We start from the raw sequence: 54,607 nt of genomic DNA, 5'->3' as shown, positions 1-54,607 counted from the left end.
GCGCACGGCACGGGCGAAAGGGCTGCGGGAAAGATCCGTGGTGTATGTGCATGCCCTGAAGAATGCGCTGGTCCCCGTGCTGACCATATTGGGGCTGCAGCTGGGGCAGCTTTTGGCCGGGGCCATCATCATCGAGAACGTTTACTACCTGCCCGGCCTGGGCCGGCTGGTGTTTCAGGCCATCGGGCAGCGGGACTTGCCCGTGGTGCGGGAGATCGTCCTGTTCATGGCGGCGGCGGTGATTATCGTCAACTTTCTGGTGGACATGACCTATGCGTCCATCGATCCGCGCATCCGGCTGGAGTAAAATCGGCGGCGAAGGAAAATGCGGCCGCCTAGTTCCTTACGAGTTCAAATGACAGCAAAACGCGTATATTTTTTCAGGAAGCCGTCGTCAACCCCCCGCGCAACAAGGGGGTAACGGCCGTTTCGCGAAGTTTCAACCCGGTTTTCCGTTACCCAGCGCCCAAAAGCTACCAAGTGATACGCAATGCCCCCGTTCTGCCGGGGGTCGATGAGTGTTAGGCTGATTTGATGAAACGCTATTTTTCCAATCTGAATTTTTCGCTGGGGTTCGTCCTTTCCTTCGTGGTGATCGCCATGGCCGTGATCAGCTTCGTCTGGACGCCCTACAAACCCAATGCCATGAACGCCCGCCACCGCTTGGAGGCCCCCAGCATATCGCATCCTCTGGGGACCGATCAGTACGGCCGGGACATTCTGTCGCGGGTGATGGTGGGGGCGGTCAATTCGATTATCGTGGGGCTGGTCACCGTGACCATCGGCCTCAGCCTGGGGATTATGCTGGGGCTCGTGTCGGCCTACTACGGGCGGTGGGCGGATGAGTCCATCATGCGCTTTTCCGACCTTCTCTTCGGGTTCCCGGCGGTGCTGACGGCGATTCTGATCACGTCGATCCTGGGGCCGTCGGTGATCAACGCCATGCTGGCCATCGGCATCTTTTACATCCCGGTCTTTGCCCGCCTCACCCGGGCGGTCTCCATGACCCTCTGGGAGAGGGAGTTCGTCGCGGCGGCCCGGGCCAGCGGCGTGAGCGAGGGGGGCATCATCCTGCGGCACATCATGCCCAACATTCTCTCCCCGCTCATCATCCAGGGGACGATCCAGTTCGCCGTGGCCATCCTCGCCGAGGCGGGGCTGAGCTATCTCGGCCTGGGCACCCAGCCGCCGGACGCTTCGTGGGGGCGGATGCTGTACGAGGCGCAGACGTTCATGGACCTCTCTCCCTGGATGGCCATTTTTCCCGGCGTGGCCATTGCCTGGGCCGTGCTGGGTTTCAACCTCCTGGGAGACGGGCTGCGGGACACGCTGGATCCGAAGATGGTTCGGGTGAGATAGAAAATATCGAATGACAAAGGTGTGACATGATTCCCAATGACGTTGTAAAAAAGGTACTCGAGAGTGTCGATCACGAGGAACTGCTCAATCTGACGGCGGAAATGGTCAAGATCAACTCGGTCTGGGACCCCATTGCCGGGACCGGCGAGCAGGAGGCGGCCGAACATGTGGCCCGCTGGGCGAAGCAGAAGGGCTTTCAGGTGCAGGTGGACCAGGTGGCGCCCGGAAGGCCCAACGTCATCGTCTCCTGGGACGCGGGTCCGGGGGAGCGGAAGCTGATGTTCGAGGGCCACACCGACGTCGTGACGCCCGGTGACGTGGAAACGTGGCATTACGACCCCTTCGGCGCCCAGATCGAGGGCGGCCGCATGTACGGGCGGGGAACCAACGACACCAAGGGGAACCTCTGCGCCATGCTGATCGCCATGGATGCCTTGAAACGGGCGGGCGTTCCCCTCTCCGGCGGCATCGTGGGCGGCGTGCTCTGTGATGAAGAGGACCTGATGCTGGGGGTGCTCGATTTCATCGAAAAAGGCCATGCGGACGACGTGACGGGGGCCATCATCTGCGAGCCCCAGGACGGCCTCGTCTGTACGTCACAGAAGGGGGCGATCCGGGCCAGCTACACGATCGGCGGGCGGATGAGCCACGGGGCCATGCCCCTGTCGGGCCTCAACACGGCCCCGGCCCTGGCCGAACTGATAAACGGCCTGCACCGGCTCGAGCGGGCCGCAGTCGAAAAGCTTGGGAGGGACCGGCACCTGGGGTGGGCCAGCTTTACCCCCACCGTCATTCAGGCGCCTTCCGGGGGGGCGGCCCAGTTGAACGTCATGCCGGGTGAAGCGCGACTCCTGGTCGACGTGCGCACCATCCCGGGCCAGGATCACGCGAGCATCCGCAACGACCTGACCGCCCTGGCAGAGGCGACGGCAAAGAAAGTGGCCGACGACTACGCGGCCTATGACCGGCAGCTGCGGCTCGAACGCGACCACCGCATGGACGTGCAAGTGGAATTTCTCACCGACCGTCCCTGCACCAAAACCGACGCGAACGATCCGGTGGTCGCGGCGGCGGCGTGGGCCACACGCCGGGTGCTGAACGCGGAACCGGAATACGCGGGCGTCCCCGGCGCCACCGACGGCACCTTTCTGTGGGCCATGAAAGGCATCCCCATCGTCACCATGGGCGCCGGCGACCGCCAGGTGCCGCACCAGAAAGACGAGTGGGTGGATATCAACCAGCTGAAGGAGACGGCGGACACCTATGCGCTGGCGGCGCTGCACTATCTAACGCCGTCCAACGATTAACGGTGTTGGAGAGGTTCAGCGTCGGTTACAGCGGTTGTCATATATGTGTTCCGATACAACCTAGGTCCAACATGAGAAACATTTTTTTCGAAGCCCTCAGGATGCCGAATAACACGACAAACGCTATCTATGCACACGATCGGCAAAATTTGTTGATATGGCTCAGAGGTATGGAGGAACCGTAAACCAGTGAAAGGCGTTAGTCTTGGGCAAAAATCTGCTTGAAATAGAGGACCTGGCGGTCGACTTTCACACCCCCGAGGGTGTCGGCAGGGCCGTGGACCATGTCAGCCTGTCCGTTGCCGAGGGGGAAACGGTCGGGCTGGTGGGTGAATCCGGGTGCGGCAAGAGCGTCACTTCGCTCAGTATCCTCGGGCTGGTGGCGTCCCCGCCGGGCCGGATTCACTCGGGCCGCATCCTTTTCGACGGAAAGGACCTTTTGGCCATGGCCCCGGACAAGCTCCGCAGCATTCGCGGGCGCGACATCTCCATGATTTTTCAGGAGCCCATGACCTCTTTGAACCCCGTGCTCACCATCGGCCGCCAGGTGGCCGAGCCTTTGATGGTTCACCGCAACATGGACCGGCAGGAAGCGCTCGAGCAGGCCGTGCACTGGCTCGGGCAGGTGAAAATTCCCGCGCCGGAAAAGCGGATTGACGAATATCCGCATCAGTTGTCGGGCGGCATGCGGCAGCGCGTGATGATCGCCATGGCCATGGTGTGCCGGCCGAGGCTGCTGATCGCCGACGAGCCGACAACCGCCCTGGATGTTTCCATCCAGTCGCAGATTCTTTCCCTGATGGAGGGCCTCAAAAAGGAAACGGGCACGTCCATGCTGCTGATCACCCACGATCTGGGCGTGGTGGCTCAAATGGCCCGTCGCGTGGTGGTGATGTATGCCGGGCAGGTGGTGGAGACGGCCGGTGTGGATGATATTTTCGGGAGCCCGCTGCACCCATACACCCGGGGGCTGCTCAAATCGATTCCGCGGCTGGGCAGCCGGGCCGCCGGCCGCAAGCAGCGCCTGAACGAGATCAAGGGAACGGTGCCTTCGCTGATGGAGCCCGTTTCGGGCTGCAAGTTCGCCGACCGGTGCCCCGAGGTGTTCGACAGGTGCCGGGAACAGCAGCCCGCGCTGCAGGCTTTAGGCGGGGGACGGTCGGCCCGCTGCTGGCTGGTGCAGCCGTCCGGAGGAGGGACCGGGCATGCCTGACACGGACCTTCTGAAAATCGAGAACCTCGTCAAACACTTTCCGCTGGGGGGCGGTTTGATGTCGAAGCCGCACGCCTGGGTCAAGGCGGTGGACGGCGTGTCCTTCCGGGTGGCCGGGGGGGAGAGTTTCGGCCTGGTGGGCGAATCGGGCTGCGGGAAGACCACGCTGGGCCGGTTGATTCTGAGGCTGCTGGATCCCACGGCGGGAACCATTTTTCTCGAGGGCGAGGACATTACGTGCCTTTCCCGGACGGATCTGCGCCCCTTGAGGCGGAAAATGCAGATCATTTTCCAGGACCCCTTTTCGAGCCTGGACCCGCGGATGAAGGTCGAAGCCATCGTCACCGAGCCCATGCGGGCCCACGACCATCTGACCCGCCGGCAAAGAAAGGAGCAGGCCGTGGACCTGCTGGAAAAGGTGGGGTTGCGCGCCGGCGACCTGGACAAGTATCCCCATGAGTTTTCAGGCGGCCAGCGTCAGCGCATCGGCATTGCCAGGTCACTGTGCGTCAGACCCAAATTGATCGTCGCCGACGAACCGGTCAGCGCCTTGGACGTTTCCATTCAGGCCCAGGTGATCAACCTTCTCGAAGACCTGAGGGAGGAATTCGGCCTTTCCTACGTGTTCATCTCCCACGATCTCAGCGTGGTGGAACACATCTGCGACCGCATTGCGGTGATGTACCTGGGCGGCATCGTCGAAACGGCGCCGGCGGAGGTTTTCAGCGTGACGCCCCGGCACCCCTACACGCGGGCACTGCTGGAGGCGGTTCCCCTGCCGAACCCCCAGGGGCAGGTGCCGCCCGCCCCGCTGGAGGGAGACGTGCCCAGTCCCATCGATCCGCCGCCCGGGTGCAGGTTTCACACCCGCTGTCCGCACGTGCACGACCGCTGCAGGATGGAGCGGCCGGTCCTGATCGAGGCCGCTGACCGCCACCGGGTGGCCTGCTGGCTGAACGATGGAACCGGGGTTGGCGACTAATTGAACCCGATGGCACCGCTACAGGCGTCATGGACTGCGTGGAATAAAATCCGAAATCCCAATCCGGATAAACCGGAAAAGATAAAGATCATTTAGTACGAAAACACGAACGTCCAAAAACACGAAAAAGACCATGAACATTTTCGTGCTTTTCCGTTACGGTATACGGTTTAAAGAACCAGGGGCAGGATCCGGGGGTTCAAGCCAAAAACAAAGGAGGAAAGATGAAAATAGCCGTCGTCGGTGCAGGCGCCATGGGAAGCCTTTTCGGAGGACTGTTGGCGGAGGCAGGGGCCGAGGTGTGGCTGGTCGATATCTGGAGCGAACACGTGGATGCCGTCAATGACCGGGGGCTTACCATCGAAAGGGACGGGCGGGTGCGGACCGTTCGACTGCAGGCGACCATGGATCCCGAAACCGTCGGGGAGAGCGATCTTACGATCGTGTTCGTCAAGTCGACTCAGACGGAGGCCGCGGCCAGGACCGCCAAAGCGCTTGCCGGACGCGACGGTCTCGTTCTGACGCTGCAGAACGGCATGGGCAACGCCGACCGGATCGCCCGGGAGGTCGAGCCCGGCCATGTCATCGCCGGCACCACCTCCCATGGCGCCACCATGCTGGGGCCCGGAAGCATCCGCCATGCCGGCAGCGGTTTGACCACCATCGGCATGTGGCATCGGCAAAACACCCACAAGGCCGAGCAGGTGGCGGCTTTTTTTTCCGGGGCCGGTATCGAAACGGACGTGTCCGCAGATGTGCGCAGCATCGTGTGGGGGAAACTCCTGATCAACGTGGGGATCAACGCCATTACCGCCCTGACCGGCATCAAGAACGGCCAGTTGCTGGACTTGCCGGCCACCGTGGCGCTGTCGAGGGCCGCCGTGGAGGAGGCCATTGCCGTGGCGGAGGCGCAACAGATAGCCGTCCGCCCGGACGCGGTGGAACATGTCCTGGAGGTGGCGCGGGCGACCGGCGCCAACCGTTCCTCCATGGGACAGGATGTGGACAACCGGCGCATGACGGAAATCGGGGCCATCAACGGCGTGGTGGTGGAGGAAGCGGAAAGGCTGGGGCTGCCGGCACCGGTGAACCGGACGTTGACCGCCCTGGTGGAAACGCTGCAGGCAAACTACCTATAGGACCTATAAGACTTATAAAGACTGAAAAAAGGAGAGCAACCAATGGCAAGCAACAAAGTGACGGTAATGGATGTAAAAAAGGCCAAGGCGGACAAACGCAAACTGGTCATGGTGACCGCCTACGACTATCCGTTCGGGCTGTTGGCCGACGAGGCCGGCGTCGACATCGTTCTGGTGGGCGACTCTTTGGGCATGGTGGTGATGGGCCTTGACGGCACCGTAGAAGTCACCATGGCGCACATGATTCACCACATCAAGGCGGTCGTGCGCGGCTGCAAGGGGCCGCTCATTGTGGGCGACATGCCTTTCATGAGCTACAACGTTTCGATCGAGGAGGCCGTGCGCAATGCCGGGCGGCTGATGAAAGAGGGCGGCTGCGATGTGGTCAAGCTGGAAGGCGGCGTCGATTTCGCGCCGACAGTCGAGGCCATCGTCAAGGCCGGCATCCCGGTGCAGGGACACATCGGATTGACGCCCCAGACGGCGAGCGCCCTGGGCGGCTTCAAGATGCAGGGCAAAGATGCCGAGGCCGCCAGGCGCATCATCGAAGATGCCAGGGCCCTGGAGGCGGCAGGTGTGTTTTCCATCATCCTGGAGGCGGTTCCGGCCCCCCTGGGAAAACTCGTGGCCGAGTCGGTCACGGTGCCGGTCATCGGCATCGGAGCGGGGGTGGACGTGGATGGCCAGGTCCTGGTAACCCACGACATGATCGGTCTTTTCGACAAGTTCATACCCAAATTCGTCAAGCAGTACACCAAGATACGGCCGATCATCCTGGAGGCGTTGAACGCGTACAAGAAGGACGTCCAGGAGGCGGCCTTTCCGGCGGCCGAACACTCCTTCAAGATGCCGGATGAAACGCTGGCCCAGCTAACCAAATAAATTTTCGTTCTGCAGAAATCCTGCAGAAGGAAAATGTGTTTGTGTACGCGGCTTCGCCGCTAGTTAATATCCCACAAGGGGAAAAGGGTTCCAGGGTTCAAGGGTCCAAGTGAAACAGAGATGGGCTCATAATTGATAGAATTCCTTACGGTGAAGATTCCCCTTAAGCTTGCTGCGGGGAGTGTTCAATCCTTTAAACGGGGGACCTGCTGCTCAACTGCATCCTTTATGCGGGCGCCACCCTGATCTGGGGATCGACCTGGTTGGGCATCAAGCTGCAGCTGACGCAGGTGCCGCCGGTTCTTTCGGTGAGCTACCGGTTTTGCCTGGCATCCCTTTTTCTTTCCACGCTTTTCGAGTCCTATCACTGGAGGCTGACCGCCGCATTGGGGGTTGTCGTCGTTCTGGCCGGCAACCTGGTCACCCTGACGCCGGCGGCGCGCTGGAAACGGATTTTCGGATATTTTACTTGTGCCGCTTTGCAGGAAAGCGACGTCAGCCGCGTTTCATAAAATCGTGGTACCCGATTTTATTTGAATATGATCACTGTCGTTGACAAGCTGTCGAAGGAGGAGGTGGAAACCTACCAACTGGTTCTGCTTTCCGCCGGGATCGCTTCCCGGGCGGTGCGGCAGGCGGACGGGTGGGAACTGGAGGTCGCGCCGGACCGGTCGGCGGAGGCTGCCGGCCTGATCGACGCCTATAGGATTGAAAACCGCCCGGACCCAATCGTTTCCGAAGACATTTTCCGCGATTTCAAAAAAAGCCTGGCCGGAATCTGGGGGGCGCTGCTGCTGGCCGCGGTGCATGTTTTTGTGACCATGCAGCCGGACAGCCGTTTCCTGATGGACAGCTACGCGGCCACGGCCGGGCGAATGCTCGACGGCGAGTGGTATCGGGCGGCAACGGCGCTGCTGTTGCACAGCGGTGCGGTCCACCTGGCAGGGAACATGGTGGGCATCGCGGTTCTGGGGTCGGCCGTCTGCTCCATCATGGGGTGGGGCGTCGGCTGGCTGATGATCCTGTCGGCCGGGATTGGCGGCAATGTGATGAATGCGGTGGTTTACAAGACGGGCCACAGCTCCATCGGGGCGTCCACGGCGGTTTTCGGGGCCCTGGGCCTTCTTACTGCCTGGCAGTTTTTGCGCCGCCTGGAGCACCCCGGCCGCCGCATCAAGGCCCTTTTGCCGCTGGGCGCCGGCCTGGCCCTGCTGGGCTTTTTGGGATCGTCCGCGCACGCGGACATTCTAGCGCACCTGTTTGGCTTTCTGTCGGGGCTGGTTATCGGTTTCCTCTACGGCAAGACGGCTGCAAAGCGCTTCGGCACCCCTGTCCAGGCCGCGGCTCTGATCACGGCAATCGTCATTTTGGTGAGAGCGTGGCTCGGGGGCATTTGAGGATTGCATGGCTTGGGCCATATTGTCCAGCAGAAGTTCCATGAGCCAGACAGGCTCCTCGATGGCCGCCGTCTCCTGAAGCAGTGTTTCCCGGGGGGTGACAAAGGGACCTTCGGGCCACTTTTCCGTTTCGCTCCGCACCATGTCTTCAATCAGCCCGCAATCGAAATCCGGATGGAACTGGATGCCGAGCAGGCGGCCGTCGGCGTCGGCAAAGGCCTGGTTTGGAGCGGCCGGGCTGGTTGCCAGCCGGGTGACCCCCTCCGGCAGTGAAAAATGGTCGCTGTGCCATTGAAACATGGTGAAGCGCTCGGGAACCCCGCGGAACAAGGGAGATGTCAGACCCGCGGATGTCAGCTGGACGGCGCACCAGCCCAGTTCCGTGAGCGGGTTGGCGAACACCCTGCCGCCGAGGACTTCGGCCAGCAACTGGGCGCCGAGGCAGATGCCCAGCACATGTTTTCCCGCCGCCGCCGCGGCGGCGAGCAGTTTCTTTTCATTTCCCAGCCAGGGGTTTTTGTCTTTTTCCCAAATGTGCTGCGGCCCGCCGGCAACGACCAGGAGATCGAAATCGCCGGCATCCGGCAGGACGTCGGCCTCCAGAACATCGGTTCGGGTGACGGCGTGACCGTTTTGCGCCGCCCAGGCGAGAACGTTGGTGGAGACGGCTTGGGCTTCGTGCTGCAGCAGGTGGATACGCATTTTAGTCTTCCTTGTAATAGAGGGGACGTTCATAAATATATAAATAACTATTTTTTTGGTACAAGTTATTTATATATTTATGAACGTCCCCTAAAGTTCCCCTCAAAATGTCAAAAACGGTAGACGCATCATCAACGGGATTACAGTGGGTAGGGCGTCAGGCTCTCACAACCGTTGTCGGTTACCAGGAGGGTCTGTTCGAATTGGGCCGAAAGGGATCCGTCCCGGGTGACGGCGGTCCAGTTATCCTCCAGAATGCGCAGCGCTTTATCTCCCAGGTTGATCATGGGTTCGATGGTAAAAACCATGCCGGGAATGAGGGCAAGGCCCTGGCCACGACGGCCGAAGTGGGGAACCTGGGGCGCTTCGTGAAAATCGAATCCCACGCCGTGACCCACGAATTCCCTGACCACCGAGCATTCCTGGCTCTCGGCCCAGGATTGTATGGCCCAGCCGATATCGCCCAGGGTGTTGCCCGGTTTGACCATGGCAATACCCCTTTTGAGGCTTTCGCGGGCGACGTCGACAATCTTGCGGGCATCGGGCGACGGCTTTCCCACAAAAAAGGATTTGTTGGCATCCGCGTAGTATCCGTTGAGGATGGTGGTGACGTCGATGTTGACGATATCACCCTCTTGCAGGGCGTGGGGCCCCGGAATGCCGTGGCAGATCACGTCGTTGATGGATACGCAGACGCTTTTGGGAAAGCCCCGGTAGTTCAGCGGTGCGGGGACGGCACCGTTCTTCACGGTAAATTCGTGGACCCGGGTGTTGATCTCTTCGGTGACCAGGCCGGGCGCGATCATTGCTTCGACCATGTCCAGCGTTTCCATCACCAGCCGGCCGGCTCGGCGAATAGCCTCGACATCTTTGCCCTGTTTGACCCGGACATTATGCTTCCGGGCATACATGGCTGCGACGTCCGCGGACGAGGAGGCCTGCGTGTCGCCGCAACAGCGCTTGTACTTCAAACCGCTGCCGCAGGGGCAGGGGTCGTTCCGGCCTATTTTAGGAGCTTTGTTTTTCATCATAATCAGCCGTTGTGTGAACGGGAGGTGAAAGGGACGGGGAACGGATCGTCACCGGTTCATGACACCCGCCACCTACCGCCTTACACCCTAACCCTCATGCCGTACACCGTATACCATATACCGTATACCGTAAACCTTGTTCTTGACTATTTTCCGGATTCCTCGTCCCGCAGCACGCGGCGCAGGACCTTGCCCACGTTGGAAACCGGGACTTCTTCGCGGAACTCGATTTGCTTGGGCCGCTTATACCCTGCCATGTTTTCCTTGCAGAAGGCCATGATTTCCTCTTCCGTGGCGGTTTCCCCGGGCTTGAGCTGGATGAAGGCCTTGACGATTTCGCCGCTTCTGGCATCCGGCACGCCCACCACTGCCGCGAGGGCGACCTTGGGGTGGGTAAAGAGGATGTCCTCCACATCGCGCGGATACACATTGAAGCCGCCCACGATGATCATGTCCTTCTTGCGGTCGGTGATGAGGATGAACCCCTCCTCGTCGATGTGGCCGATGTCCCCGGTCAGGAAATAGCGGCTGCCGTCGATTTCCCGGAAAACCGCCTCGTTTTCCTCGGGTTTGTTCCAGTATCCCTGCATGACCTGGGGGCCGGAGATGGCGATTTCGCCGTCCTCTCCCTGGGGGAGCTCCTCCAAGCCGGTTTCGAGGTCCACGATCTTGATATCCGTGCAGGGAATGGGGAACCCGATGGAGCCGATTTTACGGTTTTCCCGGTTGGTGGGGTTGGCGGTGGCCACGGGGGCGGTTTCGCTGAGGCCGTAGCCTTCGAAAATAATGGCCCCGGTTTTTTCTTCGAACTGCTTGCAGACCTCCGGCGGGAGCGGGGCACCGCCTGAAAAGCACCCGACGAGGGAGGTCAGGTCGAACTGGCCCAGAAGGGGATGGTTGGTGAAGGCCACGAAGATGGTGGGCACGGCCGGCATCAACGTGGGCCGGTGCTTCTGGACAAGTTTCAGCACCTCGGTGAAAGGCGGGTCCCCGGCGCGCGGATCGGGGACGCAGATAAGCTTGCTCCCCGTGGCGCAGGCCGACAGCATGGCGCAGGTCAGGCCGAAGCTGTGGTACCAGGGCAGTACGCCCAGGTAGGTGTTGAAACCGCCGCCCCTGATCCTTTCCGGCCGTCCGCCGGGTTCCTGGACCAGCCGGCCGTATTCGTTCAGCCCCATGACGTTATAGAAAAAGTTGGCATGGGTCAGGGCGGCCCCCTTGGGCCGGCCGGTGGTTCCGCCGGTGTAGATGATCAGGGCCAGGTCATCGACAGGATCGATCTCCACGGCGGGCGCCCCGGATCCGGATGCGGCGGCGACAACGTCGTCGAACAACAGGTGCCCGGGTTGGTGGCTCTCCGCCTTGGGGATCTTGCCCAGCAGACCGCCCAGAAAACCTTTCAGCCGGGGCAGGTAGGATTTTACGCTGCAGATGACGACCGTTTCCACGTCGGTTCCCCTGATGGCTTCCACCGTTGTGCGATAAAATTCGGGGTGATCCATGCAGAAAACGGCCTTGGCGCCGGCATCCCCCAACTGGTAGTTCAATTCGTTGGCCGTGTAGATGGGATTGCAGGTGACACAAACGGCACCGGCTTTCAGGATCCCGAAAAAGATAGCCGGATAGTGGGGCAGGTTTGGCAGAAAAATGGCTACCCGATCGCCCTTTTTGACGCCTTTGGATACCAGGAAGTTGGCGATGCGATCCGCCGTGTCTTTCACCTGGGAATAGGTGCGCCCGGCATCGTTGAAAATCGTGTAAACGAGATCCGGGTATCGTGCGGCGGTTTCGTCAAGGAGTGTAGGTAAGGGTTTGTCCCACCCGGTGATTTCGTGAGGGACGCCTTCAGGCCACTTGGGGCCATGCCAGGGTTTTGCGGTCATTCCAACCTCCTTTTTATGGCGGTGATGTTTTCCTCAATTTAGGTTTCCCTAAAATGATGGCAGAGTATAATCAAAGGTTTAACCGAAGTCAAACGGGAATATGGCGCACCGGAAACATTTGACGACGTGGTTTTATGTGAACCGAGATAGCGAGCGAATCATAATGGATAGAACCCCTTACGGTGACGCTTCCCCGCAGCGTGCGGCGGGGAAGCGTCAATATCAATCTCTTTCAGGGGGTAATTTCCCTATATCGGGATGGGGGCGATCACCTGGGAGGACGTGAACATCCAGGTTACCAGGGCGGCGTTTAAAACGGCCCCGGTATAGATGGTACCGGTCACTTGAAAAAGCCACGTGGAAATCGGGATTACCAGGCAGAGGACGACGATGAGGTGAAACAGGTTGAGCACGAACGACACGAACATGCCGCCCGGCCCCACCAGTGGTATGAAGCCGGTCGTCAGCAGCGGGATGTATTGGATGCAGAGAAACAGGAGCAGGGGAACGATCATGGCCGCCAGGTTGGCGCCGGACCACGCCAGGAACGTCCCTGTTTGCGACCGTTTCGGCGCTTTTCGGATCTGTCCGTGCAGAAAAACGCCGGTCTGAAGAAACCCGATGAGCAGAAACGGGAAGTAGACCAGCCACATTTTGAGGCGGTAGGGGGTGAGGTCGCTGGCAAAAGGGAATATGAAACGGTAGTCGACGATGAAGATGCTTTCGAGCAGGTGTTCGGCGGCGTAGGCAAATATGAAAAGGGTCATGGCCAGGGCCACCCCTTTGCCGAGGCGGACGCCGTCCAGGTAAAAAAGATCCTTTTTGAAGGATATGCCCATGTCGGCCAGCGTGGTCCCGTACAGGCGATTCTGTTTTTTAAACCATCGGCGGAAAATAAAAAATCCGATGATATTGATGCAAAGGAACCACCAGACAATGGCATTTACCATCATCATGGGGAAGACCCTGTCGATGGGTACCAGGTAGATGTGGATGCCGAACAGGATGAAGATGAGCGGCAGGTAAAGCCACATGACCAGACCGTTGATGGTGACGTGCTTGAGAAAGGCTTTGCCCCCGCACGCATATGTCGCCGTGGGGGCGCCGGCCAGGGGGCGAAACCAAGCGAGCCGGAGCAGAAGGGTGCTCAAGGGCAGCAGAGAAAAAAAGCCGGCAACCATGGCCACCAGGGTCGCCCACTCCTTGACCGGCCAGATCTGCCTGTGCGGGTCGGACCAGTATGCAGCGGGTGGGTTCAGCGCCTGCCGCATCCAGAGCAGGGCTTCGGCGATGGCATCCCGGTTGTGCGATTCCTGAATGTGCGTTACATGGGGAACGAAGACGCGCCGGGCGGTACCGGCGGAGAAGTCACCGTAGGTCACGCCGATTTCAGGATTCGGGGCGTCAATCACCTTGCGGGTCTGTTCGGACTTCATCCAGTCGGTGAGGATGTTGCGTGTGCCGGTCATCCTTTTTCTGTATTCGTCGTATTTTCCGATGATCATGAGCATGTTGGCGGGGTGCTGGTAGTCGGCGGCGGTGGTGTAGGCGAAGCCGGTGATGACCAGCCCCCGGACGCCCGGGTCTCGAAGGGCAACTTTATAGGCCATTTCGGCGCCGAGGCTGTGGCCCATCATGCCGACAGCCCCGGGATCGACGAGGGGCAGCGACCGCAGATAGTCGAGCGAGGATTGCCCGCCGTACGTGTCGTCGAAGCCGGGATCCGCCGGATTGCCGGGTATGCCGGAATTGCCCCGGCCGATGGCGTCGATGTTCAGGACAACAAACCCCCTTCTGGCCAGTTCGATGCAGTACGCGTCTCCTGTTTCCCGGTTGTTCTGGTATCCATGGATATAGACGATCCCTGGAAACCGGGTGCCGCCCCCCGTTTTCGGGTGCATGAGCTTGGCGCGTATGGGGATGCCGTTGCCGTTCAGGTAGCGGACGTTGGAAACGGCCACACGGCCGAAGTCCCTCTGCACGGCCGATGCCAGTGCCATGGCGGCGATCAGCACCGCCACGAGCAGCACGAACAGCAGGGCCGCTACGGTGGTTCGATTTTTCGCTGTTTCTTTCAAGACGTTCCTTCAGTGCGCCGGGTTTTACCTAACGCTGGTTGCTCTGCTTTTACAGACAGGACTTGAACTCTTCTAAAATCGCCTTGTAGAGTTTTTCCCCGATGGCGATACCCAGGTCGATGAACTGCGGACCGTACATTTTTCCCGTAGCCGTTCTAAAGGTTTCTTTTATACGCGCTATGCCCCGCATGCCTTCAGGATAGCGTTTGATGAATTCGGAGAGAGGGGGGTTGTAAATGGCAATCATGTTCCAGACCGTATCGGTGAAGTTGTCCGGCCCCCACCGAAATTTGTCGGCATCATAAAGACAGCCGGCGACAAGGGCGCCGTGCAGGCTGTCGATGGGGATGAGTGGCTTGAAGGCTTCATGGTTGCGGATGGCGTTGGCGACGTCCTCCACCTCCTGGGGCGACAGCGAGAATGCCGGCAATATCTTCCGCGAAAAGAGAGCACCCTCGACGGCATGGTTTTTCTTTTTGCGCTTTACGTCGTGCAGCAACCCCGCCATATGGGATAGATAGGTCAACCGTTGGATTTCGTTTTCCGCAAGGTTCGCCCGGCGGCCCTCGATGATCGTCAATGTCCCCGCATCCAGGGCGACTTTGCGGGAGTGCTTGAGGCCATGCCCGGCATTGTGCTGCAGATACTCGGCGACAATTTCGTTCAATGCCGCCATGTCGGGGTTTGAATCCAACAGGTTGCCGGAGAGGTTGTTGGCGCCGGCGTGGTCACGATAAAAGTCGGGCGCCGGCATACCCTCGGCAATTTGGCGGGCCCGTTGCTGAATGCGTTTGTAAATAGGTTGCATGGACAAGGTGTGCCTCAGGTGACGATACCATCCGTCCAGATATCTCTGACCTGACCCGCAGGACCAGAATTTGAACACTTCCCGCAGCAAGCTTAAGGGGAATCTTCACCGTAAGGAATTCTATCAATTATGATTCGCTCGCTTACCCTGCAGCAAGCTGCAGGGAATGCGCTCGCTATCTCGGTTCAATACCAGATAACAACTTGCCGTTATTTCAAACGGAGGAAAATGACTCGGCGCACACTTTCCAGCGGCCGTTTTCTTTCACGACGTCGATGGTGCCTTCAACGGGATAGGTTCCGCCGATGCGAAACAGTTTGGCAACCCAGGCGAAGACCGGGTTGATGGCTGTTCTCCGGACGGCTGAAATGGTCACCGTCGCTTCGGTGTCACTGGTAAAGGCGGTGTGGGTTTCAATATGGTACAGCTGGCTTTTGAGAAAGCTTTTGTCGAATCCCAGGGATTTTGCATAGCTCGATTTTTCATAGAGGTATTGTGCGGTGACATTCACGCCGTCATCGAGGCGGCTGTCTTGGCACAGGTAGTCTTCCATGGAGGGGTCTAGTTTATAGTAGGCTTTGGTAAAGGCGACCGCGGTTTTGTAGGGTGCCGGAACGGCATAGAGTCCGATCAGCATCGCCTGGAGAATGATGCCGAGAACAATCACACCGGCCATCGCTATGTATCGACTGTATTCAGACATGTATTTTCCTCCTTGAAGTGCGAAAACAGAAAATGCCGGTCCTTTGCAGACCCGAACTAAGGAAGTCTTGATAGCATGTAATCCTTTAATAGACAAGGATTTTGCCCAAGTTGAGGGTTTCAAATTTCAAGAATGATCAAAATAAACATATTTTCAATGGATTCTATCCATTTGCATTCCGTGACAACATTAGGTATGTATCCACAATAATGTCACGGGCCACATGTTCGGAAAATGCGGTTTAAGCCGCTCCCTCGCGAAAGGCTGAGCCCCCCGGCATCCCAGCCTGCCGGATCGCAGCGGAGATCCATGCTCGCGGGGCTGCAGGGTTGACGGGCGAATCAAAACAGACAAATTCCTCACGGGGAAGGCTTCCCGCCGCTTGTTGCGGGAATGGCCGGTCACCCGGGTAGCACGAGGAGGCCTCATGGTCGACGGTCAAGAGTGGGATTGGGAGATATCTGAAAAAAAGGTCGCCTTTAGTGCGTGGAACGATGAATTCAGGTGGGTGGAAGAGCCTTACGCCAGTCCGGACGGAGAGGCGGTCGCCGCCGTCGTCAACGTTTCTGAAATGGAATTCAGCGTCTGTGTCAACGGCACGGCCTGGGATGCGGTCTATGACAAGGCCTGGCACCTGAGGTACCTTCCCGACGGACGCCTGGCGGCGCTGGTTTCGGAGGTGGGTGAATGGACGGTGGCTGTTGACGGCACCCCCTGGGAAAACAGGTTCGGCTACGTGTGGAATCCCCTCTTCAGTGAAAACGGCGGCGCCCTTGCGGTCGCGGCGCAGCAGGACATGCGGTACTGCATGGTGCTGAACGGGGTTCCCTGGGACAGATCCTACGCCAACATGACCTATTTCGCTCTGAGCCCCTGTGGGACGCGCACGGCCGCCGCGGTGCAGGTCAAAGATGCCGATTCGGGGGAGATTCATAAATTCAAGAAGGGGACCTTCACGGCGGCCCTGGACGGCAAGGCGTGGGACGAGGTTTTTCTGAATGTCTGGGGCCTGGCCATCAGCGAAGACGGGCAGCATCTGGCCGCCGAGGTGAGGCGGAACCTTTACGAATACACGGTTGCCGTGGACGGCATCGCCTGGGAACAACGTTTCGGCTGTGTCTGGGAGCCCATATTCCGGCCGGGAACGGTCGATGTCGTGGCGCCGGTGCGCCACCAAGGCATGTGGACGCTGGCCGAAAACGGGGACTTTTTATGGGACCGCCGCTTTGTACAACTGTGGCAGCCTGCCTTCGGCCCGGACGGTAAAAAACTGGCCGCCATCGTGGCACCGACATTCGGGCGTTGGACCGTGGCCGTCGACGGCACGCCCTGGGCTGCCACCTTCGGGGACATGGTGACCGACATTACCTTCAGCCCCGACGGCCGGCGGCTGGCGGCGCTTGCCAAGGAGGGCCCGGTATGGAAGATCGTCGTCGACGGCCGGGCCTGGTCAAACGGATTCGATATGGCCTGGCCACCCGTATTCAGCCCCGATGGCGAAACCGTGGCGGCCAGGGTGCAGAAGGATGGCCGGTTCCTGTTTGCCGTCAACGACCACGTGGATCAAAGGGCCATGGAGGCGGCCTGGGATCCGGTGTTCAGCCCGGATGGAAGCCGCCTGCTGCTGAGGAGTGTAGAAGCGGGCATCTACTACCGGCGGGTGGTAGCGGTCAGGGACTTCGGCCTCTGAGGCGCCGAAGCAAGCAAATTCACCCTCAGGCGCCTTGACTCTGGAGCCCTCGGGCTTTTGCAGCGCCGGGGGTAAGGTGGCAGGTGATGCCGGCTTTTCAGAAGGGAAAAGGGGGAAACCATGCACGATGTATACGGTTTTGTCACCGGACCCCTGGCCTGGCTGTCATTCCTGGTGTTCATTGGGGGATGCCTGTTCAGGCTGGGGAGGATGTTTCAGCTGATCGGCGGAAAAGAGCGGTTCATCTTTACCTATATGAGCTGGAAGTACAGTTTTCGATCCATTCTGCATTGGATGACGCCCTTTGCCACCACCAACTGGAGACGGCACCCGGTGCTGACGATCGTGATATTTGTCTTTCATATCTGCCTGCTGGCGGTGCCGCTGTTTTTAATGGCCCACATTATCCTGTGGGATGAAGCCTGGGGCGTGAGCTGGTGGGCTTTTCCCGACGCGCTGGCGGATGCCATGACGCTGGTGGTGCTTTTATCCTGCCTGTTTTTTCTGGTCCGGCGCATACGCCAACCGGAAGTCAGGTTCGTTACATCGGCTTCAGACTATATTATCCTGGCCATCGTGGCCATGCCCTTTCTGACCGGCTTTTTCGCCTACCATCAGTGGATTGACTACAGGGTTTTGCTCATCATTCACATCCTGTCAGGCGAAGTCATGCTGGCGGCCATCCCCTTGACCCGCTTGAGCCACATGATTTTTTCGCTGTTTACGAGAGCCTACATGGGCAGCGAGTTCGGCGGTATCAGGGGGGCAAAGGACTGGTGACCGGGTCTTTTTATGTGTTAAGAAAAGGTCGGGATAAGCTGATCTTAGCGTAAAACGTAACGCGTAAAACATAAAACGGCTTCTGCGAGATGAGGCCCTTCTGATAAAAGGTCTAAAAATAGCTCGAGCAGTGCGAAACATATGGGGGGAAGAAAAAGCATGTCCGCACCCGTGAAAAAGGAACGCGCCCCGACGATTGATGAAGGCATCGAGGCTGGCATTTCGAACCTGAGCGCCCAGAAAATCGAATCCGTTATCAACGAGGTGATCAAGGGGGAGACCGGCGCCCGCCTGAAAGCGTATGTCGACACGTGCATTCACTGCGGTTTGTGCTCCGATGCCTGCCATTACTACCTTTCCCATGATAAAGACCCTCACTTCAGCCCGGTGGGCAAGGTCAAGCAGACCCTGTGGGAGATGCTCAAACAAAAGGGCAGGGTCGGACCCGATGTGATTAGAAGGGCCGCACTGATCGCCCATGCCCAGTGCAACCTCTGCAAACGCTGTGCCCAATTTTGTCCCTTCGGCATCGATATCGCCTATCTCATGCTGGTGGTGAGACGGATCATTCACAAACTCGGTGTGACACCGCTCTACATCCAGGACACGGCCCACAGCCATTCCGTGACCATGAACCAGATGTGGGTCAAGGGCGACGAGTGGCCGGACACGCTGCAGTGGCAGGAGGAGGAGGCCCAGGCGGAGATTCCCACCCTGCGCATTCCCCTGGAAAAAGAGGGGGCGGACATCATGTATTCCGTCATCGCCCCGGAACCTAAATTTCAGGCCCAGCTGATTTACCAGATGGCCGTGATCATGGATGTCGCCGGGGTGAACTGGACCATGCCGGCGACCGTTGGCTGGGACAACAGCGACATGGCCATGTTCACCGGCGACAACGAAATCATGGGCCGGCTGAAGCGAACCCATTTCGAGACGGCCCAGAGGCTGCGGGTCAAAAGGATCGTCATGGGCGAGTGCGGGCATGCTTTTCGCTCCGTTTACGACATGGGCAACCGCTGGCTGGGCTGGAAGATGCCGCCGATTCCCATCGTGCACGCCATCGAATTCTATCACGAGCTGTTGACCCAGGGCAAGCTCACCATCGCCAAGAAGTATGCAGACCCGGTCACGCTGCACGATCCCTGCAATGTCGTCCGGGGAGGCGGATTGGGGGAGAAATCCCGTGAAGTGGTGCGCGCCATGTGTGAAACGCTGATAGAGATGCACCCCAACCGGGAGCATAACTACTGCTGCTCCGCCGGGGGAGGCGTCATCAACTGCGGCCCCCCTTTCAAAATGACGCGCATCGAGGGAAACCGCGTCAAGGCGGAACAGCTGTTCGCGGCCAAGGCCAGGGGCGCAAAAACCCTGCTGACGCCTTGCCACAACTGCCACAGCGGCCTGCACGACCTGGTGGAGTTTCATAACATCGGCCTGGAAGTAAAATTTTTCAGTGACATCCTATATGAAGCCATCGAGAAGCCCGGGGCCGAATGAGCATCGGCCGCCGGTTAAGCGCTGCCTCGTATCGATCGAAACGGGCCATGGGAGGATCGGATGAATAAGCGTGTCGTTTACATGTTCGGCGCTTTCGTGATTACCATACTGGTTTTCGTTACCGCCTACTCGCAGGAAGAGATGGTGGTAGTGGACAACCGTGTCTTTCCGAAGCCGGAAAGGCCGCCGGCGGTTTTCGTCCATGAGGCGCATAATGAAACCGCCGAAATCGATGCGTGCAACACGTGTCACCATGTCTACGAGGATGGCGTAAAGCTTGAAGATGAATCTTCGGAAGGCGAGCTGTGTTCCGACTGCCATGGCTTGGAAGCAAGCGACGGCATGCCGGGGCTGATGAAGGCGTTTCACCTTAACTGCAAGGGGTGCCACATGGAATTGAAAAAGGGGCCGATCACATGTGGAGAGTGCCACCGGAAATAGCGAGTGTCGAAGCGCGGCAAGGGGGGGAGCGGCATGGTAAAAAAAATAATGATCATCGATGACGACCCGGCCATAGTGAAATACCTGAAGGCCGTTTTCAGCGACAACGGCTATGCCACCTGTTCTGCTTCCGACACCAGGGAGGGATTGGAGAAGGTGCGCAGCGAGATGCCAGACCTCATAACCCTCGACTTGCAAATGCCGGGCGAATGGGGACCGAGATTCTACCGCAGGCTGAGGCAGGACAAGACCCTGCGGGATATTCCGGTAATCGTCATCAGCGGCATCGACGGGGACCACGCCGTCAAGGGAGCCGTGGCCTTTGTGAGCAAACCCTTCGACCCGGAAAAGATCATCGGCATCGTCAAGAATACCATCGGCTAAAAACAAATTGCCCCCGCTCCCCAAAGAGCGGGGGCAATTTGTTTTTTTTATTTGCGGGCCTTGCCGTAGCCGATGCCCGTGAGGGCGTCTGCCATTTCCCCGAGAATGGTCGGGTCGTCGATGGTGGCCGGGACCTTGTATTCCTTGTTGTCGGCGATCTTCTGAATCGTCCCGCGCAATATTTTGCCGGACCTTGTTTTGGGGAGCCTTTTTACCACGGTGGCTGTTTTAAAGGACGCCACCGGCCCGATCCTTTCGCGCACCGACTGAATCACTTCCTTGACGATGTCCGCTTCATCACGATCGACACCTGCATTCAGGACCAGAAAGCCGACCGGCACCTGCCCTTTGAGTTGGTCTTCGACACCGAGAACCGCGCACTCGGCCACGTCCGGGTGGTCCGCCAGGACCTCTTCCATGGCGCCGGTCGACAGACGGTGGCCGGCGACGTTGATGATGTCATCCGTTCTGGACATGACGAAGACATAGCCGTTATCATCGATAAACCCGGCGTCGGCGGTTTTATAGTACCCGGGAAATTCCTCGAGGTAGGATTCGATGTAGCGTTCATCGTTGTTCCAAAGGGTGGGCAGACTTCCCGGAGGCAGCGGGAGCTTGACGACCAAAGCGCCGATTTCGCCCGCTTTTACCGGTTTATTGTCCGGGTCGACCACCGTGACGTTCCAGCCTGGCGCCGGTTTGGTGGGGGATCCCTCCTTGACCGGAAACTGATGGATGCCGATGGCATTGGCACAGATGGCCCAACCCGTTTCCGTCTGCCACCAGTGGTCGATCACCGGTATGCCCAGACTCTTCTCGGCCCAGTGTAGGGTGTCGGGATCCAGGCGTTCACCGGCCAGGAAAAGGGCTTCGAAGTTGGAGAGGTCGTACTTTTTCATCAGTTCGGCTTTGGGGTCTTCCCTTTTTATGGCCCGGAAGGCTGTCGGGGCGGTAAACATGGTTTTGACATTGTGCTCGGAGATGACGCGCCAGAAAACGCCCGCATCGGGCGTGCCGACGGGTTTACCTTCGAAAAGAATCGTGGTGCAACCCTTGAACAGCGGCCCGTATACGATATAGGAGTGACCGACGACCCAGCCCACATCGGATGCCGCCCAGTACACATCCCCGGCATCCACGTTGTAGATGTTTTTCATGGTCCATTTCAGCGCCACGACGTGGCCGCCGTTATCCCTGACGACGCCCTTGGGCTGGCCTGTCGTGCCGGAGGTGTAGAGGATGTACAGGGGATCGGTCGCCGCCAGGGGGACGCAGTCATGGGGGCTGGCTGCGGCCATCGCGTCGTCCCAGTCGACATCCCTGCCGTCGATCAAAGGGGCTTTTTGCATGGGGCGCTGAAAGATGATGCATTTATCGGGCCGATTTGCGGGCGCCGACAGCTCTATCGCTTCGTCCAGCAGGGGTTTGTAGGGAATCACCCTGGCAACCTCTATGCCGCAGGACGCCGAGACAATGGCCTTGGGTTTGGCGTCGTTGATGCGCGTCGCCAACTCATTGGCGGCGAATCCGCCGAAAACCACGCTGTGCACCGCTCCGATGCGCGCCGCCGCGAGCATGGCGATGGCCGCCTCGGGAACCATGGGCATGTATATCAGGACGCGGTCGCCTTTGCCGACGCCCTGGGCGGCAAGTACGCCGGCAAAGGTGGCGACTTCATCTCTCAGTTGCGAATAGGTGTACTTTTTGATCGTGTCGGTTACCGGACTGTCGTAAATAAGTGCATACTGATCCCCACGGCCCTCTTCGACGTGAAGATCCAGCGCGTTGTAGCAGGTGTTGATTTCCCCGCCGGTGAACCACCGGTAGAAAGGGGGGTTCGAATCGTCGAGCACCTTGTCCCATTTTTTGTACCAGTGGCAGTCTTCTGCCGCTTTGCCCCAGAATTCATCAGGATTGTGGATGGACTGTTCGAACGCTTCGTCATAGGGATTGGCCATGATCTTCTCCTTTCTGTGAACCGTTGTGTGCCGCTTAACGGAGGCGGTGTAAGGGGTCGTTGACGTATCCTCATAGCTGCAAATTTGAGGGCTGGGTACGCTTAAGGACAATATGGAAAAAGGGTCTTCGGTGTCAAGAGAAAAAAATGAATAGGATACAGTATGTGAATGGCGTATAGCGAACCTGGGCGGTAGGGTAAAACCGGGATCGGAGGCCGGAGATCGGAGGGGGGGCTATGGTGTTTGTCAGCATTCTGTTCCGCATGCCCTGAGCGAATGGCGGGTTTATTTTTCAAATCACCCTATCAAGCCAAGGCATAGCCTGCTGTGGCCAAGGGATTGATGATGAAAAACGGAATACGGCTCAGGGCGTATGGATCGAGGTGCAAACCGCTCTAACGGATGCTGCACGCGGCAACGTAGGGCTCCACCCTGCAGCGCAGCTCCTCCATTTCGGCATCATCGAAGCCGGCGGCAGGGTTCGCCGCGTAATTGCTGTTCTCCTGAACATGGGTGTGGTCGAATTTCTGAAGGAATAATTGCGCGGCCCCCCGGATCAGCTCACCGATGTGTTCGATATTGGTCGTGTTGACAAAGGGCTTTACACAGGTGGTTCTGAATTCGTAGGGTATCGACCCCTGCAGCAAAAGGTCGATGCTCTGCCTGATTTTTTCCGGCTTAAATTCCTTTTTGGTCAGGGAGGGATATTGTTTGAAATCGGTTTTGATGTCCATGGCCACGTAGTCGACGAGTCGTTCCCGGACGAGTTGTGCGACCATTTCCGGATGGGTGCCGTTGGTGTCCAGTTTGACGTCGAATGCCATCGCTTTTACCCTGCCGCAGAAAGCGGGCAGGTCTTTGTGCAGGGTCGGTTCACCGCCTGAAATCACCACCCCTTCGATGAATCCCGACCGGTCCCGCAAAAAGTCGAAGACGTCGTTTTCGGAGATGATTTGGCATTCGGATGAAAATTCGTGAGATAACAGGCTGTAGTTGTGGCACCAGTGACAGTGCATGTTGCAGCCCTTGGTCCCCAGCACGCACGCCAGTTTTCCCGGGTAGTCGATGGTGCTGAATTTTCTGATGGCGCCGAAAATCATCGGTTGACCTCTTTCGTACCTAAGCCGCCGGCGTTGCTTTGACCGCCGGCAAGGCCGGCTCACTTCCGCCAGGGGCAGGGTCGACCCTGAAGGTTTTGCGCAGGCCGAATTCAGCCTGTTTTCCGTTGTTCCACTGTTTGACGGGACGGAGGTACCCCACCACCCGGGAGTAGATTTCCGTTTCCTGGTTGCAGCGGCTGCACGTGTCCTGTCGGCCGTTCAGATAGCCGTGCGAGGGGCAGACGCTGAAGGTGGGAGACAGGGTAAAATAGGGCAGCCGGAAGTTGCCTGCGATTTTGCGGATGAGTCCCTTGGTCACCCGGATGTCCTCCACCTGTTCACCGAGAAAGACGTGCAGCACGGTGCCGCCGGTGTACTTGGTCTGCAATTCATCCTGCAGCATGAGGGTTTCGAAAATATCGTCCGTGTAATTCACCGGGAGCTGGGTGGAATTGGTGTAGTAAGGCGCGGCGCCCGTTTTAAAATCCGCCTGGTTGGCGCAGATGATGTCCGGATAAAGCCGTTTGTCCATCATGGCCAGCCTGTAGGACGTTCCTTCGGCCGGTGTCGCTTCGAGGTTGAAAATGTCGCCGGTCTCCTCCTGCACCTCGGAAATAAGGTCGCGGATGAAGTCCATGACCGTCAGGGCGAACCCCCGGCCCTGTTTGCTGGCGATGTCTGCATTCATAAAATTGAGGCAAGCCTCGTTCATACCGATGATGCCGATCGTCGAAAAATGATTCTTCCAATAGCGGCCGGACCCCTCCCTGATTTCACGCAGGTAGAATTTCGAGTAGGGATACAGGTTTTTTTCGGTGAACCGCTCCAGGACCTTCCTTTTGATGGCCAGACTCTCGATGGACAGCATGATCCTGTCTTTAAGGCAATGAAAGAATTCCTCTTCGTTCTGAGCCGTATAGCCGATGCGGGGAAGGTTGATGGTGACCACGCCGATGGAACCGGTAAGCGGGTTGGCGCCGAAAAGCCCGCCACCGCGTTTGAGCAATTCGCGATTGTCCAGCCGCAGCCTGCAGCACATGGAGCGCGCATCCTCGGGGGACATGTCGGAGTTGACGAAGTTCGAGAAGTAGGGGATGCCGTACTTGCCGGTCATTTTCCAAACAGCGTCGAGATTGGGGTTGTCCCAGTCGAAATCGGCGGTGATGTTGTAGGTCGGGATGGGGAAGGTGAACACGCGCCCCTTGGCATCCCCGTTCATCATCACTTCGGCGAAGGCCTGGTTGATGACGTCCATCTCCTGCTGGAATTCCGCATAGGTCTCCGGGCGTTCTACGCCGCCGGCAATGACCGGGTGGTCCTTGAGCGTGGAGGGGACGAAAAGATCCATGGTAATATTGGTGAAAGGCGTCTGGAAGCCGACACGGGTCGGGATATTGATGTTGAAAACGAATTCCTGAAGGGCCTGTTTGACGTCTTCATACGACAGATCGTCATAGCGGACGAAAGGGGCCAGCAGGGTATCGAAGTTGGACAGCGCCTGAGCGCCGGCCGCCTCGCCCTGGAGGGTGTAGAAAAAGTTGACGATTTGGCCCAGGGCGGAACGCAGGTGTTTGGGGGGCGCGCTCTCGACCTTGCCTTCCACTCCCTTGAACCCCATTCGCAAAAGGTCCTTCAAATCCCACCCCACGCAATAGACGGACAGCAGGCTCAGGTCGTGAATGTGGATGTCTCCTCCCTTGTGGGCCCTTCTGATTTTCGGGGGATAGATGCTGTTCAGCCAATACTCGGAGGTAACATCCGAACTGATGTAGTTGTTCAGGCCCTGCAGGCTGTAGCACATGTTGCTGTTTTCCTTGATTTTCCAGTCCAGCTTCTGGATGTAGTGATCCACCAGGTCGACGTTGGCTTTGGTGGCGATCTTGCGGATCTGGGCATGCTGCTCGCGGTAGAGGATATACGCTTTGGCCGTGCGGTGAAAAGGAGAGTCCAGAAGGACCCGCTCGACGATGTCCTGGATTTCTTCGACTTCGGGAACCGGGCCCAGTTTCAGCTCGTGCGCCAGGGTGAGCACTTTCAAGGTCAGTTTCCTGGCTTCGCGGGTTTTGAATTCACCGGTGGCCCCACCGGCTTTGGCAATGGCCGCCGTGATGTTGGCGGAATCGAATTCCTGAATTCTGCCGTCACGCTTTTTAATCTGATCGAACACGGGTATCCCCCCCCACGGTTGTATGATTCATCAAATCAGAAGTTGATTTCCTGGTATCTGCGGTGGCTGATTCTGGGTCGCAACGAATGATTTTTTTACGTGATATTGCTGGACAGAATCGGGCAGCAAAGTCGAGCAGCAACAGGATCGCTTCTACAACAACATGTTGTTGTTTGTCAATATAAATATTCAATATGTTGCGCTTGAAAGTGCCCTTCGGGCATGGTATTCTCGTACCCGCACCGAACGTCAATCCCGCAGTTGCAGCGCCGGGGGTTGTATCGGCCTAAATTGGGATCGATTGTCACACGTATGTTCATCATCGGGGGGAGCGCCGAAAAAACATGGGGCAGGCAAGCACACCGCTTTTCAGAAGGGCCATCGTACCGTGGTATGATTCCGACGCGGTCTGCTACTCGGTCGTGGCACTGATGACGGTCATACTGCTTTTCAGTATTATCGGGATCGTCGCCGCGCGTGAGGTGCCCGAGTACCGGGGGGATACCTGGGTGCCCGTGCTGCTGGTCTTGATGAGTCTGGGGGTGATCGTCTCTACCGTCGTCCGCCTGGTCATGAGGAATGCAAGACGGGGGTCGGGGCTGCTGTAGGAAAATTGTTACATCTTGAATCGTGAAATGTGAGGTGTGAAGCGTAAAACGTGCGGCGCAAGGCCCAAGGCGCAAGGCACTTTCAAAGCATCGTGCGTTGATCGGTCTGCACCTCGAGCCCTGCACCCTGAGCCGTATGCCGTAAACCGTGAAAGGTCAAGCCCTGATCCGAAGTTGTCACTTCTGCGATTCGAGGAACTGCACGTAAGACATTTTCAAATAGCTTTCCGTGTGGATGAATTTAAGTACCGGCAGCAGGTCGTCGGCCCCGATGAAACCCGGCCTGTTTCCGATGGCATCGCCCGTTTCCGAGATGAACCACGTATCCGGCAACGGGCTGATATTGTATTGCGCGGCCACATTTCGTTCCTTGTCCACATCCACCTTCACGGCGATGAAGTTTTTTTCAAGATAGTCGATGACCGCCTTGTCGGTGAAGGTCTTGGTGTCCATCCTCTTGCAGAAACCGCACCACGTGGCGTAAAAATTGATAAAAACCTTTTTGGCCATCGATTTTCGCAGGGCCATCCCCTCCGCATAGGAGTGCCACCGGACGCTGTTCGGACCGGCGGCCAGCGCGGGTTGTGCGATACAAATCAACGCGGCTAAAAAGGCGGCTAAACATATGGTCTTTTTGGTCATGACATTCACCCAATCGCCGTTAACAAGTAGAGTTTGTTGGCAAGCAGAAGACACCCCGCAAGGATCAGCACGGCTCCGGCAACGGTATTGAAAACCTTCATGAAACCGGTGGCCTTCTTTACGAATACCAGCAGATAATTGATGAATACGGAAATGATTATAAAAGGCAATGCCAGGCCCGCCGAGTAGATCCCCAGAAGAACCACTCCCTGTCGGACGGTGTCCTTGCCCATGGCTATCGCCAGTATAGAACCCAGCTGCGGGCCGGTACACGGACTCCAGCCGGCCCCGAATGCCATCCCCACCAGAAATGTTCCGAAAATATTGAGGGGCTTGGTCTTCAGATGGATGCGCTTTTCGAATTCCAGGAAGGGAATGCGCACGATACCGGTCAGGTGGATGCCCAGTACGATGATGATGATGCCGCCGGCGATGCGGATAGGATCACGGTAAGCGTTCGTCAGGCTTCCCAGATAGGACGCCGAGGCTCCCAACAGCACGAAAACCAGGGAAAATCCAAGGATGAAAGCCACGGTCGATATGAAAACCTTTCTGCGGATGGCGGCACTGTATTTTTCCGTCAGGTCTTCCAGCGACATGCCCGTGATAAAGGAAAAATACGCCGGTATCAACGGAAGCACACAGGGGGAAAAGAAGGACAGAAGCCCCGCGGCAAAGGCGGCCGAGTATGAAACGGTTTCAGAAAACATGAGATATCAGTCGTTGTTTTCGGTGAAGTTTTGAATCATGGCATCACCGAGTTCCCTTGATCGCTGGGTGGCGGCTTCCACGGCATTGATCAGGGTGGTGCGCAGCCCCCCCTTTTCCAATGTGTGGATGCCGGCGATGGCGGTGCCGCCGGGGGAGGTGACCCTGTCTTTCAACTGCCCGGGGTGTTCTTTGGTGTCCAGGAGCAGTTTGGCCGATCCCAGGATCGTCTGGGACGACAGGAACAGGGCGTCGTCCCTGGAGAGGCCCATCTTGACACCCGCATCTGCAAGCGCATCGACAATCAGAAAAATGTAGGCCGGTCCGCTGCCGCTCAACCCCGTGATGGCGTCCATCAGGATGTTTTCCTCGATGAATATGCTTTTTCCTACGGAATCGAAAACGGCTTTGGCCAGATTGATGTCATCCCGGCTGGCATGTTTTCCCGCGGCGATCGCCGTGGCGCTCTCTTTGACGAAAGCGGCGATGTTGGGCATGACCCGCACCAGGCGCAGATCCTTTTTGAGGCACGATTCGATGACCGCCAAGGGAACCCCCGCGGCAACGGAGATGATGATTTTGGACATGTCGAGGCTGTCGGCGGTTTCCTTCAGCACCGAGGCGAGGATCTGGGGTTTGACGACGTAAATGACAAGGTCCGCGCCGCGTATGGCGGCGGCATTGTCGGTGCCGGTGGTGACGCCGTATTTTTCGGCAACCGCTTTCAGTTTTCGTTCGCTGATATCGGTGCAGACAATGTTGTCCGGTGACGTGGCCTTGGAGCAGACCAGTCCGCTGATGAGCGCTTCGCCCATATTGCCGGCGCCGATAAAACAGATTTTTTTGTCCCGCAGCATATCTAACTCTCCAATCAGATTTTCTGAGAAGCGCAGCCCGGCAGCGACTCCTTTCCGGTGCATGCGGCTTCCGTTGACAGCGTGACGGCCGGTGCCTCCACCTGCGGCATGGAAATCCCTCGCGGTGCTGCCGACAGGTCGCAGAGCATCCCCCGTTCGAAACGGTCCGTACTTTAGGCGGTATCAACGCAATTATCAAGGAAAATCCGAGCCGGCGAGCTCCCGGCGCGTTTCCGCATGGTGAATTGACTTGACTTATTTCCGATAATATACTTTATTTTCCTTTATTTATAATAGCCGCCGCTAGGATGCACGGCTGGCGTTGCAGATGCGGACGGCGCGAAACAGGGCGGGCTGGCTTTGACCACCGCCCCCACCAGGGAGTCGCTCTTACCTAAATGTATATCATCGGTTATTTCATTTTAGCCGTAGCCAAGGTGCTGGACATCGTGCTGGTCGGCTACATGTGGATCGTGGTTGCCAGGGCCGTGCTGTCATGGGTCAACCCCGATCCGTTCAACCCCATTGTGCGGTTCATACACAATATCACCGAGCCGGTTCTCTATCAGATACGGTCCAGAATACCCGTCACCTTCGGGGGGATGGACCTGTCACCGATCGTGGTATTTGCCGCCATCATATTCCTGAGGACATTTGTGGTGAACACCCTGTACCAGATGGCGCGTTCGCTGATGTAAAACGCGTCCCGCGGCGGCGGTGCCGGGGGCGGGCATTCACTTCGGTTCCGGCTAGTCCGGGTTGGGAGCAAACATGGCGAAAATTGATGCTTTTTTTAAGTTGATGCACGAACAGGGTGCCTCGGACCTTCATCTCATGGCCGGCCAACCGCCCGCTTTACGGGTGAGAGGTGATATCGAAAGAGTCAAGTACAAGGTACTTACCAATGACGATCTGAGGAGCATGCTGTATGAGATCACACCCGAGGACAAAGTCAAGGTTTTCGAGGAAACCGGCGACGTCGACTTCGGGTACGAAATTCCCGGCCTGGCACGCTACCGCTCCAATTTTTTCATGCAGAAAAATGGCGTGGGCGCTGTTTTCAGGGAAATTCCCAGCGCGATCATGACCGCGGAGCAACTGGGGCTGCCGCCGGTCATCTCCAAGCTCTCCAGCCTGCCGCGTGGATTGGTGGTCATCACCGGGCCGACCGGCAGCGGTAAATCGACGACGCTGGCGGCCATTATCGACCAGGCCAACCGGACGCGAAGCGATCATATCATCACCATAGAAGACCCCGTCGAATTCGTGCACCACAGCCAGAAGTGCATTATCAACCATAGGGAAGTGGGGATCCATACGAAGTCCTTCACGGCCGCCCTGCGCGGTGCCCTGCGTGAGGACCCGGACATCATTCTGGTGGGCGAAATGCGTGATCTGGAGACCATATCACTGGCTATCGAAGCCGCTTCCACGGGGCATCTGGTGTTTTCGACCCTGCACACCACCAGTGCTCCGAAAACGGTGGACCGGATCGTGGAGGTTTTTCCCTCCAACGAGCAGGCCCAGATAAGATCCACGCTTTCGGACGGCATCCGGGCGATCATTGCCCAGGTGCTGTTCAAACGCATCGACCGCAAAGGGCGCTGCCCGGCTCTAGAAATCCTGATCGCCACGCCTGCGGTTCGCAACCTGATCCGGGAGTCGAAGACCCACCAGCTCAACTCCATGATGCAAACGGGGAAAAAGTACGGCATGCAGCTTTTGGATGAAGCCATCATGGATCTTTACAACAAGGGATGGATCAGTCCCGACGACGCGTACCAGAAATCGAACGACAAATCCCGTTTCAGGCCGCTGCTGAAGGCGCCGCCCACGGATTTTACTGAGGCCTAACCCTTATCGACCTCAGACGTTTGCATCCCTGAGGTCAGGACGACACCGTGTTCACGGTGAGCGAGGTGAATTTGTGAGAAAACAGGAAATTGACCACATATTGACCCGTATGCTCGATTCCCACACCAATGTGTCCGACTTGAACCTGACGGTGGGCAAACCCCTGCAGGTGGAAAGCGCCGGCCAGTTGGTTCCGGTGGAAATCAGGCCGAACATCAGGGAACTCACGCCGTTCCAGACCGAAATGTTCGCCATGAACCTGATCAACCGCGACCGCCGGCTGATAGAGGCCCTGGTAAACCATGGATCCTGCGACCTCTCCTACAGCCTGCCGGGAAAGGCGCGGTTCAGGGTCAACATTTTCAGCCAGTCCGGCAACTATTCCATCGTTTTGCGTCAGCTCGAGTCCAAGGTCCCGACGATCAAGGAGATGAATCTGCCCGAATCCTTTTACGAGGTCGCCAAGGAGATGAACGGCATCGTGTTCGTGACCGGGGCGACCGGTTCCGGCAAGTCCACTTCGCTGGCGGCCATGCTGGAAGAAATAAACGAGAAAAAATCCGCACACGTGATCACCCTGGAAGACCCCATCGAGTACCAGCATCCCCATAAGAAATCCACCTTTAACCAGCGGGAGTTGGGGACCGACTTCGACACCTTCGCCAACGGACTGAGGGCGGCCCTCAGGCAGGCGCCCAAGGTGATTCTGGTGGGCGAAATGCGTGACCGTGAAACGGTGGAGATCGGGCTGAGCGCTGCGGAGACGGGCCACCTGGTGCTTACCACGCTCCACACCGTCGATGCGGGACAGACCATCAACCGCATACTGGGTATGTTCAGCATCGAGGAGGAAAAGCAGATTCGCATACGTCTTGCCGAAACGGTGCGCTGGGTGATATCCCAACGGCTGATTCCGAAGATCGGCGGCGGGCGCATCGCCGCTTTCGAAATAATGGCGTCCAATCTGAGGGTTCAGGATGCCATTTTGCAGGGCGAATCGGAAGGGAAAACCTTCTATGAAATCATGCAGGCCGGCCGGCATAAGGGCATGACCACTTTCGATGACTATCTGGTTGGGTTGTACGAACAGGGGCTCATCACAGAGGAGAACGCCTTGGCGTACGCTTCCAGAAAGGGCGTGGCCGGCCGCGGCATCGATTCGGTGAAGCATGCCAGGGGAGAGGCCACCACGGATATCGATTCCCTGCAAATGGACCGCGATTATGACAAGATGCTGTGAGCATGCCCACATGTGACACCGTTTCTAATGAATGCAAAGGAGCTGATGGCACCATGGAGATAACCTGTGACAGCTGTCAAACCAAGCTGAAGATCGCCGATGAAAAGATTCCACTGGACCGGACGGCAACGTTCGCGTGCCCGAAATGCAAAGGGAAAATCACCATCACGGCGGACAGCCTTGCGGCCGCTGCGGCCGGGGAAACCGCCGGGACGGCGGCCGACCTGGGTTTCGAGGAAGAAACGTTCGAGACCAGTGAAGAAATCAAGGATGATCGACCTTTTCAGTTCATCGAGGAGGAGGGCAAGACCGCCGTGGTGTGTGAAACCGACCCCGTGATTCGCAAGCGGGCGGCAGACATCCTGAAGCTTCTGGAGTATCATGTCACCACCGCTCAGGATAACCGCGAAGCATTGAAGATGATGCGCTATCAAAACTTTGACGTGGTGGTGGTGAACGAAGCGTTCGGGACCGACGATCCTGATGCAAACGGCATCCTGATCTACCTGGAAAGGCTACAGATGGATGTCCGCAGGAACATGTTCGTGGCCATGATCAGCGAGAGGTTCAGGACCATGGACTACATGATGGCTTTCAACAGGAGCGTCAATCTGATCATCAACAAAGAGAACGCCGCCGACATGGACAAGATACTGTCCAAGGGAATTTCGGACTACGACATGTTCTATCGTATTTTTAAGGAAACCATGGTATAGCCTTTCGGCCCATACGCCGGGTGGAGAATCACAACCGTAACATAAGGATGCAAGGCTTGTCAGACAGAAAACCCTATACCTGCAATGAATACCGCGAGGAGATGCTGCTTTTAAGCCTGCAGCGGCGTTTGAACGCCGGGGACCTGACCGAAATGGAGCGCGAAAGACTGGAGCGACAGATCAGGGATCTCGAAGCGTCGATGGGCATGCAATAAGGTCCTTCATTTTCCACCGGCAATCGTTATGGAAACACGGTTGCCGTGTGGATACCTCACCGCATCGGTAGAACCCTTTCAATTCTCACAGGTTGAGCCAGCGATTACTGCTCCCTGACCGTTACCGTGAAAATTTCCGGGCTCACGCCCACGAGGGCCGTCGTCACCGGCAGCGCAATGGTGGCCCGCCGCACGTACACACCGGGCTTCAGGGCGGCCAGGTCCAGATAGACGGCAAATTCCTCATTGTCCTCCAGGGCGCTCACGACATTCACCGGTCCTTTGACATCGATGGATATCACCGGCGGGGTGATGCTGAAAGGGTATGTGGCGTTGTAGCCCTTCACCGGCAGTTTCTTGAAGCTTCTCGTGACCATTTTTCCCTCGATGTCGATGTGGGCGATAATCGGCTCCGATGGAAAGAGAACTTTCACGTTTTCCACCAAATCGAGGGTGATTTCCTTTTTAAACGATTCGGTTGCCCCTGAAATATCGATCGGGTTGGTGGTTATATGCCCGATGCTGTTCAGAACGTCCTGCGGTCCGCTGAGTTCGGCTTTCGACGGCGAAGCCGACGTCCCCGTCACACGGAATCCGGGAGAGACTTCACCTTCCGTGGAAACGACCACCATCACTTCTTTTTTAATTTCCCTGTCGATGCGCACGGTGATCGCCGGGGTGATGGTTTTTACAATGGAAATACCCTTGGGGAGCTTGATCCGTTCGGAAAGAATGGGGATGGTGTGAACGCCGTCCGCCAGGGCGGAGAGGTCCAGCTCGTAAACCAGCTTGGCCCCTCGAAGGCGCTGCAGCTGTTCAGCCGAACCGCTTACCTGGATTTCAATCCCCTGAATGGACGGCCTCGTCATGATCAAGCCGGGCTTGACATTGACGGCCTTTACCGGGATTTTCAAGCTGGTGTCTATGACTTCCTGGTTGGCCCGCACCTGGAATCCGGTGCCCATGATCAGAATCGCGCTGAAAAGAACCGTGATCGATGAAAACAGGAGCGGGATCAGAGTGCCCTTTTTCAAGATGCCACCTCGGCCTGTTTGATCGCCGTCAGCACGTTTACCGTGGCACGGGTGTTGGCGACGTCGTGAACCCTCACGATATGGGCGCCCTTCATGACCGCCGCCGCAACGGTGGCCTGTGTACCGGTTTCTACAAAGGGATGCGCAGGGGGAAGCTCGGGCATCGCTTCGTTCGTGAGTGTTTTGCGAATGAAAGCCTTGCGGGACGAACCCACCAGCACCGGCCTGTCAAGCGATTCCATGAATTCGAGATGCTTCAGGATTTGAAGGTTGTGACCGGTGGTTTTGCCGAATCCGATGCCGGGGTCCAGGATAATCCGGGTTCGCGAAACACCGTGCTTTTCGGCGGTGACCATGGCTTTTTCCAGAAACGTGTTGATTTCAGCGAACAGGTTCCCGTAGCGTGGTTCGACCTGCATGTTTTTAGGGGTACCCTGCATGTGCATCAGGATCAGGGGAACATCGTAGTCGGCGGCAACGTCTGCAAGACCGACGTCCAGCCTCAGTGCCCCTATGTCGTTGACTATCGACGCACCGGCACGCAGAGCCGCTTCGGCCACCGCCGCCTTGGTGGTATCGATGGATATGGGGGCGGCGATCCTTCGGGAGAGGGTTTCGATCACGGGAATGACGCGCTGTATCTCCTCTTTTGCCGACACCCCCTCGGAAAAGGGCCGTGTGGACTCCCCGCCGATGTCGATGATGTCGGCGCCGGCCGCTGCCATTTGCTCGCCCCGCTCCACGGCTTCGTCAGGGCGGATGTACTTCCCGCCATCTGAAAAGGAGTCCGGGGTTACATTGAGGATGCCCATAATGAGGGTACGGGGCCCCAGGGTCAGGCGGTATTTCCCCCACCGCATCACATAGGTCTTCATCTGTCCGTCCGGTCTTCACTTCCGGTTCGATCACCTGGCGGGGGATCGTTTTCAGGGGGAACATCTTCGGCTGCGTCGTCGGCTGATTGTCGATCACCCGCGTCGTCGTCGGCCTCCCCATCCGTTTCCTTGCCCAGCGGGCTGGACGGCAGTTCGATGCCGGGCCTTGCGGTGCGGATGAGTTCATCGAGTTCGGCCCCCATCACGGTTTCCTTTTCCAGGAGCAGCTCCGCCAGCTGGTGCAGGATATCGATGTTTTCGCTCAGAACCTTTTTCGCGCCCTGATAGGCATCATCGATCAACCGGCTGATTTCATCATCGATTGTTTTGGCGGTTGCCTCCGAGTAATCTCTGTGTTGGGCGATCTCGCGGCCAAGGAAGATCTGTTCTTCATCCTTGGAATAGGACAGAGGGCCCAGCACGTCGCTCATGCCCCATGCACGAACCATTTTCTGGGCCAGGTCGGTGGCCTGCTTGATATCGTTGGACGCCCCGGTGCTGATGCGGTTGAAAATGATTTCCTCGGCGACGCGCCCGCCGAAAGCCACGGACAGTTCGCTTTGAAGCTGGTCCTTGTATTTGAAATCCCTTTCCTCGGGCAGGAACCAGGTGACGCCGGCGGCCCTTCCCCGGGGGATAATGGTTATTTTGTTGACGGCATCCGTGTGAGGGAGAAAGCGGGCCACCAGGGCATGGCCGCCTTCGTGGTAGGCCGTGGTCTTGCGGTCCTCCTCCCTGATGACCTTGGACTTCCTTTCCAGTCCCATGTACACCTTGTCCTTGGCGTCTTCAAAATCCCGCATGTCGACCTTTTCCTTGTTCCGCTTGGCGCCGAGCAGGGCAGCTTCGTTTACCAGGTTTTCAAGGTCCGCGCCGGAAAAGCCGGGCGTGCCCTTGGCCAGAATGACGGCGTCGACATCGGGAGCGATGGGGGTTTTTTTCATGTGCACCTGCAGGATTTTCTGACGGCCCTTGATGTCCGGCAGGGGCACCACTACCTGGCGGTCGAAGCGCCCGGGACGCAGCAGGGCGGGGTCGAGAACATCGGGGCGGTTGGTGGCGGATATCAAGATGACCCCTTCATTGGATTCAAATCCGTCCATCTCCACCAGCAACTGGTTCAGGGTTTGCTCCCTCTCGTCATGCCCGCCGCCCAGACCGGCGCCCCGGTGACGGCCGACAGCGTCGATTTCGTCGATGAAGATGATGCAGGGCGCATTCTTTTTTCCCTGGACAAACAGGTCTCTGACCCGTGAGGCGCCGACGCCTACGAACATTTCCACAAAATCAGAGCCGCTGATGCTGAAAAAGGGAACACCGGCTTCGCCGGCAATGGCTCTGGCAAGCAGCGTCTTGCCCGTACCGGGAGAACCCATCAGTAGAACGCCTTTGGGGATTCGCCCCCCCAGGCGCGTGAATTTTTTCGGCTCCCTCAAAAACTCGACGATTTCCCCGAGTTCCTCCTTGGCTTCATCGATGCCGGCGACATCTTCGAAGGTGACTTTTGCGGACTGGTCGGAAAGCAGCCTGGCGCGGCTCTTGCCGAAAGACATGGCCTTTCCGCCCCCTGACTGCATCTGACGCATGAAGAAGATCCAGACGCCGATCAAAAGAATCATGGGGAACCACGAGATGAGCACGGACATGTACCACGGGGCCTCGGCGGGCGGCTTGGCATTGATGACCACGCCCTTGTTCCTGAGGAAGGTGATGAGGTCCGGATCCTGGGGCGCATATATTTTGAATCGATTCCGGCTCGTGTCGGTTACGAAAAGTTCCTGACCCTGGATGACCACTTCGCTGATGCGTTCATCCTTAACCATGGATAGAAAATCGGTGTAGCTCACATTGGTTTCGGGTTGATTCTGTTGGTTGAAAAGGTTGTAGAGCATGATCATCATCAGCGTGATGACGAGCCACAAGGCCAGATTTTTATAAAACGGATTCAAATGAGGGTCCCTCCTGTTTCAGTACCGTGTTGCGACGGTCCGTGCCTGTTCCGGAATCCGGTGCATTAACCCATTGTTCAAATTACGACAAAATAATCATTTTTAGCTTTCAGGCAAGCAAAAGTTCCATTTTGAGAATGCGGCGGGTTGCCGCCCCCACCTTGAAGTGGTCGTCAATGCGGTGCCCGACCACCCAGACGATGCGTCCCCGGTTGAGCAGAATGGGGCAGGTTTGGCGCAGGCGGTGTGCGACCTTGTGATCGATAAAAAATTTCGAAACCTTCTGGGAACCGTTAAGACCCAGCGGGGTGAAGCGGTCGCCGGCCTGATAGCGTCTCAGCATTAAAGGAAATGCAAGTTTTTCCATATCAAAAAAACCACAATTTTGTCCAGCAGATGCGACGCCGGGCATCTCGTCGCGATCTAAGACCGACAGGAGGAGCTTCTGTCCGGTTTCCTCGATCAGCACGGTGCTTGTCCGGCCTGCCGGGGGGGCGATGTCATACCGGAACCCGACGCTCTTTTCCGGCGGGCGGCCGGGTGACGTTTCCCTCAGGGGCCGGTTTTCCCGGGTAATGACGAGTTCCAGTTTCCGCCGCCTTGCCAGGATCCTGCCGGGGAGGTGGCGTTCACGCCCGGCATGCTTTTTCAGGAGGAGGTCGGCAACCCCGCTGACATGGGCGAAGGTGATGCCCCTGAGATCGCCTTTCAGTTTTTCTAGGGCAGTTCTCAACACCCTTCTCAAGGCGGCCACGGGCAGGCCGGAGAGATATGCCGCGGACAGAATCACCTGCCCGCCGTCCGATTCGACAGTGGCGGCATCCAGCATGCCGGCAACTATTTTTTGCAGCCATGCCTCCTCTTCCCGGACAATGGCCGCCGTGCGCACGAGGGTTTCCGGCAACCTGGGATTGACGTTGCGGCACAGCTCCGGGATCAGCTTGTTCCGGATACGATTTCGAAGGAAGCCCGGGTCCCGGTTGGATGCGTCCTGTACAAAGGAGATGTGCCCGGCCTGCAGATAGGCGATGATATCCCTGCGCCTCACGTCGATGAGGGGGCGGACAATCGATCGGCCCCTGACAGGCGCTATGCCGGCGATACCGCCCGGGCCGCTGCCCCGCAGCAGATTCATCAACACCAGCTCGGCACTGTCGTCCGCATGATGGCCTATGGCGATTTTTCGATAGCCGTTGGCTGCGGCTGTCTTTTCAAAAAACGCATACCTTGCCCGCCTGCTCCTTTCTTCGAGGTTCCCACCTTCCTTTTCCCGCAGTTTTTGTATATCCTTTTTAAAGGTGTGGCAGGTAATGTTCAGCTTTTGGGCGAGCGTCGAGACAAAGGCGGCATCGCTGTCGGAAGCCCGCCCCCTCAGTGAGTGGTTGAGATGGGCCACGCCGAGACGGAGGCCCAGGCCCGCGGACAGTTCGATCAGCACATGCAACAGGGCCACGGAATCGGGCCCGCCCGAGACCGCCACCAGGACCGCGTCGCCGCGCCGCAGCATCCCCCACCGGCTTACGGTGCCGGCAACCGTGGCAACAAGCGGGTGCACCTGCTTATGCTCGATTGCTCCGTGCATGGGTAAGGAATCTAGCCTTTAATCAAAATGAAGTCAATTTTAAAAATCTCCTTGAAAACGGCGGTTTGATGCTTAATTTAAAAAATTGGTTGTGCTAGGTGGGGAGTTAGCGGTGCCCTTTTCCCGAAATCCGCTTACGCGGGGCTGAATTCCCTTCCGAGGGTTTTTACCGAGAGCCTTGCCTGCCAGTCCGATCGGCCGCCGCGCAACAGCCGGCTGCGAACCTCGTCAGGTCCGGAAGGAAGCAGCGATAAGTGGTGCAGGTTGTGTCGTGGATCGATTCCGGTCAAGCATTGGCGCAAGGCACAGGAGAGACACGAAGAAGGGTGCACAACCATTCTGAATTTATATGTTTTTATGCTTGCCTGCCTAGGATGAAAATTGCTTTTCACTGCCTTGACAATGAATCATATCGACTTATTTTCTATCAACAATGAACGCGCCGGGCGCAGGTCGGCAATATGCGTATTCGGCCCGTGTGAGGAGATTCGTATTCAATGCCAGGTAAAAAATCAGTGAAAGTCGATGTCAAGTCAGATCCATCCTCTGAAGAGGCGGATGCAACAGAACAGCTGGAGGCAGCTGCCGAAGAGGGGGCCGAGGAAACCGGCGTCGATGTCGAAAAGAAACTCGAAGAAGCAGAGGCTGAGGCCAGGGAAAACCACGACCGTTTCCTGAGGGTGTCCGCGGAATTTGAGAATTTCAAAAAGCGGAAGCAGCGTGAAATGGACGATTTCAGGAAATTCGCCAATGAAACGCTGTTCAGGGAATTGCTGACGGTCGTCGACAACCTCGAAAGAGCCGTGGGTTCCTTTGCGGAAGCATGCGAAAGCAAGCAGCTGTTGGAAGGCGTTGAACTGACCCTGAAGGAAATTTTGAAAATATTCGAAAAATTTGACGTCAGACCCATCGAGGCGGTGGAAAAAGCCTTCGACCCGTCGGTGCACCAGGCCGTGTTGCAGGAGCCTTCCGAAACCCATGCGGAGAATACGGTCATCCGTGAATTCCAAAAGGGCTACACCATCCATGATCGGTTGCTTCGGCCGGCAATGGTGGTTGTTTCCAAGTCAGCGACCACCGAAGCGGGTGAGGCTTGATCAGAATGCTGACACTTTGAAAAGAATGGATAAATGAAAATAAAGCAATAGTTCGTTCAAGGAGGAGAGAAAATGGGTAAGATAATCGGAATCGATCTTGGAACAACCAACTCCTGTGTGGCCGTTATGGAGGGAGGGGATGCCAAGGTCATCACCAACCCGGAGGGTGGCCGTACCACGCCTTCCATCGTGGCAGTGTCGGACAGTGGGGAGCGGCTCGTCGGTCAGATTGCAAAACGGCAGGCGATTACCAATCCGGAAAACACCGTTTTCGGTGTAAAGAGATTGATCGGACGGAAGTTCGCTTCACCCGAGGTTCAGAGTGACATCAAGATTCTTCCCTACAAGATCACGCAGGCAGACAACGGCGACATTCGCATCGATCTGCGGGGCAAACTCACCAGTGCTGCGGAAGTATCCTCCTATATCCTGGCAAATATCAGGAAAACGGCCGAAGAGTACTTGGGAGAGACGGTGACCGATGCGGTGGTGACGGTTCCGGCCTATTTCAACGACAGCCAGCGGCAGGCGACCAAGGACGCCGGAAGAATTGCCGGGCTGAACGTCCTGCGGATCATCAACGAGCCTACCGCCGCGTCCCTGGCGTACGGGCTCGACAAAAGAAGCGAAGAGAAGATCGCGGTCTTCGATCTTGGCGGTGGAACCTTCGATATTTCCATTCTGGAGATCGGCGAAGGGGTGTTCGAGGTCAAGGCGACCAACGGGGACACCCACCTTGGCGGCGAAGACTTCGACCTGCGCCTGATCGATTACCTGGCGGATGAATTCAAAAAAGATCAGGGCATCGATATCCGGGGAGACAAAATGGCCCTTCAACGCCTCAAGGAAGCCGCGGAAAAGGCGAAGATGGAACTTTCCAGCTCCATAGAGACGGACGTCAACCTGCCGTTTATCACCGCCGATGCAAGCGGGCCCAAGCATTTGAACATAAAAATCACCCGGGCGAAGCTGGAATCCCTGATTGCCGATCTTCTGGACAAGTTGGAACCTCCGTGCCGCACGGCGCTCAAGGATGCCGGCCTTTCCGCGAACGAGATCAACGAAGTCATCCTGGTGGGCGGCATGACGCGTATGCCGGCCGTGCAGAACCGGGTCAAGAACATCTTCGGCAAGGAACCGCACAAGGGCGTCAACCCGGATGAAGTCGTAGCCTTGGGAGCGGCCATACAGGGCGGCGTCCTCAAAGGGGATGTCAAGGATGTGCTGTTGCTGGACGTTACCCCCCTGTCTCTCGGGATCGAAACCCTCGGCGGGGTCATGACGAGGCTCATCGAAAAAAACACCACCATTCCCACTAAAAAGAGCCAGACATTTTCTACCGCAGCGGACAACCAGCCGGCCGTGTCCATCCACGTCCTGCAGGGGGAACGCGAGATGGCGGCAGGAAACAAGACCCTGGGACGTTTTGAACTGGTGGGCATCCCTCCGGCCCCCAGGGGCGTTCCCCAGATCGAGGTGACCTTCGACATAGACGCCAACGGCATCGTCAACGTTTCGGCCAAGGATCAGGCCACCGGCAAGGAGCAGTCCATTCAGATAACCGCCTCCAGCGGACTTTCCAAGGAGGAGATCGACAACCTGGTGAAAGATGCGGAAATGCACGCCGATGAAGACAAGAAGAAAAGAGAGCTTGTCGATACCCGCAACTCGGCGGACGCCCTGATCTATTCGACTGAAAAATCCCTCAAAGAGATGGGTGAAAAGGTGGATGCCGAGACGAAGTCCAACATCGAATCCGCCGCCGCATCGCTGAAAAAAGCCATGGAAGGCGAAGACGTCGAAGAGATCAAGCGCTTGAGCGAAGCGCTGACCCAGGCATCGCACAAGCTGGCCGAAGCCATGTACCAGCAGGCCTCGCAGGACCAGGGGCAAGCCGATGGCGGCCCGCAGGGTGCCGGTTCCGCCGCGGACGGCGGCGCTCCCGATGACGATGTCGTCGATGCCGATTTTGAAGAAGTCAAAGGCGAAGACCAGAAATAAACGTCTTTTATCGAGGCCGAACAAAAATCCCGCGCGCACAACAGTGCCGCGGGTTTTTTGTATTTGACACCCGTTTCGTCCTTATAATAGATAAGATTTGTTCGAATTAAGGGTAATCCGTATTTCCCATTGAAAATCAAACCGGGGGGGAGACTATGATCATTGTCGGACTAGACGACTCAAAAGTGGCGCAGGAAGTTCTCGAATTGGCCGTCAGGCATGCCAAGGCATTCGGAACAACGATCGTGCTGGTGACGTCCATGAAAGGGGGCCCGGATGTCCCCAGGCGGGAGTTTGTCCGGGCGGAAAAACTGCTTTCGAAGGCCGAAGCGTTCCTGCAGGAGGCGGATGTCGCCTGTGAAGGGAACATGTCCGTGCGAGGTCTCGAACCCGGGGAGGACATTGTCAAATTTGCCGAGGAAAAAGGGGCCGAACAGATAATCATCGGTGTCAAACGGCGGTCAAAAGTCGGAAAGCTCCTTTTCGGTTCCAATGCGCAGTATGTCATCCTGAATGCGCCCTGCCCGGTCGTGACGATCCGTTAGGGCACACAAATCACAAATCGAGGAGGTGCACTGCACATGGCGGGCAGACCTCAACGATGGGGCAGCGTCTGAATGGACACCATAGAAGACTTTCTGGCGTCGTATGAAACCACCACCCGCGAGATGACCATTCATGGGCGGCGCTACACGTTCAGGGTACCCCTGGATATCGACCGTTTTATCGAGGCCGACGATCCGCTGCAGCATTTTCCCTTGTGGGCCAGAATCTGGAAGGCCTCCTGGATAATGGCCGACCACCTTGCAAGGATGCCGGTTGCGGCCGGCGGCTCCATTCTTGAAATCGGCGCGGGTCTCGGTGTCGCGAGCATCGTCGCATCCTCCCTGGGGCACAGGGTAACCATGACGGAGTACGACGCGCATGCCCTGGCGTTTGCGCGGGCCAATGCGGCCATCAACGGGTGCGACGATTTGAGGATCGCGCGCCTGGATTGGCATGCCCCCGATTTCAAGGAACGATTCGACACGATTGTCGGTTCCGAGGTGTTGTACCACGAGAGGGATTTTGATGCCCTGATGCATCTGTTCACGAATTACCTGAACACGACCGGCCGGGTCTTTCTGAGCATGAAGCCAAGGCGTTCGGCGCTGGCCTTTTTCAACCGTGCCCAGAAAAAATTCAAGATCAGCATGAAGAAAATCGGCATGAAAGCGCAGGACGAAGACAGTCAGATTTTCCTATGCCGCATGGTGCGCAGGGAGAATGCCTGACTTATGCACAAGCATAATACGAGGTAATGATGAAAGTACTGGTAAGCGATAATCTGGGTGAAGTGGGGATAGAGATGTTCAGGGCGGCGGAAGGCCTGGACGTGGATGTCAAGACAGGCTTGTCTCCGGAAGAACTGGCCGCCATTATCGGGAGATATGATGCCCTGATCATCCGCAGCGCCACCAAAGTAACCGATGCGCTCCTGGAGCGTGCGGGGAGGCTGAAGGTCGTGGGACGGGCGGGCATCGGCCTGGACAATGTGGACATCCCGGCGGCAACCAAAAGGGGGATCGTCGTCATGAACACCCCGGGAGGCAACGTGGTGACAACCGCCGAGCACACCATTGCCATGATGCTGTCCCTGTCGCGCAACATCCCCATGGGGACCGGTACCATGAAAGACGGTATGTGGGAGAAGAAAAAGCTCCAGGGGAGGGAAATCTATAATAAAATACTGGGGGTTATCGGATTCGGCAAAATCGGCTCCATCGTGGCGGACCGTGCCCGCGGCTTAAAGATGCGCGTCGTGGTTCACGATCCCGTCGTCACCCCCGAACAGATCGAAAAAGCCGGTTTCGAGAGCGTGTCCCTGGATGAACTCTATCGAAAGGCCGACTACATCACCATCCACGTGCCGAAGCTCAAGAGCACCATCGACCTGTTGGATAAGGCGGCTTTCGCCAAGATGAAGGACGGCGTCATGGTGATCAACTGCGCCCGCGGGGGCATTGTCAATGAAAAGGATCTCTACGATGCCATCGTTTCCGGAAAGGTGGCGGGTGCGGCACTGGATGTATTCGCAACCGAACCACCGGGAGCGTCGCCCCTTTTCGAACTGGATCACGTTGTCTGTACCCCGCATCTGGGGGCGTCCACCCGGGAGGCGCAGACAAATGTGGCCGTTGCGGTGGCGGAGCAGATCATCGATTATTTAAAGACCGGTACGATTGTCAACGCGGTCAACGTCCCTTCGGTAACCGGTGAGCTTCTAAAAAAAATGGGGCCGCTTCTGAACCTGGGGGAAAAAATGGGCAGCCTCCAGGCTCAGCTTATCTCCGGACCGCTCGAGGAGGTGGTTATCGAATACAACGGTGATTTTCAAGATCTCGACATGGCCCCGGTTTCAACCGCCTTCATGAAGGGGCTGATGTCGCCGATGGTGAAGGATGACGTCAATTTTGTAAATGCCAAGGTTCTGGCTCAGGAAATGGGCATCAAGATTACCGAGTCGGCCCGTATGGAATCGGAGGATTACCTGAATCTGGTGACCGCGAAGGTGCGGTCCACGGAGATGACCAGTACGGTGTCGGGCACGATTTTCGGCAAACAGGATCCCCGCATTGTCAAAATCGACAAGTTCAGGCTTGAAATGATCCCCCTCGGGCACATGGTCCTGATAAACAATATCGACCGTCCGGGATCCATCGGTGAAATCGGCACCACCCTCGGCGACAACGGCATTAACATAGGACGGATGCAGGTGGGGCAGGAAGAGGATGGAGACCGCAACATTATCTTCATTCAGACGGACACGCAGATTTCGGAAAAGGTGATGGGAGATATCAGGGATCTCGGGTCGGTAAAGACCGCCATTCCGCTGGAGTTTTAGCGGCACGGGCAGAAGGAGAGAGCCGGAAGGCGGGAGGCGGGATGCCGGGGGCATCGAACGCCTTCACCCCAAGCACCCTATCAACAGGAGCAGAAAGATGACAGAAGAAGAAAAAGACTTTGTAGTCAAGGACAAACGGGTTTTTTCGGAGGAAGACCGGGCGGAGGACGCAAAAGAGGAGCAGGAAACGCCTCCTGAAAGGAAAGCCGGACAGCGCGATGAGGGCTACGCCCTGCCGGAAATCAACTTTCCGACGTTCATCTTTTCATTGAATTCATCCGCTCTGCTGAACATGGGGGTTATCGAAGACCCCGCCACCGGGCAAAAAAATGAGAATCTGCCTCTGGCAAAACAGACCATCGACATTCTGGGGATGCTCGAAGAAAAGACCAAGGGCAATCTTACGGATGACGAAGCCGCGATGATCAAGAATATTCTTTATGAATTGAGGATGTTATATGTAAAAGCGAAGGGTTGAGCACCTTGATTGTCAAATCACCGGCCAAGGTCAACCTCTTCCTGCATGTTACCGGTAAGCGACCCGACGGCTATCACGACCTGCTGTCACTGATGTGTTGTGTATCGCTTTACGACCACCTGGAGCTGAAGCCTTCGGCTGAACCGGGGATCCGGATCCGCTGCCGGGACAAGGGGGTCCCCGAGAACGACTCCAATCTGGCCTACAAGGCGGCGGACCTTTTTTTCAGCAGATTGGGATGCGACCCCGCTTTGCCGCAAGATGAAAACCGGGGCGGGTTGACGATCCGCATTGAAAAAAACATACCGGTGGCGGCGGGCCTGGGGGGAGGCAGCAGCAATGCCGCGGCTGTCCTGTCGGCGCTCAACAAGCTGTATGGCTTCCCGTTTTCAGCAGTGGACTTGCGCGACATGGGCCTGTCCCTGGGGGCGGATGTCCCCTTTTTCCTTTTCGGGTCTCCGGCCATCGCCGGCGGCATTGGTGAGAAGCTTAAGAAATATGAAAAATTAAAGAGTTATACCATATTGCTTGTCTGCTTTGAATTCACGGTTTCCACGGGTTGGGTGTATAAAAATCTTAATTTAAGATTGACAAAGTGTAAAAAACAACTTAGAAATTTTCTTTTTGGGGAGGCTGAATTCGATGTCGGGCGGCACCTTTGCAATGACTTGGAGACCGTAACCGCCGCGCGGCATCCCGAAATCCAGCAGGCAAAAAAGGATCTCATGGCCCTGCAGGCAAGGGGAGCTCTGATGTCGGGCAGCGGGCCCACCGTTTTCGGCATTTATGCCGGAGCGGACAAAGCCCGAAATGCACGGGAAGCGCTTGCCGTCGATGGTGTCCGAAAGGCCTTTGTTGCGGATTTACTGGTATAACCCGCAGTCGTGGAAGGTGGCCGCCGAAAGGACGCGTTGGTTTTATGCACGGTGCCGCGCTGGTTGTCCGTTGGGGCGTCGTCAAGTGGTAAGACACAGGATTTTGGTTCCTGCATTCGGAGGTTCGAATCCTCCCGCCCCAGCCAGGCGCAGGTTCCGGCCATTCCTTTTCAGGCAGGGGACAGCCGGTGTGAAACGGGAAAACGTGTTTGGGTTGCAAGGGACAGAATTCAAAAACAATTAGCATAGGCTGTCGAGGAGACGCATGGAAGACCCCATCATCTTTGCCGGTAACTCGAACCCGGTTCTCGCAAAAAGAATCTGTGATTACCTGGAACTGCCTCTCGGGGGGGCCAAGGTTAAGACATTCAGCGACGGCGAGATTCAAATCGAAATCGACGAGAATGTGCGGACGAAAACGGTCTATGTGGTTCAGTCGACGTGCCGGCCGGTCAATGACAATCTGGTGGAACTGTTGTTGATGATCGATGCCCTGAAACGCTCCTCGGCCCACAAGGTTAACGTCGTCATGCCTTATTTCGGTTATGCGCGCCAGGACAAGAAGGTGGCGCCGCGCGTACCCATCAGTGCCAAGTTGGTGGCCAACCTCCTGGCAACCGCGGGTGCCGACAGGGTGATCACCATGGATCTGCACGCGGGTCAGATACAGGGCTTTTTCGACATACCGGTGGACAACCTGTTTGCGGCGCCGGTGCTGATCGAATACATAAAAAAACAATTTACGGATAATCTCGTCGTCGTATCCCCGGACGCCGGCGGAGTGGAAAGAGCCCGGGCGTTTGCCAAACGCCTCGGGGCCGACCTGGTCATCATCGACAAACGGCGCTCGGCCCCCAACGTGGCCAAGGCGATGGCGGTTATCGGCAATGTTGCCGGCAAGGTTGCGGTGATTCTGGACGATATGGTGGACACTGCGGGAACCTTGACGGAGGCGGCCGAAGCCATCGTCAGAGAAGGCGCCCGGGAGGTGCATGCCTGTTGCGCCCATCCGGTGCTTTCCGGGCCGGCCGTGGACCGCATTCGGGAGTCATCCCTGAAAACCATGGTGGCGACCGACACGATCCCGCTGAGCGCAAAGGCAGAAGTATGTGATAAAATTAAGGTCCTGTCTATATCGACCCTGGTGGGCGAAGCCATCATAAGAAGTTACACAGGCGATTCGGTTACATCCCTGTTTGTGTGATTTGCATACAGCCCGTACCGCATGCGGCCCGGGATGAATGCAAATTTAGATCGAGATCAGTCAGTCATCGATGACGCCGCATTACATAAAATCGTGCAGCGATTTTATTTTAGGAGGAATTATTTTTGAAAAAAATTGAACTGAAAACAAAACTGAGAACAACGGTGGGCAACGGACCGGCCAGGGTGTTACGGCGCGAAGGCTTGATCCCGGCGGTGCTGTACGGCCCCGATACAGAAACGATCATGCTGAGCGTTCCGACCAGGGCGCTGGAACTGGTCACCAAATCGGCCAATGTCGGTCAGTTGCTTCTGAACCTGACGATAGAGGGCGATGCAACCGTCACCAAGACGGCTATGGTGCGCGAACTGCAAACCCATCCGCTTTCCGGCGACCTCATCCATGTCGATTTTTACGAAGTCGACATGTCGCGCAAGATAACGGTCAACGTTCCCATCGTGACCACCGGTACTTCGAAGGGCGTTGAAATGGGCGGTATGCTCCAGCTGGTCAGGCGGGAGTTGGAAGTGCTCTGCCTGCCTGATGAAATTCCCGAGGCCATCGAAGTCGACATCACCGATCTGGAGATCGGAGATTCTCTGCATGTCGAGGAGATTGTGCTGGGGGACAACGTCGAAATGCCCGCCGATGTCAATTTTACGGTGATGACGGTCCTGGCGCCGGTTGCCGAGGAAGAAGAGGAAGAGGAAGAGGGCGAAGAAGAAGAGGGGGTTGAAGCGGAAGCCGGCGAAGAGGCGGGTGAGGCTGCCACCGACGAAACTTAAATGCCCGGAAAGGATTTACGGCTCGTGGTCGGACTCGGCAATCCGGGAAGCGACTACGCGGCCACCAGACACAATGCCGGGTTCCTCGTGGTGGACGCACTGGCGCAAGCCTGGTCCATTCCCATCCACCGGAAAAAATTCAACGCCGAGCTGGGGCGCGGCCGGATAAAGGGCATCGACACCCTGCTGATGAAGCCCCTGTCGTACATGAACAGAAGCGGCGCGCCCGTAAAGCAGGTCGGCGATTATTTCAGAATATCGTATCGGGAAATGTTGGTCATCCATGACGACATAGACCTAGAGTTCGGAAGGATAAAAATAAAAGAGAAAGGAGGGCATGGCGGACACAATGGCGTAAGATCCATCATCGATACGCTGGGTGAGGATACATTTGCCCGTCTTCGCCTGGGTATCGGGCGTTCCGGAGAAGATGGTACCGTGACCAACCACGTTCTGGGCCAGTTTGGAAGGCAGGAGAAAACCGCCCTGGAAAAGGTTGTCGCACGGGCCCGGGACGCTGTTGAAACAATCCTTTGTGAGGGTACAAGGGAAGGCATGAACAGGTTTAACGACAGAAGCATTCACTTTTTAAGCTAAACATCAGATGGAGGAAAGAATGGAAGTTGTAATGAACAATATCCCGTTGATTTGCACGCTAGTGGGCGTCGCCGGTGTACTGTTTTCGATTATAATTGCAACCGTCGTCAAAAGCGCTCCGGCGGGCGATGAGAAAATGCAGTCCATCGCCAATGCCGTCAAGGAAGGCGCCATTGCGTATCTGAATCGCCAGATGAAGAGCATGGGCATCGCCGGTGCGATTATTTTCATCGTTATTTTTGCCACCATGGGCGCCAAGACCGCCATCGGTTTTCTGATTGGTGCGGTGGCCTCTTTTATGGCCGGCTACATCGGCATGCGCGTATCGGTTATCGCCAATGTCCGTACGGCGGAAGCCGCCAAGAAGGGCATGGCGGCCGGGCTGGCCATGGCTTTCAAGGGTGGATCCGTCACCGGCATGATCGTTGCCGGTCTGGCGCTCACGGTAACCGCCGGTTACTACACCTTCACCCATGACGTCATCGCCCTGGTAGCCCTGGGCTTCGGCGGCAGTCTCATCTCTATTTTCGCTCGACTGGGCGGCGGTATCTTCACCAAAGGCGCCGACGTGGGCGCCGACCTGGTGGGCAAGGTCGAAGCCGGTATCCCCGAAGACGACCCCAGAAACCCGGCCACCATCGCCGACAACGTGGGCGACAACGTGGGTGACTGTGCCGGTATGGCAGCCGATCTTTTCGAAACCTACGCGGTTACGGCGGTCGCCGCCATGCTGATCGGCCACCTGCTGTTCCCCAAGGTCACCATGGCAACTGAATTTCCGTTGGTTCTGGGCGCCATCTCCATTATCGCCTCCATTATCGGCGTGTTTTTCGTCAGGCTCGGAAAGAGCGAATACATCATGGGCGCTCTTTACAAGGGCATGTTCGGCTCCGCCATTATCGGCGCGGTGGCATTCTACTATGCCTGCAACAAGTTCATGGTGGGTGTGGGTGATCTTTCACCCATGGCGATCTACTACTGTTCCCTGATCGGCCTGATACTGACGGTCGTGATCGTTATCATCACCGAGTATTACACCGGTATTTACGGCCCGGTTAAGGGCATTGCCGAAGCCTCCACCACCGGCCACGGCACCAACATCATCGCCGGCCTGGCCGTCAGCATGCAGGCCACGGCCGCTCCGGTTCTGGCCATCTGCCTGGCCATCGGGCTGGCCTTCAACTTTGCCGGTCTGTACGGCATCGCCATAGCCGCCATGTCCATGCTGTCCATGACCGGTATGGTCATCGCCATCGACGCCTACGGCCCCATTACAGACAACGCCGGCGGCATCGCCGAGATGGCCGAAATGGACGAGAGCGTGCGTGCGGTCACCGACCCGCTGGATGCCGTCGGCAACACCACCAAGGCCGTTACCAAGGGCTACGCCATCGGTTCCGCCGGTCTGGCCGCCCTGGTGCTTTTTGCCGCCTACGTGCAGGAATTCGCCATGCATGGCGGTGAAGCCGGAGCCATCAAGTTCGACCTGAGCGACGTCAACGTAATCATCGGCCTTTTCATCGGCGGCCTTTTGCCCTACCTGTTCGCCTCCATCGCCATGAAAGCGGTGGGTAACGCCGGCGGCGCCGTCGTGGACGAAGTTCGTCGCCAGTTCCGCGAAATTCCGGGCATTATGGAAGGTACGGCCAAACCGGACTACGGCAGATGCGTCGACATCGTCACCAAGTTTGCCCTCAAGGAGATGATCGTTCCGGCCCTTTTGCCGGTCGTCACTCCGCTTCTCGTGGGCTTCTTGCTCGGCAGAATCGCCCTGGGCGGACTGCTTATCGGCAGCATCGTGACCGGTGTGTTCGTGGCGCTTTCCATGACCACGGGCGGCGCTGCATGGGACAATGCCAAGAAGTACATCGAAGACGGCCACCTGGGCGGCAAGGGCAGCGATGCCCACAAAGCTGCGGTTACCGGTGACACCGTCGGCGACCCGTACAAGGATACGGCAGGTCCCGCGGTCAACCCGATGATCAAGATCCTGAATGTTGTGGCCCTGCTGATGGTACCGTTCCTGATGTAGCCCTGCAGCATTCGAGATAGCTTCGCAATGAAAGGATTGGCGCGCTTGCGCGCCGATCCTTTTTTTCGTTGATTGTTCCCATAAGGAATGGTATGATAAGCATCTTGAATAAAATCGGAACCAAAGGCTTCTGGGGTAATAATGTCAAATACAGTGGATAAAGAGACGCCTGCAAACGACCAGGAGGACATACGCAAATTCGAGGTCGGCGATCTGGCTGTCTACCCGGCACACGGTGTGGGGCGGATCGAGGCGATCGAAAGCAAGGTCGTCAACGGCGAGACCCATGATTTTTATATCATGAAGATCATCGAAAACGGTATGGTCATCATGATCCCCACGTGGAATGTCAAAGCCGTGGGGCTGAGGGATGTCATCAGCAAAGAAGAGATCCCCAAGATAATCGAGGTCATGAAAGCCAAGCGCGAATCCGGCATCGATAACCAGACCTGGAACCGGCGCTACCGCGAATATATGGATAAAATAAAAACCGGTTCCCTTTACGAAGTCGCCGAAGTGTTCCGGGATCTGTCCGTATTGAAACTGACCAAAGACCTCTCGTTCGGTGAGCGCAAATTGTACGACACCGCGCAGGGGCTGCTGGTCAAAGAACTTTCCACAGCCAGGAATACGAAAGAGGAGATCGTCGTCTCCGAGATCGAGTCGCTTTTCACCCCCCCTGAACAGGAAGAAGCATAACCGCTTCCGTCATGTCCGGCCAGGGCCCTTTCTCTTTTACTGTCCAACATTCGGAGCATGATCAACGCGTGGATGTCGTCGTGTCCACGCGCCTCGAGGAATGTTCCCGATCGTTTGCCGCGACCCTGATCCACAATGACTTCATCAGGGTGAATCGAGCCGCTGTAAAGCCGAGCCATCGCCTGAAAACCGGGGATGTGGTCGAGGGGGAGATCCCGCCGCCGAAACCGGTTGATTGCGCACCGGAACCGATCTCTCTCGATTTTCTTTACCAGGACAGCGCGTTGGCGGTAGTCAACAAACCGGCCGGCATGGTGGTGCACCCGGCGCCGGGAAACTATACGGGAACGCTGGTCAATGCCCTGTTGTTTCATTGTCCGGATTTAAGCGGCATCGGCGGCGACATCAGACCCGGCATCGTGCATCGCCTGGACAAAGGAACCTCCGGTGTCATGGTGATCGCCAAGAATGGATCGGCGCTGGATGCGCTCGTTCGGCAGTTCAAGGAACGCTCGGTGAGGAAGACCTACCTGGCCGTCGTTCACGGTAATGTAAAGGCAGATTCGGGAGAAATGCGCCTTCCCATCGGTCGCCACCCCACCCAGCGCAAAAAGATGTCGACAAGCAGCAGAGCGGGCCGCCCGGCCGAGACCTACTGGCGGGTCGTTGAGCGTTTTGGAGGGTTCACCCTGCTGCGCCTCGATCTGAAGACCGGGCGCACCCACCAGATCCGGGTGCACTGCGCAGCCATGCACCACCCGGTCGTAGGCGACCCCGATTATGGCGGGCGGCACGCCTCCCGGATTTCCGCCGATGCTTCCACCGGCGTCAGGCATCTCGTTCAAAACGTCGAACGCCAGATGCTGCACGCCCACAAGCTGCAAATCATCCATCCCGTTACCGGTGAAAGGATGCGCTTTACGGCACCGGTGCCCGCAGACATGCAGGCGCTCATGGACGGCCTCCGTCCAGGGTGACACCCGTGCAGGTCCTACGGGTCCGGATATCTACTTATTCTAGTGGGTTGTCTGGTTATCGGATAAGTGCCGCAGCCCTTAGTTGCTTTCGCAAACGTTCGACCCGGCGGCGGTTGACACCCAGGTCATAGTGGCCGCTCCGGGATGCCGAACGGATGTGGATAACATCGGTTTGCGGGTCGAGTCTCAATTCCAGATCGTCGACGAAGCCAAAAATCCTGCTTTTAAGGGTCGCGTGCAGGTATCGATCGGTGGCTGTGACAATTTCGCTGCGCGGCAAACGGCCGATCAGCACCTGGATGTCCGCCCATTCCGTATCTGAGCGTCCTGCTAATTGCATGGGGGCAACGGCCTGTCCAGGAGCCGACGCCTCGCTCGATACGCAATTGGGACGGTCCGGACAGGGGGCCAAGCTATCATGTGCTTTCATATCGAATTTTCTTTGGCTTCCGGAGCAACCCGTGACAGCGCCGGTCAAAGCGATTGCCAGAAGGGCCGCCCACAAAAAAGGCGCTATGGGATGTCTTGTTTGCATCGGTTGATCACCATTTATTTTACGAACGGTGCCGGTTTGTCAACAAAGCAATTCGATCCGGCATAGCACAACCGGCTCGAGGTCCTGTACAATATCTGCTGGCAATCCTATATGAATACGGGTATAAATGGTGCCCACAGGCAGTATGCCAGCTTGAAAATATCAGGAACGGCTTTTTAATCAAGTTTTAATTGGAACAGACGTATGTCGATCGATATAGATGTGGAATCCGAACCAGTGGGCGGCCGAAACCAACCACTCATCTCCGCCAGGGGGCTTACACGGGTCTATTCCATGGCAAGGAGCCAGGTGGTCGGTGTCAATGCCATCGATATGGATATCGGTAACGGACAACTGGTGGTACTCAGGGGAAACAGCGGTTCGGGAAAAAGCACCCTGTTGTCTTTGCTGGCCGGTCTGGATCATCCCACAAGCGGCACCCTGCTGGTGGGGGGGGTTGACCTGGCCACGGCTTCGGACAGGGAACTGACACGGTTTCGACGCGAAAAGATCGGTATGGTTTTCCAGTCCTTCAACTTGCTTCCCACCCTCGATGTTTTGGAGAATACCTGTCTTCCCGCCTTTTTCGCCGGAAAACCGGTGGCCCAAACCAGAGAAAAGGGAAAGGGGCTTCTCGACTGGCTGGGCCTTGCACCCCGCCTCAACCACCTGCCGGCCCAACTCTCCGGTGGTGAAATGCAACGTACCGCCATTGCGCGGGCCCTGATAAACGACCCGGACATTATTTTGGCGGACGAGCCCACCGGCAACCTCGACAGCCACAATGCCGAGACGGTCATTCAACTGCTGGCAAAACTCCATCAGGAATCCGACCGGACCATCATCATCGCCACCCACAGCTCCCTGGCGGACCCTCTGGCAACCATGCGGGTCCTGATGAAGGACGGCGAGATCAGCATTTCATGATGGGCCGGGCGATATTCTTCATACGGCTGTTTGTCTGGTTCAGCCTGCGCGATATGCGCAGGCATCCCGGCCGAGCCTTGATGGTGCTAGGCGGCATCGCCATCGGTGCGGCCGTTTTTGCCAGTGTGCGCCTTTCCATCGATGCCACCATGGACAGCTTTACCAAAAGCGTTAATCTGATTGCCGGCCAGGCCGATCTCGTCATCACACGACCGGGTGGATATGTGCCTGAAACCGTCATCGCCCGGCTTTTTAAAAACGCCGCCATCCGTGAGGTTTCTCCGGTAAGCACCACCTATGTGCTTCCTCGTAAAAAGGGCGCCGACGCCTTTCTCCTCATCGGTATCGATCCGATTTTAGACCGTCCTTTCAGAAGCTGGCAAGTCGCCCGGACGGGCGATCGGCAAAACCAGGCGTGGCTTTCCCTGTTGAGCCGCCCCTATACGCTGATGCTGGGGGCGCCCCTGGCCCGGACCCTGGGGCTCGGTCAGGGAGATTCCCTTGAGCTGATGCATGCCTTTCAGGCGCATCGCTTCGACATTGCCGGCATACTGGACCGTGACGGTTTGGCACTCGCTGAAGGCGGCCATGTTGCCGTTACGGACATGGCCACCTTTCAGGAGTTCACCGGCTCCTACGGCCATGTCGATCGTGTGGATATCATGCTCGACAAGCGCTTGAACGCAGATGACCGGCAGGCCTTACGGCAGCAGCTTCCCGAAGGCATCGTTTTAGGGCCGCCCACGGCGACGGGAGAAAGCGGCAAGGGCATGATCAGAGCCTATCAGCTCAATCTTTCCATATTGAGCTTTGCTTCACTGTTCGTGGGCATGTTTCTCGTCTACAGCCTGGTGGCCCTCAATGCGGCCTCGCGCCGCAAAGAGCTGGCTATTTTGAGAGCCCTGGGCGCCTCCGCCAACCACTTATTTTTCGTCTTTATCGCAGAAGGGGCTTTCTTGGGGCTGCTGGGCTGGCTCGTGGCTCTGCCTTTGTGGAATCTCCTGGTAATATACATGCTCGACGGGGTCAGCCAGACGGTTTCCACGCTTTTTCTGAGGGTCAGGGTGGAAAGCCTGAGCCTGGATACCTGGGAAATTGTGTTCAGCCTGGCGACGACCCTGTTGGTTGCGGTGACGGCTGCATTTCAGCCGGCCTGGGAAGCCCGGCAGGTGCCTCCCAAGGAAGCGCTGGAAACGTCGCAGACAGGCAAAGGATACGCTCGTAACACGGCCAGATTTGCCGTGGCGGGGACCGTCTGCATTTTTTTGGCCTGGCCGCTTGCCCAGGCACCCCCCATAGCCGGTATTCCTTTCTGGGGCTATCTGGCCATTTTACTGATTTTTATCGGGTTTTCCCTGAACGCGCCGTCCCTGTTCAGGTTGACCGGCCGTTGCCTTTCACCCATCGTTTTTAGGCGAATCGGTATCGCCGCTTATCTGGCCATGCGCTATGTGCGTGACAGCGGGGTCCGGTCCGCGGTGTCCATCGGCGCCCTGATCACGGCGGTCGCTCTTTTTACCTCGCTGGTGATCATGATACACAGTTTCCGCCACACGGTTACCTACTGGACCGAACAGACCATTCAGGGAGACCTGTTTGTTTCCGCCAGAATGGCCCCTATCCACCGGTTTAAATATCCTATTCCCGCTGCCGCCTTGAAAACCATCGATGGCTATGCCGACGATATAGACATCGTTCCCAACAAGCGCTATTTTTTGACCTACAACGGCTT

General features: G+C 57.4%; 51 protein-coding genes, 1 tRNA gene, 1 other RNA gene and 1 pseudogene. 37 read left to right on the top strand and 17 right to left on the bottom strand.

Features of this window, described 5'->3' with window-relative positions:
* The 9 genes from LJE94_07080 to LJE94_07040 all read left to right on the top strand — a co-directional run.
* A partial coding sequence (locus LJE94_07080) for an ABC transporter permease (GenBank protein ID MCG6909873.1) occupies window positions 1-307 on the top strand: 307 nt, incomplete at its 5' end.
* A 227-nt stretch (window positions 308-534) separates the two neighbouring features.
* On the top strand, window positions 535-1,359 hold the full coding sequence (locus LJE94_07075; protein MCG6909872.1) for an ABC transporter permease: 825 nt from the start codon (window positions 535-537) through the stop codon (window positions 1,357-1,359).
* A 26-nt stretch (window positions 1,360-1,385) separates the two neighbouring features.
* Complete coding sequence (locus tag LJE94_07070) at window positions 1,386-2,666, top strand: M20 family metallopeptidase (GenBank protein MCG6909871.1); 1,281 nt, start codon at window positions 1,386-1,388, stop codon at window positions 2,664-2,666.
* Between the two features lie 205 nt (window positions 2,667-2,871).
* Window positions 2,872-3,879, top strand: a complete 1,008-nt coding sequence (locus tag LJE94_07065) for an ABC transporter ATP-binding protein (GenBank protein MCG6909870.1) — start codon at window positions 2,872-2,874, stop codon at window positions 3,877-3,879.
* Window positions 3,872-4,861: an ATP-binding cassette domain-containing protein gene (locus LJE94_07060; protein ID MCG6909869.1), complete on the top strand. Its 990-nt coding sequence runs from the start codon at window positions 3,872-3,874 to the stop codon at window positions 4,859-4,861. Before LJE94_07065 ends, LJE94_07060 begins: the two co-directional genes overlap by 8 nt.
* A gap of 224 nt (window positions 4,862-5,085) precedes the next feature.
* Window positions 5,086-6,000: a 2-dehydropantoate 2-reductase gene (locus tag LJE94_07055; protein ID MCG6909868.1), complete on the top strand. Its 915-nt coding sequence runs from the start codon at window positions 5,086-5,088 to the stop codon at window positions 5,998-6,000.
* Between the two features lie 42 nt (window positions 6,001-6,042).
* On the top strand, window positions 6,043-6,882 hold the full coding sequence (gene panB, locus LJE94_07050) for a 3-methyl-2-oxobutanoate hydroxymethyltransferase (protein ID MCG6909867.1): 840 nt from the start codon (window positions 6,043-6,045) through the stop codon (window positions 6,880-6,882).
* 263 nt (window positions 6,883-7,145) lie between these two features.
* A complete protein-coding gene (locus LJE94_07045; GenBank protein MCG6909866.1) occupies window positions 7,146-7,394 on the top strand; it encodes a hypothetical protein in 249 nt (82 codons plus the stop codon).
* Window positions 7,395-7,421: 27 nt separating this feature from the next.
* Window positions 7,422-8,279 carry a rhomboid family intramembrane serine protease gene (locus LJE94_07040; GenBank protein MCG6909865.1) on the top strand — a complete coding sequence of 286 codons (858 nt, stop codon included), beginning with the start codon at window positions 7,422-7,424 and terminating at the stop codon, window positions 8,277-8,279.
* Between the two features lie 159 nt (window positions 8,280-8,438).
* Here the strand turns inward: LJE94_07040 and LJE94_07035 are convergent.
* From LJE94_07035 to LJE94_07010, 6 genes and pseudogenes are all read right to left on the bottom strand, one after another.
* Window positions 8,439-8,981, bottom strand: a pseudogene (locus LJE94_07035) (type 1 glutamine amidotransferase).
* Between the two features lie 140 nt (window positions 8,982-9,121).
* A complete protein-coding gene (map, locus tag LJE94_07030; GenBank protein ID MCG6909864.1) occupies window positions 9,122-10,009 on the bottom strand; it encodes a type I methionyl aminopeptidase in 888 nt (295 codons plus the stop codon).
* 149 nt (window positions 10,010-10,158) lie between these two features.
* On the bottom strand, window positions 10,159-11,895 hold the full coding sequence (locus LJE94_07025) for a long-chain fatty acid--CoA ligase (GenBank protein MCG6909863.1): 1,737 nt from the start codon (window positions 11,893-11,895) through the stop codon (window positions 10,159-10,161).
* 248 nt (window positions 11,896-12,143) lie between these two features.
* Window positions 12,144-13,973: an alpha/beta hydrolase gene (locus tag LJE94_07020; GenBank protein ID MCG6909862.1), complete on the bottom strand. Its 1,830-nt coding sequence runs from the start codon at window positions 13,971-13,973 to the stop codon at window positions 12,144-12,146.
* 49 nt (window positions 13,974-14,022) lie between these two features.
* On the bottom strand, window positions 14,023-14,781 hold the full coding sequence (locus LJE94_07015) for an HD domain-containing protein (protein MCG6909861.1): 759 nt from the start codon (window positions 14,779-14,781) through the stop codon (window positions 14,023-14,025).
* A gap of 214 nt (window positions 14,782-14,995) precedes the next feature.
* On the bottom strand, window positions 14,996-15,484 hold the full coding sequence (locus LJE94_07010; protein MCG6909860.1) for a hypothetical protein: 489 nt from the start codon (window positions 15,482-15,484) through the stop codon (window positions 14,996-14,998).
* A gap of 427 nt (window positions 15,485-15,911) precedes the next feature.
* Between LJE94_07010 and LJE94_07005 the strand changes: the two genes are divergently transcribed.
* The 5 genes from LJE94_07005 to LJE94_06985 all read left to right on the top strand — a co-directional run bounded on the left by LJE94_07005 (window position 15,912) and on the right by LJE94_06985 (window position 20,279).
* Window positions 15,912-17,174, top strand: a complete 1,263-nt coding sequence (locus LJE94_07005) for a WD40 repeat domain-containing protein (GenBank protein MCG6909859.1) — start codon at window positions 15,912-15,914, stop codon at window positions 17,172-17,174.
* A 120-nt stretch (window positions 17,175-17,294) separates the two neighbouring features.
* Window positions 17,295-17,954: a nitrate reductase gene (locus LJE94_07000; protein MCG6909858.1), complete on the top strand. Its 660-nt coding sequence runs from the start codon at window positions 17,295-17,297 to the stop codon at window positions 17,952-17,954.
* A 159-nt stretch (window positions 17,955-18,113) separates the two neighbouring features.
* Window positions 18,114-19,454, top strand: a complete 1,341-nt coding sequence (locus tag LJE94_06995) for a (Fe-S)-binding protein (GenBank protein ID MCG6909857.1) — start codon at window positions 18,114-18,116, stop codon at window positions 19,452-19,454.
* 60 nt (window positions 19,455-19,514) lie between these two features.
* Window positions 19,515-19,895 carry a cytochrome c family protein gene (locus LJE94_06990; protein ID MCG6909856.1) on the top strand — a complete coding sequence of 127 codons (381 nt, stop codon included), beginning with the start codon at window positions 19,515-19,517 and terminating at the stop codon, window positions 19,893-19,895.
* A gap of 33 nt (window positions 19,896-19,928) precedes the next feature.
* Window positions 19,929-20,279: a response regulator gene (locus LJE94_06985; GenBank protein ID MCG6909855.1), complete on the top strand. Its 351-nt coding sequence runs from the start codon at window positions 19,929-19,931 to the stop codon at window positions 20,277-20,279.
* 47 nt (window positions 20,280-20,326) lie between these two features.
* On the opposite strand, the gene LJE94_06980 is transcribed toward LJE94_06985, so the two are convergent.
* The 3 genes from LJE94_06980 to LJE94_06970 all read right to left on the bottom strand — a co-directional run bounded on the left by LJE94_06980 (window position 20,327) and on the right by LJE94_06970 (window position 25,504).
* Window positions 20,327-22,321: a propionyl-CoA synthetase gene (locus LJE94_06980; GenBank protein MCG6909854.1), complete on the bottom strand. Its 1,995-nt coding sequence runs from the start codon at window positions 22,319-22,321 to the stop codon at window positions 20,327-20,329.
* A gap of 311 nt (window positions 22,322-22,632) precedes the next feature.
* Entirely contained in the window at window positions 22,633-23,337 is a 705-nt protein-coding gene (locus tag LJE94_06975; protein MCG6909853.1) for an anaerobic ribonucleoside-triphosphate reductase activating protein, read from the bottom strand.
* 19 nt (window positions 23,338-23,356) lie between these two features.
* Window positions 23,357-25,504: a ribonucleoside triphosphate reductase gene (locus LJE94_06970; protein ID MCG6909852.1), complete on the bottom strand. Its 2,148-nt coding sequence runs from the start codon at window positions 25,502-25,504 to the stop codon at window positions 23,357-23,359.
* A 344-nt stretch (window positions 25,505-25,848) separates the two neighbouring features.
* Here LJE94_06970 and LJE94_06965 point away from each other — a divergent pair, with 344 nt between their 5' ends.
* Window positions 25,849-26,112: a hypothetical protein gene (locus LJE94_06965; GenBank protein ID MCG6909851.1), complete on the top strand. Its 264-nt coding sequence runs from the start codon at window positions 25,849-25,851 to the stop codon at window positions 26,110-26,112.
* 177 nt (window positions 26,113-26,289) lie between these two features.
* Here the strand turns inward: LJE94_06965 and LJE94_06960 are convergent, their stop codons facing one another.
* Genes LJE94_06960 through proC form a run of 3 tightly spaced genes read right to left on the bottom strand, consistent with a single transcriptional unit; the run spans window position 26,290 to window position 28,319 of the window.
* Window positions 26,290-26,754, bottom strand: coding sequence for a thioredoxin family protein (locus LJE94_06960; protein MCG6909850.1), 465 nt, complete (start codon window positions 26,752-26,754; stop codon window positions 26,290-26,292).
* A gap of 5 nt (window positions 26,755-26,759) precedes the next feature.
* The gene (locus tag LJE94_06955; protein MCG6909849.1) at window positions 26,760-27,464 is read right to left on the bottom strand and encodes a cytochrome c biogenesis protein CcdA; all 705 of its coding nucleotides are present in this window, start codon (window positions 27,462-27,464) and stop codon (window positions 26,760-26,762) included.
* 6 nt (window positions 27,465-27,470) lie between these two features.
* The gene (gene proC, locus LJE94_06950; GenBank protein ID MCG6909848.1) at window positions 27,471-28,319 is read right to left on the bottom strand and encodes a pyrroline-5-carboxylate reductase; all 849 of its coding nucleotides are present in this window, start codon (window positions 28,317-28,319) and stop codon (window positions 27,471-27,473) included.
* Between the two features lie 398 nt (window positions 28,320-28,717).
* On the opposite strand from proC, the gene LJE94_06945 reads away from it, so the two are divergent.
* From LJE94_06945 to LJE94_06925, 5 genes are all read left to right on the top strand, one after another.
* A complete protein-coding gene (locus LJE94_06945; GenBank protein ID MCG6909847.1) occupies window positions 28,718-29,017 on the top strand; it encodes a YggT family protein in 300 nt (99 codons plus the stop codon).
* Window positions 29,018-29,090: 73 nt separating this feature from the next.
* On the top strand, window positions 29,091-30,173 hold the full coding sequence (locus tag LJE94_06940) for a type IV pilus twitching motility protein PilT (protein MCG6909846.1): 1,083 nt from the start codon (window positions 29,091-29,093) through the stop codon (window positions 30,171-30,173).
* A 73-nt stretch (window positions 30,174-30,246) separates the two neighbouring features.
* Window positions 30,247-31,413, top strand: a complete 1,167-nt coding sequence (locus LJE94_06935; GenBank protein ID MCG6909845.1) for a PilT/PilU family type 4a pilus ATPase — start codon at window positions 30,247-30,249, stop codon at window positions 31,411-31,413.
* A gap of 53 nt (window positions 31,414-31,466) precedes the next feature.
* Entirely contained in the window at window positions 31,467-32,129 is a 663-nt protein-coding gene (locus LJE94_06930) for a zinc-ribbon domain-containing protein (GenBank protein ID MCG6909844.1), read from the top strand.
* Window positions 32,130-32,185: 56 nt separating this feature from the next.
* A complete protein-coding gene (locus tag LJE94_06925; protein ID MCG6909843.1) occupies window positions 32,186-32,344 on the top strand; it encodes a hypothetical protein in 159 nt (52 codons plus the stop codon).
* A 104-nt stretch (window positions 32,345-32,448) separates the two neighbouring features.
* On the opposite strand, the gene LJE94_06920 is transcribed toward LJE94_06925, so the two are convergent.
* The 4 genes from LJE94_06920 to tilS form a co-directional block, all read right to left on the bottom strand.
* Window positions 32,449-33,378, bottom strand: coding sequence for a hypothetical protein (locus LJE94_06920; protein MCG6909842.1), 930 nt, complete (start codon window positions 33,376-33,378; stop codon window positions 32,449-32,451).
* Window positions 33,375-34,253, bottom strand: coding sequence for a dihydropteroate synthase (folP, locus tag LJE94_06915; GenBank protein MCG6909841.1), 879 nt, complete (start codon window positions 34,251-34,253; stop codon window positions 33,375-33,377). The genes LJE94_06920 and folP overlap by 4 nt, the downstream gene beginning before the upstream one ends.
* Window positions 34,250-36,202, bottom strand: coding sequence for an ATP-dependent zinc metalloprotease FtsH (gene ftsH, locus LJE94_06910; protein MCG6909840.1), 1,953 nt, complete (start codon window positions 36,200-36,202; stop codon window positions 34,250-34,252). Before ftsH ends, folP begins: the two co-directional genes overlap by 4 nt.
* 109 nt (window positions 36,203-36,311) lie before the next feature.
* Complete coding sequence (tilS, locus tag LJE94_06905; GenBank protein ID MCG6909839.1) at window positions 36,312-37,784, bottom strand: tRNA lysidine(34) synthetase TilS; 1,473 nt, start codon at window positions 37,782-37,784, stop codon at window positions 36,312-36,314.
* Between the two features lie 89 nt (window positions 37,785-37,873).
* Between tilS and ffs the strand changes: the two genes are divergently transcribed.
* From ffs to LJE94_06830, 15 genes are all read left to right on the top strand, one after another.
* Window positions 37,874-38,118, top strand: an RNA gene (ffs, locus tag LJE94_06900) — signal recognition particle sRNA large type.
* A gap of 163 nt (window positions 38,119-38,281) precedes the next feature.
* On the top strand, window positions 38,282-38,881 hold the full coding sequence (gene grpE / locus LJE94_06895; protein ID MCG6909838.1) for a nucleotide exchange factor GrpE: 600 nt from the start codon (window positions 38,282-38,284) through the stop codon (window positions 38,879-38,881).
* A 72-nt stretch (window positions 38,882-38,953) separates the two neighbouring features.
* Window positions 38,954-40,882: a molecular chaperone DnaK gene (gene dnaK, locus LJE94_06890; GenBank protein MCG6909837.1), complete on the top strand. Its 1,929-nt coding sequence runs from the start codon at window positions 38,954-38,956 to the stop codon at window positions 40,880-40,882.
* A 155-nt stretch (window positions 40,883-41,037) separates the two neighbouring features.
* Window positions 41,038-41,427 (top strand): universal stress protein, encoded by a 390-nt coding sequence (locus LJE94_06885; GenBank protein ID MCG6909836.1) that lies wholly within the window; start codon window positions 41,038-41,040, stop codon window positions 41,425-41,427.
* Window positions 41,428-41,499: 72 nt separating this feature from the next.
* Complete coding sequence (locus LJE94_06880) at window positions 41,500-42,156, top strand: methyltransferase (protein ID MCG6909835.1); 657 nt, start codon at window positions 41,500-41,502, stop codon at window positions 42,154-42,156.
* Between the two features lie 29 nt (window positions 42,157-42,185).
* Entirely contained in the window at window positions 42,186-43,766 is a 1,581-nt protein-coding gene (gene serA, locus LJE94_06875) for a phosphoglycerate dehydrogenase (GenBank protein ID MCG6909834.1), read from the top strand.
* Window positions 43,767-43,863: 97 nt separating this feature from the next.
* Window positions 43,864-44,244, top strand: coding sequence for a DUF1844 domain-containing protein (locus LJE94_06870; GenBank protein MCG6909833.1), 381 nt, complete (start codon window positions 43,864-43,866; stop codon window positions 44,242-44,244).
* Window positions 44,241-45,119 carry a 4-(cytidine 5'-diphospho)-2-C-methyl-D-erythritol kinase gene (gene ispE / locus LJE94_06865; protein ID MCG6909832.1) on the top strand — a complete coding sequence of 293 codons (879 nt, stop codon included), beginning with the start codon at window positions 44,241-44,243 and terminating at the stop codon, window positions 45,117-45,119. The genes LJE94_06870 and ispE overlap by 4 nt, the downstream gene beginning before the upstream one ends.
* A 71-nt stretch (window positions 45,120-45,190) precedes the next feature.
* Window positions 45,191-45,265, top strand: a tRNA-Gln gene (locus LJE94_06860).
* Window positions 45,266-45,384: 119 nt separating this feature from the next.
* Window positions 45,385-46,323 (top strand): ribose-phosphate pyrophosphokinase, encoded by a 939-nt coding sequence (locus tag LJE94_06855; GenBank protein MCG6909831.1) that lies wholly within the window; start codon window positions 45,385-45,387, stop codon window positions 46,321-46,323.
* 125 nt (window positions 46,324-46,448) lie between these two features.
* Window positions 46,449-47,108, top strand: a complete 660-nt coding sequence (locus tag LJE94_06850) for a 50S ribosomal protein L25/general stress protein Ctc (protein MCG6909830.1) — start codon at window positions 46,449-46,451, stop codon at window positions 47,106-47,108.
* Window positions 47,109-47,705, top strand: coding sequence for an aminoacyl-tRNA hydrolase (gene pth, locus LJE94_06845; protein MCG6909829.1), 597 nt, complete (start codon window positions 47,109-47,111; stop codon window positions 47,703-47,705).
* A gap of 19 nt (window positions 47,706-47,724) precedes the next feature.
* On the top strand, window positions 47,725-49,737 hold the full coding sequence (locus tag LJE94_06840; GenBank protein MCG6909828.1) for a sodium-translocating pyrophosphatase: 2,013 nt from the start codon (window positions 47,725-47,727) through the stop codon (window positions 49,735-49,737).
* 141 nt (window positions 49,738-49,878) lie between these two features.
* Window positions 49,879-50,436 carry a CarD family transcriptional regulator gene (locus tag LJE94_06835; GenBank protein ID MCG6909827.1) on the top strand — a complete coding sequence of 186 codons (558 nt, stop codon included), beginning with the start codon at window positions 49,879-49,881 and terminating at the stop codon, window positions 50,434-50,436.
* 11 nt (window positions 50,437-50,447) lie between these two features.
* Entirely contained in the window at window positions 50,448-51,413 is a 966-nt protein-coding gene (locus LJE94_06830) for an RluA family pseudouridine synthase (protein ID MCG6909826.1), read from the top strand.
* Window positions 51,414-51,468: 55 nt separating this feature from the next.
* Here the strand turns inward: LJE94_06830 and LJE94_06825 are convergent, their stop codons facing one another.
* Complete coding sequence (locus LJE94_06825; protein ID MCG6909825.1) at window positions 51,469-51,843, bottom strand: DUF1499 domain-containing protein; 375 nt, start codon at window positions 51,841-51,843, stop codon at window positions 51,469-51,471.
* Window positions 51,844-52,152: 309 nt separating this feature from the next.
* Here LJE94_06825 and LJE94_06820 point away from each other — a divergent pair, with 309 nt between their 5' ends.
* Together LJE94_06820 and LJE94_06815 are read left to right on the top strand one after the other, a co-directional pair.
* Window positions 52,153-52,875, top strand: coding sequence for an ABC transporter ATP-binding protein (locus LJE94_06820; GenBank protein ID MCG6909824.1), 723 nt, complete (start codon window positions 52,153-52,155; stop codon window positions 52,873-52,875).
* The coding region (locus tag LJE94_06815; protein MCG6909823.1) for an FtsX-like permease family protein at window positions 52,872-54,607 on the top strand (1,736 nt) is incomplete at its 3' end. The genes LJE94_06820 and LJE94_06815, both read left to right, overlap by 4 nt.

The sequence above is a fragment of the Deltaproteobacteria bacterium genome (assembly GCA_022340465.1).
In the GTDB taxonomy this organism is placed as follows: domain Bacteria; phylum Desulfobacterota; class Desulfobacteria; order Desulfobacterales; family B30-G6; genus JAJDNW01.
Note: the sequence above shows the minus strand (reverse complement) of the source record. Positions and strands in the feature narration are given on the sequence as shown.

Coding starts and splice junctions, on each gene's coding strand:
- LJE94_07075 (MCG6909872.1), top strand. CDS start 535: ATGAAACGCTATTTTTCCAATCTGAATTTTTCGCTGGGGTTCGTCCTT.
- LJE94_06830 (MCG6909826.1), top strand. CDS start 50,448: ATGTCCGGCCAGGGCCCTTTCTCTTTTACTGTCCAACATTCGGAGCAT.
- LJE94_06885 (MCG6909836.1), top strand. CDS start 41,038: ATGATCATTGTCGGACTAGACGACTCAAAAGTGGCGCAGGAAGTTCTC.
- LJE94_06820 (MCG6909824.1), top strand. CDS start 52,153: ATGTCGATCGATATAGATGTGGAATCCGAACCAGTGGGCGGCCGAAAC.
- LJE94_07040 (MCG6909865.1), top strand. CDS start 7,422: ATGATCACTGTCGTTGACAAGCTGTCGAAGGAGGAGGTGGAAACCTAC.
- LJE94_06835 (MCG6909827.1), top strand. CDS start 49,879: ATGTCAAATACAGTGGATAAAGAGACGCCTGCAAACGACCAGGAGGAC.
- LJE94_06975 (MCG6909853.1), bottom strand. CDS start 23,337: ATGATTTTCGGCGCCATCAGAAAATTCAGCACCATCGACTACCCGGGA.
- pth (MCG6909829.1), top strand. CDS start 47,109: ATGCCCGGAAAGGATTTACGGCTCGTGGTCGGACTCGGCAATCCGGGA.
- tilS (MCG6909839.1), bottom strand. CDS start 37,784: ATGCACGGAGCAATCGAGCATAAGCAGGTGCACCCGCTTGTTGCCACG.
- LJE94_06955 (MCG6909849.1), bottom strand. CDS start 27,464: ATGTTTTCTGAAACCGTTTCATACTCGGCCGCCTTTGCCGCGGGGCTT.
- LJE94_07055 (MCG6909868.1), top strand. CDS start 5,086: ATGAAAATAGCCGTCGTCGGTGCAGGCGCCATGGGAAGCCTTTTCGGA.
- LJE94_06880 (MCG6909835.1), top strand. CDS start 41,500: ATGGACACCATAGAAGACTTTCTGGCGTCGTATGAAACCACCACCCGC.
- LJE94_06870 (MCG6909833.1), top strand. CDS start 43,864: ATGACAGAAGAAGAAAAAGACTTTGTAGTCAAGGACAAACGGGTTTTT.
- grpE (MCG6909838.1), top strand. CDS start 38,282: ATGCCAGGTAAAAAATCAGTGAAAGTCGATGTCAAGTCAGATCCATCC.
- LJE94_06985 (MCG6909855.1), top strand. CDS start 19,929: ATGGTAAAAAAAATAATGATCATCGATGACGACCCGGCCATAGTGAAA.
- LJE94_06995 (MCG6909857.1), top strand. CDS start 18,114: ATGTCCGCACCCGTGAAAAAGGAACGCGCCCCGACGATTGATGAAGGC.
- LJE94_07005 (MCG6909859.1), top strand. CDS start 15,912: ATGGTCGACGGTCAAGAGTGGGATTGGGAGATATCTGAAAAAAAGGTC.
- LJE94_07025 (MCG6909863.1), bottom strand. CDS start 11,895: ATGACCGCAAAACCCTGGCATGGCCCCAAGTGGCCTGAAGGCGTCCCT.
- LJE94_07000 (MCG6909858.1), top strand. CDS start 17,295: ATGCACGATGTATACGGTTTTGTCACCGGACCCCTGGCCTGGCTGTCA.
- LJE94_07070 (MCG6909871.1), top strand. CDS start 1,386: ATGATTCCCAATGACGTTGTAAAAAAGGTACTCGAGAGTGTCGATCAC.
- panB (MCG6909867.1), top strand. CDS start 6,043: ATGGCAAGCAACAAAGTGACGGTAATGGATGTAAAAAAGGCCAAGGCG.
- LJE94_06855 (MCG6909831.1), top strand. CDS start 45,385: ATGGAAGACCCCATCATCTTTGCCGGTAACTCGAACCCGGTTCTCGCA.
- LJE94_06965 (MCG6909851.1), top strand. CDS start 25,849: ATGGGGCAGGCAAGCACACCGCTTTTCAGAAGGGCCATCGTACCGTGG.
- LJE94_07010 (MCG6909860.1), bottom strand. CDS start 15,484: ATGTCTGAATACAGTCGATACATAGCGATGGCCGGTGTGATTGTTCTC.
- LJE94_06960 (MCG6909850.1), bottom strand. CDS start 26,754: ATGACCAAAAAGACCATATGTTTAGCCGCCTTTTTAGCCGCGTTGATT.
- LJE94_06940 (MCG6909846.1), top strand. CDS start 29,091: ATGGCGAAAATTGATGCTTTTTTTAAGTTGATGCACGAACAGGGTGCC.
- serA (MCG6909834.1), top strand. CDS start 42,186: ATGAAAGTACTGGTAAGCGATAATCTGGGTGAAGTGGGGATAGAGATG.
- LJE94_07015 (MCG6909861.1), bottom strand. CDS start 14,781: ATGCAACCTATTTACAAACGCATTCAGCAACGGGCCCGCCAAATTGCC.
- map (MCG6909864.1), bottom strand. CDS start 10,009: ATGAAAAACAAAGCTCCTAAAATAGGCCGGAACGACCCCTGCCCCTGC.
- LJE94_06930 (MCG6909844.1), top strand. CDS start 31,467: ATGGAGATAACCTGTGACAGCTGTCAAACCAAGCTGAAGATCGCCGAT.
- folP (MCG6909841.1), bottom strand. CDS start 34,253: ATGAAGACCTATGTGATGCGGTGGGGGAAATACCGCCTGACCCTGGGG.
- LJE94_06840 (MCG6909828.1), top strand. CDS start 47,725: ATGGAAGTTGTAATGAACAATATCCCGTTGATTTGCACGCTAGTGGGC.
- LJE94_07060 (MCG6909869.1), top strand. CDS start 3,872: ATGCCTGACACGGACCTTCTGAAAATCGAGAACCTCGTCAAACACTTT.
- LJE94_06945 (MCG6909847.1), top strand. CDS start 28,718: ATGTATATCATCGGTTATTTCATTTTAGCCGTAGCCAAGGTGCTGGAC.
- proC (MCG6909848.1), bottom strand. CDS start 28,319: ATGCTGCGGGACAAAAAAATCTGTTTTATCGGCGCCGGCAATATGGGC.
- LJE94_06990 (MCG6909856.1), top strand. CDS start 19,515: ATGAATAAGCGTGTCGTTTACATGTTCGGCGCTTTCGTGATTACCATA.
- dnaK (MCG6909837.1), top strand. CDS start 38,954: ATGGGTAAGATAATCGGAATCGATCTTGGAACAACCAACTCCTGTGTG.
- LJE94_06825 (MCG6909825.1), bottom strand. CDS start 51,843: ATGAAAGCACATGATAGCTTGGCCCCCTGTCCGGACCGTCCCAATTGC.